Source organism: Kineococcus sp. AC630, from assembly GCF_979255925.1.
This window is the reverse complement of record NZ_CEEDMJ010000015.1, coordinates 1-56,347: the sequence shown is the minus strand read 5'-3', so window position 1 is coordinate 56,347 and position 56,347 is coordinate 1. Positions and strand designations below refer to the sequence as shown.

The following is a 56,347-nucleotide window of genomic DNA, read 5'->3' as shown; positions in this document are numbered from 1 at the left end:
GGAAGTCGGCCCCCTTGCCGGTGTGGCCGGGGACGATGTCGTCGATGACGCTGCCGGAGTGCTCGGCCGCGACCTCGCACAGGTGGCGGAACTCCCCCTCGGTGCCGAACATCGGGTCGATCTCGGTGGAGATGCGGTCGAAGTGGCCGTCGACGCTGGGCGTCTGACGCCAGCCGTCGAGCCCGCCCGCGGACTTCACCGGCCCGGTGTGGACGGCGTCGATGCCGATGTGCTGGAACGCCTGCCAGAGCTCCGGGTCGCCGAGCGAGCCGAGGAAGGACCGTCCCTGGCGGGTGATGAGCGAGATCGGGTACGCGGTGAACCAGACCGCGGCGGTGTCGACCGCGCGCCGGGGATCGGGCTTGGCGTACGGGTTCTGCCACATGCTGGCCTGGCCGGAGAACTGCCGGCTGATCTTCTGCGCGTCGGCGAGCATCGACTGCACGAGCAGCCACCGGACGTACTCCGGGTTGCTGCCGTCCGCGGGACCGTCACCGGCCGCCGGCTTCGGCGGCGAGTCGGTCCCGCGCAGGCGGGCCTGCGGACGGGGCCGGCGCAGCGCCCGGGGGCGCGCCTCGTAGCGCTGCTCGTCGTAGGTGATCTCGCTCGGCTCGTGCTCGGCCGCCTCCACCGTCACCGCGGGTGCCTGGACACCGTCATCGACCGTGCTGCCGACCTCGTTCACGAACGCTCCTCCGCACTGACTGCTGATCTGTGGCCTCACCCCACCACAGACGGCGCGTCTTCTCGACCGGAGGGCCCCCTCCGTCCGGCTAATCAGTAACGATTCTCAGTTGTGTTAGCTTCGTGGTCGCTCACAGCCCCCGACCAGGTTGGACAAGTCACCGTGCGCCGCAGCCCCTTCCTCGCCCTCCCGCTGTCCCTGACCCTGCTCGCCGGGTGCGGAGGGGGTGCCGCCGAGGAACCCGCCGCCCCCGCCGGGCCCTCCTACGTGAAGACCGAGGTGGCCGCCGCGGCCCCCCGGGTCGCGATCAGCTACGACGGCGGGGTCCAGGTCCTCGACGGCTCGACGCTGGAGGTCCTCGCCGACGTGCCCTACGACGGCTTCACCCGCCTCAACCCCGCCGGCGACGGACGGCACCTGGTGGTGTCCGGGACCCGGGACGGGGTCAGCGGCTTCCACGTCCTCGACACGGGCGCCTGGAGCGAACCGCACGGGGACCACTCGCACTTCTGGACGACGCAGCCGCACGACACCGGCGTCGTCTTCCCCGCCGAGGAGGCGGGCCACGTCGTCGCCCACGCCGGACGGACGGTCCTCTTCGACGACGGCACCGGCCACGTCGTGTCCTTCGACAGCGAGGACATCGCCGACGCCCCGCGGACCCGGGAGTTCGACACCCCGCACCCCCACCACGGTGTCGCGGTCGAACTCTCCGACGGCCACGTCGTCGTCTCCGAGGGCGACGAGGAGGGACGGACCGGGATCCGCGTGCTCGACGCCCAGAACGCCGAGGTCGCCGCCTCGGACGAGTGCCCCGCCGTCCACGGCGAGACGGTCGCCGCCGGGGAGACCGTCGTCATCGGGTGCAGCGACGGGGTGCTCGTGCACCGCGACGGCGTCACCACCAAGGTCGCCAGCCCCGACGCGTTCGGGCGCATCGGCAACCAGTTCGGCACCGAGGACTCCCCGATCGTCCTCGGCGACTACAAGACCGACCCCGACGCCGAGGTCGAACTCACGACCCGCGTCTCCCTGGTCGACACGACGACGGGGCAACTGCGCCTCGTCGACCTCCCCAGTTCGTACTGGTACCGCTCGCTGGGTCGCGGCGAGAACGGCGAAGGGGTCGTCCTCGGCACCGACGGGGCGCTGCACCTCGTCGACACCGCGGCGGGCGCCGTCGTCCGCTCCACCCCCGTCGTCGGTGCGTGGGAGGTCGAGGAGGACTGGCAGAGCCCGCAGCCGCAGGTGTTCACCCTGGACGGGACCGCCTACGTGAGCGACCCCGCGACGCGGTCGGTGCACGCCGTCGACATCGCGACCGGCGAGGTGTTCCGCAGCGCCACGTTGAGCGTGACGCCCAACGAGCTCAAGGGCGTGCCCGGCGAGGCCGCGGCGTGAGGTTCCTGCTCGTCCTGGTCCTCCTCCTCGCCGGCTGCTCCCCCGCCGCCGCCGAGGAGGAGGGCCTGACGGTGGTGACGAGTTCGCACCCGCTGGAGTTCGTGGCCACCGCGGTGGCCGGGGACCGCGCGGCCGTGACGAACCTGGTGGCCCCCGGCGCCGACAGCCACGACGCGGACGTGTCGACCCGGCAGCTGGCCTCCCTCGTGGACGCCGACGTCGTCGTGCACCTCTCGACCCTGCAGCCCGCCGTGGACGACGTCCTGGCGTCGCGACCGCCGGAGCACCTGGTGGACGCGGCCCGCTACGCCGACCTCGAGGACGACCCGCACTTCTGGCTCGACCCGACGCGACTGGCGCAGGTCGGGCACGACGTCGCGGCCGAACTGTCGGCCGTCGATCCCGCGGGGGCCGAGGACTACCGCGCGGGAGCCGCCCGCCTCGACTCCCGGCTGGGCGACCTCGACACCCGGTACCGCGACGCGCTCGCCGGGTGCGCAGGGGCCGCCCTGGTCACCTCGCACGAGGCGTTCGGCTACCTCGCCCAGCGCTACGGCCTGCGCCAGCTCGGGATCGCCGGTGTCGACCCGTCCGTGGAACCCTCCCCGGCCCGGCTGCGCGACGTCGTGCGGGTGGTGCGCGAGAACTCCGTCCGGACGATCTTCTTCGAGGCGAGCGCGAACCCCGCCGTCGCCGAACTGCTGGCCGCCGAACTCGGGGTGGCGACCGCCGTGCTGCACCCCGTGGAGCGGGTCGAGGCGGATCAGGACTACCTGTCGTTGATGGAGGAGAACCTCCGGGCGCTGTCGTCGGGACTGGACTGCTGAGGGTTCACGTCCAGTCGAAGTACCCGATGCGCCAGAACATCCACTCCAGCCAGAGCCGGAGCCAGGAGGGTTCGACGTAGCACCCGAGCGCCCGGACGGCGGCGTGCAGGTCGTCGTCGCCGAGGGCGAGGAGTTCTGCGCCCTCGGCGGCGAGGCGTTCGAGGTGCTCGCCGGACTCCTCCCGGAGCATCCGGTACTGCATCACGGACGGATCCTGGTCGCCCACCGCGGCGAGACTGAACCACCCCCCCAGGAGAGAGGCGAGCACCGGCCACCGGGCGCGCCACTGCGCACCACGGAACTCGTCCTCCGGGTCGGCCGCGTGCACGCCGATCACCCGGACTCGATCGGTCCGCTCGAGCACCACACCGACCCGGGTGGTCGCGACCTCGTCGAACCTCCGGTTGCTGTCGTGTTCTCCCGCGCTCACCGTTCCCACGGGCCGGCCCACGTCGAGCACGAGGTAGTCCCGCCGCGACACGCCTCCGGGCACGGACAGCTTCGCCATGGCCTGACGCAGGCCGTCCCGGGCAGCGGCGTCCAGCTCCCCGTAGCGGATCTGCCAGTTCTCGGCGTACCTCGGCACGTCGGCCACCGTGGTCGGGTCGTCGACGAGTTCCGTGAGCCGCTCGCCCACCCAGTTCGCCCACCGGACCCAGGAGTTTCCCTCGGGGGGGTCGACGAACAGCACCCCCGCGACGTCCTGCATGACGGTGACGAAGTCCCCCCGGTGGCCGAGGGCGACGATGGAGCGCCACCAGTCGAGCTGGTCGGCGAAGTCGACTCCGGGCTGACCGAGCGCCCGCTCCAGGGGGTGACGGAGGCAGAGGCTCGAACTCGTCAGTCCGATGAAGGCACTCCCGAGGGGGTAGGGCTCGACGCGACGTCGGGGTACGCCGTCAGGATGAACCACGATCCATCTCCTGCCTGTTCGAGAACGATGACGACTTCGGAAACCGGAACCTCCACGGGCTTCCCGTGGGGATCGAGGGTCCACACGACCCCGACGTCCGCCGCGGCCGGAACCCGGACGGTGCAACTCCTCTTGCCCTGGCCGACAGCCCGGTCGACGTCGGCCGCGCGCTCACGCAGCGCCTCACCGACGGCCTCCTCCGCCGTCGCGTCGTCGGTCCAGCGGGACGCACGGGGCGGGGGCCTCCTGAGTCTGCCACCTTCCACCACCCCCGTCCGCAACCGGTTCCACAGGAACTCGTCGTCCACGTCGACGTGCCGGGCCACCGTGTGCGCGTCCCGGAAGACCTCGTTCCGCCCGAGGTCCACCCCGGCGAAGAGTTCGTCCACCGTCTGCGGCAGGGGGTTCCCGTCCGCGTCGAGGTACTTCGCCCACCGGTGACCGTCCGGCAGCACCTTGCCCAACCGGCCCGTGCTGCGGGTGGCGCCCCGGCCGACGACCGCCATCCCCAGGCTCGCCGCGCCCGCGCCGTAGCGACCCTGCGACCAGTCGTCCCAGTCGACGGCGTCGGCGAGGGTCTCGACGGGGTGCTCCACGGCGTCGAGGGCGGCCCCGGGAACCTGCTTCCAGGTCGAGACCCAGCCCGGTCGGTCCCAGGCCCAGCCCAGCGCCGTGAACGCGGTGTCCCGCCCCGCCGAGACGACCGTCGCCACAGCGTCGTCGACGTGCTCGCCGAGGCGGCGGGGGCGGTCGGAGACCTGGTCCAGGACCGAGAACATCCGGGTCGCGAACTCCGCGGAGGCGTCGTCGAACTCCGCGAGCACCCGTTCCCGACTCGCCTGCCAGCGTTCGAGTTCCGCCCAGTCGACCTGCGTGGCCGCCGGATCCACCAGGGCGGAGTCCAGTCGGCGCCGGACCGCTCCGATGTCGTCGTCGATCCCCGCGAGTTTCGCCTTCAGCATCCGCAACTGCAGGGCGTGACCCTCGATCAGGGTCGCGCCGGCGGTGGCCGTCCAGGACAACGTGTCCAACTGGGCCTGCAACTCCAGGACCCGCTCGCCGTAACCGTCACGCGCGACGCCGTACCAGCCCCCCAGGGCGGACACGCCCGACCCGACGTGCCCCGCGATCGCCGCGGTGGCCGCGGCGGCGTGCCGCGCGGAGGTGGCCGCGGCGTCGGCGGCTCCCGGCGACAACGTCGACAACTCGTCCACCCGAACCCCTCCTCCCGGTCACTGCTGACGTGGGAGGAAACTAACCCGGACCCGCGGAACGCCCCGGAGTTCATCCACAGGGCACGCAGCGTCGTCAGCGGTTCGTGGCCGCGACGCCGAGGAGGTCGCGGGCGGGGCCCGGTGGCATCCGGGCGGCGCCGGTCCAGACGGCCCGCAACGTCCGTCCGAGGTCGAGACCCGCCACGGGGACGGCCTGCAACCGACCGGCCTCGAGGTCGTCGGCGACGGCCAGGCGACTGAGGACGGCGACACCGGCGCCCGCGCGCACGGCCTCGCGCACGCCGGTGGCGGTCGTGAGCACCACCGCGGGCGGCACCAGGCCGTACCCGACCGCGGCCAGCGCGTTCTCGAGGACCTCACGGGTCCCCGATCCGGTCTCCCGGGACACCAGGGCGGTGGCGGCGAGTTCCCCGGGGGTGACCACCCGGCGGCGACGGGTCCAGGGGTGGCCCGGGGAGACCACCACGACGAGGTGGTCCTGCGCGAGGGGACGGCTGCGGAAACCCTTCGGGACGGCGGCCCCCTCGACGAAACCCAGGTCGACGTCGCCGCGTTCGAGGGCGGCGAGGACCCGCACGCTGTTGGTCGCGGTGAGTTCCACCGCGGGCGGCACCGACCCGGCGGTGGTGGCGCGGTGGCGCAGCACGAGCAACCAGCGCGGGACGAGGTGCTCGGCGATCGTCATGCTCGACGCGACCCGCAGCCGGGCCGCGCTGTCGGCGCGCAGGGTCGCGATGCCCTCGGCGACCTCGGTGGCGGTGTCGAGCAGTCGCGCGGCCCAGCCGGCCAGCACCGTCCCGGCCTCGGTGGGGACCGATCCCTGCCGGCTGCGGTGCAGGAGGGTGACGCCCACCTGGGACTCCACCCCGCGCAGGCGGTCGGAGGCCGCCTGCTGGGTGATCCCGACGCGGCGGGCGCCCGCGCCGATCGACCCGGTCTCGACGACGGCCACGAACAACCGCAGCGACGTGAGGTCGGGAACGCGGTCCAGGGGCACCCCGGCAGCGTAGGCGGGAGGAGCAGCGAAGATGGCGGGGTGAGTCCCACCCCGGCCGACCCCGCGCACCTGCTCCGTCTCGTCACGAACGCGGTGGACGCCGTCGCCCGCGCCGACGCGGACGACTTCGCCGCCGCCGGGACCGCGCTGGCCGGCTTCGACGCCGACCAGGCGCGGATCGTCCTGGGGTGGGTGCTGCGCCAGACGTTGGAGGAGCAGCACCCGGACGGGCTCGACGCCGACGACGTGCGCGACGCCGTCACCACCACCGCGGGGACGGCGACCTGGTTCGAGGGCCTGGACCCCCGGATCCTCGTCGTCGTCCTGACCGCCGCCCTGGGCGAGCACCCGGACCCGGAGGAGATCCCCCGTCTCGGTCACGCGCTGGTCCTGCAGCACTCGGTGCTGCTGGTCCACGAGCTCGTGACGGCCGGTGCGACCCCGTTGCGGCGCCGGATCGACGCGGCGCTGGCGGAGGTCCGCCGGGCCGAGACGATGGAGATGCCCTGAGCCTCAGTGCCCCGGCGTGATCGGGTAGAACCCGGTCCGGCTGCGCTTGCGCAGACACGCGGGACGACCGTCGTCGACGGCGTCGCGGACGCTGCGCAGGACCTCGGCGCAGTGCGCGTCGAGTTCCCGCTCGACCGCGACGGGGTCGACGCTGGAGTGCCACTCCTTCTGCTCGGCGAGGTGGTCGTTGCGGCCGTCCTCGCCGGCGACGGTCAGGCCGCGGCGCGCGGCCAGGCCGTAGAGGGCGAGGACCTGCTCACCGTGGCGCAGGGCGTAGTCGTCCAGGAACGTGGGCGTCAGGGTGCCCTGGCCGGCGGCGAACTCGAGGTCTCGCAGAACCTGGTGGAGCGGCTTCACGGCGGTCCTCCTCGACCTCGTGGGCACGGCCGGTGGGGCCGTGCACCGGTCATCGGTCGCGGACGACACGGGCTTGAGCAGCACCGCTCCCGGTTCACCCGTCCGGCGCAGCCGCCCTCAGCGACCGGCGATCAGGTCGACCTCGACGAGGGCGCCGACGGCCAGGCCCGTGACGCCGACGGTGGTCCGCGCGGGCAGCGGGCCCTCGAACCACGTCGCGTACCGCTCGTTGAACGCAGCGAAGTCCTGCTCGAACTCCCGCAGGTACACCCGGACCTGCAGGGCGTCGTCGAAGGTCATGCCGAACTGCGCGAGCACGGCGGCGAGGTTCGCCCGGACCTGCTCGGCCTGCTCGACGACGCCGCCGGCGACCACCGCCCCGGTCGCGGGATCGGTGGGCATCTGACCGGTGACGAAGACCAGGTCGCCCAGGCGGGTCGCGTGCGCGAACGGCCCGACCTGCGGGGGGACGCCGTCGGCGGGGGTGAAGACGAAGGTCTGCTTGCGGCTGACGGGAGTGCTCTCGCTCATGGCAGGGAGGGTGCCAGTCGCTCGACGTGCAACGGCAGCCCGCCCCGCGGGCGCAACGTCACGAGGGCGTCCACGGGTCGCGGCGGGCCCGCCGGAGCGACGGTGTGACCCCGCAGCAACGTCGCGAGCACGAGGACCTCCTCGACGAGGGCGAGGTCGCGGCCGATGCACAACCGCGGGCCGGCCCCGAAGGGGACGTAGCTGCCGGCCGGCGGGCGGGTCCCGGTCAGGAACCGGTCCGGGCGGAACTCCTCCGGGGCCTCCCAGACGGCGGGGTCGCGGTGCAGCGCCCAGGTGCAGACGATGACGAGCGTCCCGGCGGGGACCTCGACGCCCGCGACGACGTCGTCCGCGAGCGCCTTGCGGGTCACGACCCAGGCGGGCGGGTAGAGGCGCAGCGATTCGTCGACGACGGCGCGCAGCAGCGGGAGGTTCCCCAGGTCCGACCAGCCGGGCTCGCGCCCGCCGAGGGCGTCGGCGAGTTCGGCGTGGACGCGGGCGAGCACGGAGGGGTTGCGCGCCAACAGGTCCAGCGTCCAGGTCAGCGACGACGCGACGGTCTCGTGGCCGGCGACGACGAACGTGACGAGTTCGTCGCGGACCTGCCGGTCGTCCATGCCCGCGGCCAGCATCAGGCCGACGACGTCGCGGGGTTCCGCGACGGACCGGGTGCGCCGGCGTTCGACGATGCGGGCGCAGACCTCGTCGATGACGGCGACCTCGCGGGCCAGGCGGGCCCGGGCGGGGGTCGGCCAGGCCGTGGGGACGGGGCTCGCGGCCCGGCGCACCACGAGTTCCAGCGCCCGGCCCACGGCGTCGACGAGCAGGGGGGCGTCGCCGGAGAGGTCCGCGGCGGCGAGGGTGTGGCCCACGACCTCGAGCCCGGCGCGCGAGGTCGCGTCGAGGACCTCCAGGGGCGTCCCGGGGGCCAGCGCGTCGGCCTCGGCGACGAGTCCGCGGGCGGCGTGCACGGCGTGGGCGGCGACGTCCTCGAGGCTGCCGTGGTGGAAGGCCGGCTGGACGGTGCGCCGGTGCTGCTTCCAGACCTCGCCGTCACCGGCGAGCAGACCCGCGCCGGTGACGGTGGCGAGCGCCGAGTACTGGATCGTGGACTTGCCGTAGCCGCGGGCGTTCTCGACGAGGACGCGACGGACGCCGTCGGGGTCGGCGAGGACGAGCACCGGGGTCCTGGGCATCGGGATGGCGGCCACCGGTCCGTGCCGGCGGGTGACGTCGGTGAGGAAGAGGTGCGGGGCCCGCATGATGGCGGGCACGGCCCGGACCATGTCCCAGGGCAGCGGCCCCGCGACGTCCAGCGGCGAGTAGCGGTTCAGAGGTACAACCCGGTCCGGCCGTCCTGCTCGCCGGGGGCGGCGACGGCGTGCAGGTCGCGTTCGCGCAGCAGGGTGTAGCCCTTGCCGTGCAGTTCGACCTCGGCCTTGTCCTCGGGGTCGAAGAGCACCCGGTCCCCCTGGGAGACCTGCCGGACGTGCGGGCCGACGGCCACGACGGCGGCCCAGGACAACCGCTTCCCCACCGCGGCGGTGGCCGGGATGAGGATGCCGGCGGAGGACTTCCGTTCGGCGGCGTCGTCGGGCAGGACGAGCACGCGGTCGTGCAGCATCCGGACGGGCAGCCCGTCCCGGTCGGTCGTGGAGGGTGTCACGGCGGGAACCGTAGCGCCCCCGGGTCCGTGGGGAGCCGGGGGCGCTGTCGCGGGGTCCGCTCAGCGGCGCTTGCGCACCGCGCGGACGACCAGGAACGTGGTGACGCCGAGGACGGCGACGCCGACGGCGGCGATGCGCTCGACGCGCAGCCCGCCGCGGTGGTCGAAGGCGAAGTCGTTGACCTTGGCCTTCACGCTCGCCAGCGAACGGTCCTTGATGGCCGCCGGAGCGAGTCGCGACGTGAGTTCGTCGATGGTGCCCGCGAGCTGGGCACGACGGGCTTCGACCTCGCGCTCGAGGGCGCGGGGGTCGGTCGTCGTGATCTCGGCCTTGCCGTCGCTGGCCGCCACGGCCACCTCCTGTGTTCGTCCGACGTCGTTCTCGTGCAGCCCGGGCACGACCCGGGGAGGACGTCGTCCTGCTGCGTGTCCCCGGAACCGTACCGGAGCCGGGACCCGCTCTCCTGACGGGGCACGCGGGCGGCGCAGTCGTTATCGTCCGGACATGACCGCCAGACTCTCGCCCGGTGACCTCGCCCCCGACTTCACGCTCCCCGCCCACGACGGCTCGACCGTCTCGTTGCGGTCGCTGCGGGAGGAGAGCGGGGAGCACGTCGTCGTGTACTTCTACCCGGCGGCCATGACCCCGGGCTGCACCACGCAGGCCTGCGACTTCCGCGACTCCCTCGACGCCCTGAACGCCTCCGGCTACCGGGTGCTGGGGATCTCGAAGGACTCCGTCGCGAAGCTGGCGCAGTTCGCGGAACGCGACGGCATCACCTTCCCGTTGCTCTCCGACCCCGACCACCGGGTCCTGGAGGCGTACGGGGCCTGGGGGGAGAAGACGAACTACGGGCGGACCTCGGTCGGCGTGGTGCGCTCGACGGTCGTGGTGGACCCGAAGGGTGTCGTGGAGGTGGCCCAGTACAACGTGCGCGCCACGGGGCACGTCGCGAAGCTGCGCAAGGACCTCGGGCTCGACCAGTAACCTGGCGGGCGAGCGGGAGTGGTGTAACTGGCAGCCACGCAGGATTTAGGTTCCTGTGCCGAGAGGCGTGAGGGTTCGAGTCCCTTCTCCCGCACCGGTGGTGCCGGAGAGGGACCCGAACCGGTCAGGCCTGCAGGGCGGTGAAGACGACGGGGGTCGTCGTCGGCTGCTGCGACCCGTGGGCGGGTTCCACCGAGATCCCGACCCCGTTGGAACTGCCGGCGTCGACGACGGTCGCGGAACCCCCGCCGGTACCGACGGTGATCATCCCCGCGGAGGAGATCGTGTCACCGGTGGCGAGCCACAGCTGGTAGCCGCGGCCGTCACCGGCGGCGGGCAGACCCGTCGTCAGGACCCCGAGGCGGCCGTCGGCCCGCACGAGCGTGGCGGTGCCCCCGTCGGTGGCGGCGACGGTCGAGACCACCGCGCCGGGGCTGCTCAGCAGGTCCGCGACCTCTTGGCGGGCAGACCGTTCCGCGCTGATGGTCGGCGGTTGCTCGGAGCGGGAGGAGACCCCTACCCCGACGCCGGCGGCGGCGACGGCGATCCCCGCGGCGGCGACGAGCATGCTCCAGCGCGAGGGTCGGCGGGCGCTCTCCTGACGGTGGGCACGTCGCGAGCGGGCGACGTCGAGGTCGAGCACCGGGGGCGGCGCGGTGTGTCCGTGGGTCTCCTGCGGCGTCGCGGCGATCGCGTCGAGGACGGAGGAGCGCAACCGGGGCGGCGGCTGGACGGCCGTGCCGAGGAGGGACGCGGTCTCGCGCAGCGCGTCGGCGTCGGCGCGTTCCTCGGGGTGGGAACGCAGACGCTCTTCGTAGGCCTCGCGCTCCGCGTCGTCGAGCGCGTCGAGCGCCCAGGCAGCGGCGAGCAAGGGGTCCTCCGTGGGGTCGATCGGGTCGGTGTGGTGGTCGTGGTGGTTCCGGGGGCTCATCGGGCCACCCCCATGACGTCGCGGAGTCTGATGAGGCCGTCGCGCAGCCTCGTCTTGACGGTGCCGAGCGGGACGGCGAGGTGCTCGGAGATCTCCCGGTGGGTGCGCCCGCCGAAGTAGGCGAGGTCGATGGCCTCGCGCTGCAACGGACTGAGCGCGTCGAGGGCCTGGCGCACCTCGTCCTGCTCCAGCATCACCACCACCTCCTCGCTCACGCTGTCGTAGGGCGGGATCTCACGGACCCCGACCTTCTCGTCGCGGTCCGAACTGGCCTGCGAGGCACGGACCCGGTCCACCGCCCGGCGGTGGGCCATCGTCACCACCCAGGCCCGGGCGCTGCCCCGGGTCGGGTCGAAGCGCGCCGCCGTCCGCCAGGCCTCCAGGAACACCTCCTGGACGACCTCCTCGGACTGGGCCGGGTCGCGCAGGACGCGCAGGACAGTGCCGTGGACTGCCGCAGCGGTCGCGTCGTAGAACGTCGCGAAGGCGGCCTGGTCACCGTTCGCGGCGGAGGCCAGGGCCGACTCGGCGCTGGTCTCCGCGGCATCGCGGGGTCTCGAGGTCGTCATCACCGTCACTGTGTCACCCCGGCGGGGGCTCGGCACGCGGTTCCTGCCCCGTGCCCCGGGTGTCGTCCCAGGTGTCTCAACGGGAACCCACCCCGCAGGACCGGGCCCCGAATACGCTCTCCAGCTCCACGATTCCCCCCAGCGGTCCGGCCGGGGAGGTTCCCTAGCGTTCGAACACCTGGGATTCGGACCGGAGCACCGGAGGGATTGGTCTGCGGCGCAGGAACTTCAGACGATCTTCAGGCGGTCCGGGGTGTCCAGGGTGTCACTGCACGGTGACGGTGATCGAGTCGTACCCGCTGGCCCCGTCGGGGGCGGGAGCGGCGACGACGTCGGTCTGGGGCGCACCCGTGCCGTCGGTGGCCCGCACCTGCACCGTGTGGCTGCCCTTCTCGGTCGCGTCCCAGTCGTAGACCCACTGGCACCAGGTGTCGGCGGAGGCGGAGGGCAGGACCCGGGCCCGTTCCCACTCCCCCTCGTCGACCCGCACCTCGACGGCGCTGATCCCGCGGTGCTGCGCCCAGGCGACGCCGGCGATCGGGACCCGACCCGCGCGCACCTTGTCGAAGGAGCGCGGGACGTCGATGCGGGAGGCCGTCTTGATCGGGCCCTTCTCCGCCCAGCCCCGGTCCGTCCAGTACGCGGTCTTCTCGGCGAACCGGGTGACCTCGATGTCGGTGACCCACTTGCAGGCCGAGACGTAGCCGTAGAGACCCGGGACGACCATGCGGACGGGGAACCCGTGCTCGCGGGGCAGCGGCTGCCCGTTCATCCCGACGACGAGCATCGCGTCCCGGCCGTCGGTCACCTCGGCCAGCGGCGCGGAGAGGGTGAACCCGTCGGTGCTGGTGGCGTAGAGCATGTCCGCCCCGGACTGCACCCCCAGCGCTCCGAGCAGGTCGGCGAGCGGGTAGCCGAGCCAGCGGGCGGTGCCGACGTAGTCGCCGCCGACCTCGTTGCTCACGCAGGTCAGGGTGATCCAGCGCTCCCGCAGGGGCATCGCGAGGAGCTGGTCGAAGCTCAGGGTGAGCTCGCGGTCCACGAGACCGTGGACCGTCAGCGACCAGTCCTCAGCCCGCAGGTCGGGCACCACGAGGGCGGTGTCGATGCGGTAGAAGTCGGCGCTCTTCGTGGCGTAGGTGGTGAGCCCGCTGGCGATCGCGTCGCTCGGGTCGATCCCCGCGGGGAGGACCGGCGCCGGGTCGGCCGGCGCGGGCAGCACGACGGCGTCACGGGAGATCTCCGCACTGCGGGTGGCGACGAGCAGCTGCCCCGCGCCACCGCTGGCGGCCGCGACGACGGCGGTACCGCCCAGCAGGACCGCCCGGCGGGGTGGACCGCCCGCGCGGCCCGTCACCCCGGGTCCGGCGAGCCGGCGGGTGAGCACGGTGAGCGCGTACGCCCCCGCCGCCGCCCCGAGGACGGAGGGCAGGGGGGACAGCGTCGTCGCGTCCGGCCGGGTGGCCGCCGCGAGCACGCTCACGACACCCAGCAGACCCACGATCCCGACGCCGACCGCCAGCCGTCGCCGGGCCAGGACCCCCGCCAGGGCGGCGAGCAGCACGACCACGACCGTGATCGTCGCGAGCAGGACCACCTTGTCGTGGGTCCCGAAGGCCCGGATGGCGGTGTCCTTCAGCCAGGCCGGGACCCGGTCCACGACCGCGTCGCCGACGACGACGAGGGGAGCCGCCGACGGGGAGACGATCCCCGCCACGAGCTGCCCCACGCCGAACGTCAGCCCCGCGCTGAGAACACCCGAGAGCGCGCCGGTCCACCGGCGCTTCCCCTCCGCAACGCCGGGTGGCGCGCTCTCCCCCGTGTTCGTGGCTGTCCTCACATCACTGTCCTTCGGAGCCGTGCTCGAGTGGGATTGGTCGACCGGCGAGAACGTCGACGACGAACGGGGCCAGGGCCCGGAAGGCGGCCCCGCGGTGGCTGACCGCGTTCTTCTCGGCCGCGGTGTGCTCGGCCAGCGTTCGCTGCGCCCCCTCGGGGACGAAGACCGGGTCGTAGCCGAAGCCACCACCCCCGGCGGTCGTCGTGGTGATCGTGCCGCGCAGCTCCCCGAGCCGGACGACGGCCGAGCCGTCGGGCAGGGCGAGGGCCGCCGCGCAGATGAACGCCCCGCCGCGGTGCTGCGCGGGGACGTCGGCGATCTGGGCGAGGAGGAGTTCCAGGTTGGCGACGTCGTCGCCGTGCCGGCCCGACCAGCGCGCCGAGAAGATCCCCGGGGCCCCGCCGAGGACGTCGACGCTGATGCCGGAGTCGTCGGCGATCGCCGGGACGCCGGTGGCGGCGGCGACCGCGCGGGCCTTCAGCAGCGCGTTCCCGGCGAAGGTCACCTCGGTCTCGGCGACCTCGGGGACGTGCTCGAAGGCGTCGACGGTGACGACCTCGACGTCGGGCAGCAGCGGCGCGAGGACGGCCCGCAGCTCCCCCACCTTGTGGGCGTTGCGGGTGGCCAGCACGACCCTGCTCATCGGGCGAGCGCCTCCGCCTGCAGCGCGGCGAGGGTGCTCGTGCCGCCCAGCGCGAGGTCGAGCAGGGCGTTCAGCTCGGCGCGGTCGAAGGGCGCCCCCTCGGCGGTGCCCTGCACCTCGACGAACTTGCCGTCGCCGGTGACGACGACGTTCATGTCGGTCTCGGCGCGGACGTCCTCGACGTAGGGCAGGTCGAGGACCGGCACCCCGTCGACGACGCCGACGCTGATCGCCGACACCGTCCCGGTCAGCGGCTGCTTGGAGGCCTTGACGATGCCCTTGCCGCGGGCCCAGGAGATCGCGTCGGCGAGCGCCACGTAGGCGCCGGTGATGGCCGCGGTGCGGGTGCCGCCGTCGGCCTGCAGGACGTCGCAGTCCAGGACGATGGTGTTCTCCCCCAGCTGGGCGGTGTCGACGACGGCCCGCAGGCTGCGGCCGATGAGCCGGGAGATCTCGTGGGTGCGGCCGCCGATCTTGCCCTTGACGGACTCGCGGTCGCTGCGGGTGTTCGTGGACCGGGGCAGCATGGCGTACTCCGCGGTGACCCAGCCCTGGCCGGATCCCTTGCGCCAGCGCGGAACACCCTCGGTGAACGACGCCGCGCAGAGCACCCGGGTGCGGCCGAACTCGACGAGGACGCTGCCCTCGGCGTGGTCCAGCCAGTTGCGGGTGATGGTCACGGGACGGAGTTCGTCGGCGGCGCGGCCGTCGGCGCGTCCGGAGGTACGGGTCGGGTCAGTCACGAGGTCCACCTTCTCACCGGCGGCTGTGCGCGGCCTGCGCCGGCACCGCCCGCCGGGCGATCAGCGCAGGGCGCCGAGGTAGAGCGGACCGGTCTCCTCGACGTCCACGAGCTGCGGCCCGAGCTGGGGGCCGAGGAAGCGCTGGGCGAGGCGGCGGAAGGCGACGGTGTCGCCGGTGGAGGTGAACCGGTGGCGGGGTTGCGGACGGTCGTCGGGGCGCAGCAGTTCGCGGGTGGCCAGTTCGCGGTAGACGTCGAAGGCGGTCTCCTCGGCGCTGGAGACGAGGGTGACGTCGTCGCCCACGACGCTGCGCAGGACGGCCATCAGCAGGGGGTAGTGCGTGCAGCCCAGGACGAGGGTGTCGACGTCGGCGGCGATCGCCGGTTCCAGGTAGCCCCGGGCGGCGGTGAGCAGTTCGGGGCCGCTGGTGATGCCGCGCTCGACGAACTCGACGAACGCCGGGCAGGCCGTCGTGGTGAGGGCCAGGTGCGGGGCGGCGGCGAAGGCGTCCTCGTAGGCGCGCGAGGAGATCGTCGCGCGGGTCCCGATGACCCCGACCCGGCCGTTGCGGGTGGCGCGCACGGCCCGGCGGACGGCGGGCTGGATGACCTCCACGACGGGCACGTCGTAGCGTTCCCGGGCGTCGCGCAGCATCGCCGCGGAGGCGGAGTTGCAGGCGATGACCAGCATCTTCACGCCCGACTCGACGATCCGGTCGAGGACGTCGAGGGCGAGGCGGCGCACCTCGGCGATGGGTTTCGGCCCGTACGGGGCGTGCGCGGTGTCGCCGACGTAGTGGACCGCCTCGTGCGGCAACTGGTCCAGCACCGCGCGGGCGACGGTGAGACCTCCCACGCCGGAGTCGAAGATCCCGATCGGCAGGTCCTGCTCGAGGCTCACGACAGCGACCGCACGAGGGTCTCCTGCAGGTGGGTGGTGAAGTCGTAGACCGCCCACGCCCAGCGCGCCGGGTCGTCCTCGGCGAGGTCGCTGAAGGGGTCGCTGTCGTCGCTCACGCCGAGGCGGGTGCCGAGCGCGAGCCGGATGTCGTTGAGCGCGGAGAGCCAGGAGCGCGCGCCGTCGGGGTCGAGCTGGATCCGGCCGCCCTGTCCCTCGACGGGGGCCAGCGAGGCCAGCAGGCTGCTCGCCGCGGCCGCCTTCCGTTCCCGCAGACCGCCTTCGGTGAAGCGGCGGAACTCCGCGGAGGCCGCGGGGTCCTCGTCGCCGTAGGCGTTGGGCAGCAACCGGCGCAGCACCTCGTCCTCGGGCGGGGCGAGGGGTCCGTCGCCGGCGAGGCCGTCCGGCAACCCACCGGGGAGACCGTCGAGGGGGGTGTCGAAGCTCGGCAGGTCGTGCAGGCCGAGCTCGGCCTGCAGCGGGTCGACGGGTCGCTGCGGCGCGGGCGCGGGCACCTCGAGGAGTTCGAGGACCTCACGGGCCAGCGAGGCCAGCAGATCGGCCTCGGAGGGGTGCAGGGTCAGCGAGAAGTGCCCGTGCCGGGTCCGGCGGAAGGTGGCCACGTTCACTCGTCCTTCTGCAGGGTGGCCCACAGCCCGTAGCCGTGCATGGCCTCGACGTCACGTTCCATCGCCTCGCGGCGGCCGGCGCTCACGGCGGCGCGGCCCTTCTGGTGCACGTCGAGCATCAACGCGTCGGCCTTGGCCTCGGAGTAGCCGAAGTGGGTGCGGAACACGTAGGCGACGTAGGACATCAGGTTGACGGGGTCGTTCCAGACGATGGTGACCCACGGGGTGTCCGGAGCGGTGCCGAGGTCGGTCTCCGGACGCTCGAGCTCGGTGGGAGCGGTGAGGACGACGGGGACAGCGGCGGGCACCCCCGCAGTCTAGGCAACCCCGCGCTCGCTAGATTCCCAGCATGGGGAGCCCCCGCGCGAGCACAGCGCTGCTGACCGACATGTACGAGCTGACCATGCTGCAGGCGGCGCTGGCCGACGGCACCGGCGACCGGCCGTGCACGTTCGAGGTCTTCGGCCGCCGGTTGCCCGACGGCCGCCGCTACGGCGTCGTCGCCGGCACCGAGCGGGTCCTCGACGCCGTGCGCGACTTCACCTTCGACCCGGAGCTGCTGAGCGGGCTGAACGGCGTGCTGGACGAGAGGACGCTGGACTGGCTGGCCGGGTACCGGTTCACGGGGTCGATCGAGGGCTACGCCGAGGGTGAGCTGTGGTTCCCCGGCTCCCCGATGCTCACCGTCACCGGCACCTTCGCCGAGGCCGTCGTGCTCGAGACCGTCGTGCTCTCGATCCTCAACCACGACTGCGCGATCGCCGCGGCCGCGGCCCGGATGGCGCACGCCGCCGGGGACCGCCCGATCATCGAGATGGGCTCGCGCCGCACCCACGAGCAGGCCGCCGTCGCCGCCGCACGCGCCGCCTACCTCGCGGGGTTCACCTCGACGTCGAACCTGCAGGCCGGCGCGACGTACGGCATCCCCACCTCGGGGACCTCCGCGCACGCGTTCACCCTGTTGCACGACACCGAGGCGGAGGCGTTCGCCGCCCAGGTCGCGGCGCTCGGGGTCTCCACCACGCTGCTGGTGGACACCTACGACATCACCGCCGGCATCGCGACGGCCATCGAGGTCGCGGGACCGCAGCTCGGCGCCGTCCGCATCGACTCCGGCGACCTCGCCGTGATCGCCGTGCAGGCCCGTGAGCAGCTGGACTCCCTCGGCGCCACCTCGACGCGGATCGTCGTCTCCGGCGACCTCGACGAGTACGCGCTCGCCGCGCTCGCCGCGGCGCCCGTCGACGGCTACGGCGTGGGCACCTCGCTGGTCACCGGCTCCGGCGCCCCCACGGCCGGGCTGGTCTACAAGCTCGTCGAGGTCGAGGGCCGTCCCGTCGCGAAGCGCTCGACGTCCAAGGTCACCCAGGGCGGGCGCAAGGTCGCGGTCCGGCGGCACCGGGCGACGGGCACCGCCACCGACGAGGTCCTCGGCGTCGGGTTCACCCCCCCGCGCGAGACCAACGACCGGCCGCTGCAGATCCCGATGGTCGTGGACGGCGAACGGGTCCCCGCGGACGCCGGCGGGCTGCCGGACCTGCACGCGGCCCGCGAGCACCTGCACCGGGCGCTGGTGACGCTGCCGTGGGACGGACTGGCCCTGTCCAAGGGCGAACCAGCGATCCCGACCACGGTGCTGGACGCGAACCGGACGGTGCTGCGGTGACCCGCGCGCTGATCGTCGTCGACGTGCAGAACGACTTCTGCCCCGGCGGCGCGCTCGCGGTCGCCGGCGGTGACGAGGTGGCCGCGGCCATCTCGCAGCTGCTGACGCAGGACACCTCCGCCGGGCGGGGCATCGGCTACGACCACGTCGTCGCGACCCAGGACTTCCACATCGACCCGGGCGCGCACTTCTCTCCGACCCCCGACTTCGTCGACACCTGGCCGCCGCACTGCCGGGCGGGCAGCTACGGGGCGCTGCTGCACGACAACCTCGACACCCGCCGGATCGAGGCGGTCTTCCGCAAGGGGCAGTACGCGGCGGCCTACTCGGGGTTCGAGGGCACCACGAGCCGGGTCACCGAGGAGGGTGGCGAACTGGACACCGGGCTCGCGGACTGGTTGCGCGCCCAGGAGGTCACCGAGGTCCACGTCGTGGGGATCGCCACCGACCACTGCGTGCGGGCGACCGCGCTGGACGCCGTCGCCGCGGGGTTCCGCACGACCGTGCTGCTGGGCCTGACGGCGGGGATCTCGGCGGCGACGGTCGAGCCCGCGCTGGCGCAGCTGCGCAGCGCGGGCGTCGCCCTCGTCGGGGACCCCGTCTTCCCCGGGTAGTACAGCTAGCGCTTCCGCACGACGACGGTGCGGCCCATCTTGTCGTGCAGGGCCTGCTTGCGCTGGTCCCAGCACGGCCAGAGGAAGTCGATCAGGGAGTAGAACGGCACGACCTGTCCCAGCAGGTCGCACCCCAGCCAGCGGATGATCGCCTGACCCCACGACGGCAGCCCGGGACGCTGCCAGTCCCGGACCCGCAGCCGGAAGAGCAGCTTGCCGGGGGTCCCCCCGGCCAGCCGCACGGTGAGGATCGTGTAGACGGCGCTGACGGCCAGCAGGATGAACGTCGCCGTGGAGGCGGCGCCGCTGCGGGTGGCCTCGACGATCAGCGTCGACCCGCGCTCCGGGTCTCCCGCCATCCACACGTCGAAGGCCGACCGGACCTGCGCGTCGATGGTCTGCAGGGGTGACCACGCCGCGATGGTCCCGATGACGCCGAGCAGGATCCAGTCGACGATCCGCGCCATCAGCCGGGAGCCCAACCCGCCCAGCGCCTGCCCGTCGGGGGTGGCGATGGCCTTCACCCCGGGCACGGGGTACTGCGAGGGCGGGTACTGCTGGTGCGGTGCGCCGTAGGGGCTGCGGGCCTGCTGGGGTGGGCTGGTGGTGGCGGCCCGGTGGACGTGCTCGGTCCAGCGCCCACCGTCCCACCACCGCAGCGCGTCAGGGGCGGAGGGGTCCGGGTACCACCCGGCCGGCGTGCTCATGGTCGTCAGCGTGTCAGGTTCAGGCGACGCCGAACTCGGAGGGGTCGATGCCCACGGCCTGGCAGAGCTCACGCACCGCACGCTGCTCGTTCGGGTCGAAGTCGCCGTCCGCGCCGCCGATGACCACGCCGACCTGGACGACCGCGCGGGCCTGTTCGGGCTTGCTGCGCAGCTTCCCGACGGCCTGCAGCGCCTCGATCTTGCCGAAGTCGTAGTCGGCGGTCAGCTTCCCGCACCACTTGTCGAAGGACTCGCGCAGTTCCCCGGCGTTGAAGATCGACAGGACGTCGTTGCTGGCGATGAAGGCCGCGGTCTTCTGGCGCTCCTCCGGCTCGATGCTGCCGTCGGCGGCCGCGATGAGGGCGCAGGTCGCCATGCTCGCCTCGGCGAAGTCCTTGCTCTTGAACTGACCGACCTTCGTCTTCAGCTGGTCGCCCGCCAGCAGACCCTTGCTCTTCAGGTTGTCCAGGAATCCCATACCGGGGCAACGGTCACCGGCCCGCGAGGGTTCCGTCAGCTGAAGCGGCGGACGATCTCGGAGTTGCGGTCGGCCAGCAGCTGGCGCAGCGTGCGCCGGACGAAGAGCAGGTCGGCGACGCGGCCGAGGAGACCGTAGGGCGAGGTCCACGCCATCCGGTCGGTCATGATCGTCATCCGCGGGCCCTCGGGCTCGTAGGTGTGCTCGTGGCGGAAGGCCCGGAACGCCCCGGACTCCATCTCGTCGACGAAGCGCCGTGGCCGGTCCAGGGCGGTGATGTGGGAGGTGTGGGTGACCCGCAGACCGAGGAGGCGCAGCCGCCACTGGACCTTCTCGTCGAGCTCGATCCGCCCGCTGGTGCGCCCGGCCCCCTCGACGGCCTTCACCTTGTAGCGCTTGCCCGCGACCCGCTCCACGTCGAGGTCGAGGGACATGTCGAACACCTCGGCGACGGGGGCGCGGACCATGGTCCGCTGGACGATCTCGGGCACCTCAGCAACCTAGACCATGGACAGCAGGTGATCGCGGCGAGCGCGCAGGACGTCCACCGAGGCCGAGGCCGACGGTGGTCCGGGCACCGCCGCGCGCAGCTTGGAGTAGACGCTGGCGTGCGGCATCTGCCGGCCCGCGGCGACCCGGCCGACGAGGCCGTGGATCTCCTTGCGCAGCACGGCGGCCGTGTGCCAGGTGGCGTCCTCCTGCTCGGGTTCGGCGTCTTCGGTGGGGGGCGCGTCCTCGACGTGGCGCGGGGTCGCGGTGCGCTTGCGGATCTCCGCGTCGCGCTGGTGCAGCAGGGCCGCGGTCTGCTCGGGCGAGAGCAGACCCGGCAGGCCGAGGTAGTCCTGCTCGTCGACGCTGACCTGCGGGAGGTCGCCACCGGTGAGGGCCTTGCCCCCGTGCAGGACGTGGGCGAACTCGGCCTGGGCCTCGAGCGCCTCGTACTCCTTGGGGCCGCCGGGTTCGCGTTCGGGCGGCGGGAGCAGGTCCAGGCCGCCTTCGTCGACCTCGTCGGAGGAGACCGACGCGGGCGGCGGGATGACGTGGTTGCGGTCGCTCTCCATCGCCGCGGCCAGCGCCAGCAGGGGCCGCACCGCGGGGAGGAAGACCGTCGCGGACTCCCCCGGCACCCGCGAGCGCACGACGCGGCCGACGGCCTGGGCGAAGAACAGCGGGGTCCGGTAGGACGTCATCCACGCCAGGCAGGCCGCGCGCGGCACGTCGACGCCCTCGGAGATCATCCGGACGCAGACCGCGAACCGCTGGTCGCTCTGCGCGAACTCGGAGATCTTCTGCGAGGCCTTCGGGTCGTCGGAGAGGATCAGCGCCGGCTTCTCCCCCGTGACCCGCTGCACGATCTTGGCGTAGGCGCGGGCGTCCTCCTGGTCGGAGGCCAGCACCAGGCCGGCGGCGTCGTGCATGCCGTGCTCGCGCAGGTGGTCGAGGCGCTCGCCCATGGCGGCGATCACGTGCGGGACCCAGTCGCCGCGCGGGTCGAGGGCGGTCTTCCAGGCCAGCGACTCCACCGACTTGGTGGTGGCGTCGGTCAGCGAGGCGGCCACGACCTCGCCGGCGGAGTTCCGCCAGCGCGAGACCCCCGTGTAGGCCGCGAACACGACGGGGCGGACGACGCCGTCGGCGAGCGCCTCCTTGTAGCCGTAGCCGTAGTCGGCGCTGCTCCGCAGGCCGCCCTCGGACTCCGGGGAGTCGTCGTCGACGTAGTTGACGAACGGGATGCGCTCGTCGGTCTTGGTGCGGAACGGGGTCCCCGTCAGCGAGAGCCGGCGGCGGGCGTCGCCGAAGGCCTCGAACACGGCGTCACCCCAGGACAGCCCGTCCCCGGCGTGGTGGATCTCGTCCATGATCACCAGCGAGCGCTTCGCGGTGGCCCGGGCCCGGTGCAGCATCGGGTGCCCCGCGACCTGGGCGTAGGTGGTGACGTAGCCCTTCATGTCGGGGCGCACCGGCCCGACGGCGTTGGTCATCGTGGGGTCGAGCTCGACGCCGGCGCGGTGGGCGGCCTCGGCCCACTGGGTGCGCAGGTGGTCGGTCGGGGCGACGACGACGATCCGGTCGACCCGGCGGGAGTCCAGCAGCCGACGGGCCAGCGCGAGGGCGAAGGTCGTCTTGCCGGCGCCGGGCGTCGCGGTGACGAGGAAGTCGGCCGGTTCGTCGCGCGCGGGGTCGAAGTAGCGTTCGAGGGCTGCGTTCTGCCAGGCCCGCAGGGGACGCGCCGCGGGAGTTCCGGGGGCGTCGACCACGGGACCGTGACCGCGTGCGGTGACGGTGTCGGCCAGGGCCAGCTGGGGTTCGTGTTCGGTGGTGCTCATCGGTCCCTCCACCGTAGACGAGGCTCGGGGGTGCTCCGGCGCGGCGACGCGCGCACGGGGCAGGACCGGTGAGCTCCCGGCTCAGCTCCCGCCGTCGTCCCCGCCCTTGTCCCCGCCCTTGCCGGAGAGCGTCTCGTAGATCTCCTTGCAGGTCGGGCAGACCGGGAAGCGCTTGGGGTCGCGGCCCGGCACCCAGACCTTGCCGCAGAGCGCGATCACGGGGTCGCCCGAGAGGGCGGACTCCATGATCTTCTCCTTCTTCACGTAGTGCGCGAAGCGTTCGTGATCACCCGGTTCGACCTTCTCCTCGACCTGCTCCTCGCGGTCGAGGACCGCGGTGCGGGAGGGGGTGGACGCTGGCGACTGTTCGGGCTGGGTGCGGAACGGGTCGTCGGTCGGCGAGCTCAGGCGGCCACTCATGGGCAGGATCGTACGCGCCCGACGGGGGGCCGTTCAGTTCATGGAGACGTCGTCGGGGAAGCTGGCCACGAGGGCCAGGTCACCCCCCTGACGGCGCAGCACCTGCGCCCACAGGTCGTGCGGGGTGTCGCTGAAGGCGTCCCGGGCCTCGGCGGGCAGGACGAACCAGGCCCCCTCGGCGATCTCCGTCTCCAGCTGCGAGGCGCTCCAGCCGGAGTACCCGGCGAAGATCCGCAGCCCGGACAGCTCCGCGACGACGGCCTCGGGGGGCGTGTCGAGGTCGACGAGGCCCACCGAGCCCAGCCCGACGGAACCGAAGACGCGACGGACCCCGAGCGGGTCGGGTCGGTCCCCGGGCACGGAGACGAGCCCCAGGGCGGAGTCCAGCGCCACCGGACCACCCTGGAAGAGCTTCCCCGGGGCCGTCGCGAAGGGCTGCCAGCCGGGCAGGACGCTGTCCACGTCGACGTCCAGCGGCCGGTTCACGACGACGCCCAGCGCGCCGTCCTCGTCGTGGTTGAGCACGAGGACGACGGCGCGGGCGAAGTTCTCGTCGGTCAGCGCGGGGGTCGCGAGCAGCAGCCGTCCGGCCAGGGTCGACGACGGGATCGCGCTGCTCACCTCCCCATCATGTCCTCACACCCGCGGCTGCACGAAGGGAACGGCCGCCCGCGTGGCGCGGACGTACTGCGGCGGCCACGCGACCGCCTCCGGCGCGTGCAGCGCCTGAGCGGCGCGCTGCGGCCAGCGCGGGTCGGCGAGCAGGGGGCGGGCCAGGAAGACGGCGTCGGCGTCACCGCTGACGAGCAGCTGCTCGGCCTGGGCCGGTTCGAGGATGAGACCGACGGCGGCGACGGGGGCCCCCGTCTCGCGGCGGATCCGGGCCGCGTTGGGCACCTGGTAGCCGGGACCGACGGGGATCTGCTGCTCCGGGGCGTTCCCGCCGGAGCTGGCGTCGATCAGGTCGGCCCCGTGGGCGAGGAGTTCCCGGGTCAGTTCCACGGACTCCGCGACGTCCCAGCCGCCCGGCACCCAGTCGGAGGTGGAGAGGCGGACCAGGACCGGCTTCTCCTGCGGCCACACCGCCCGGACGGCGTCGAGGACCTCGAGCAGCAGCCGCGACCGGCCGGCGAGGTCACCGCCGTAGGCGTCGGTGCGGTGGTTGGAGACCGGCGAGAGGAACTGGTGCAGCAGGTAGCCGTGGGCGGCGTGCAGCTCGACGACGTCGAAGCCCGCGGCGTCGGCGCGGCGGGCGGCGTCGGCGAAGCCCGTCACGACGCGGGCGATGCCGTCGAGGTCGAGTTCGGCGGGGGTCGCGTACCCGCCGAACGCGAGCGCGCTCGGGCCGACGGTCTCCCAGCCGCCGTCGGCGGGCGGGACGCTGCCCTGCTGCTCGGCCCAGGGCCGGTAGGTGCTGGCCTTGCGGCCGGCGTGGGCGAGCTGGACACCGATCGCGACGCCCTGGGAGTGGACGAAGTCGACGATGCGGGTCCAGCCCCGCGCCTGCTCCTCGTTCCACAACCCGGCGTCCTGCGGGCTGATCCGGCCCTCGGGGACGACGGCCGCGGCCTCGGTGAGGACGAGCGCGGCGCCGCCGACGGCCAGGCCCCCGAGGTGGACGAGGTGCCAGTCGGTGGGGACGCCCGGCGCCCGTTCGGCGTCGCAGGAGTACTGGCACATCGGTGAGACCCAGATGCGGTTCGCGAACGTCGTGCCGCGCAGGGTGAGGGGTTCCAGCAGTTTGGCCACGAGGGGGAAACTACCCTCAGCGGGGGCGGCGCTTGTCCTCGTACATGTGCCGGTCCGCGCGGGCCAGCACCTCGGCCGTGGACTCGCCGAGGTCGTCGACGACGAGGCCGACGCTGCAGGACACCGCGATCACCGTGCCGTCGGGCAGCGGCACCGGGACGTCGGCGACGGCTTCGCGCAGGCGCCGGGTCAGGGCCTGCGGTTCGACGTCCAGCGAGCTCTCGACGAGGACGATGAACTCGTCACCGCCGAACCGGGCGACGGTGTCCTCCCCGCGCGAGGCCCCGGTGAGCCGTTCCGCGATGCGCACCAGGGCGTGGTCACCGACGAGGTGGCCGTGGACGTCGTTGAGCTGCTTGAGGTCGTCGACGTCGCAGAACGCGACGACCGGGGCGTGCCCCGTGCGGCGGGCGCGGGAACGGGCCAGGGCCCAGCGGTCCTCCAGCAGGCCACGGTTGGGCAGACCGGTGAGGCGGTCGTGGGTCGCGCGGTGGGTGAGGTCGCGGGTGCGCGCGACGTGCTGGCTGACGTCCCAGCAGGACAGGCTCAGCCCACCGGAACCGTCGGCGGGGCCCAGCAGCACCTCGACCGTCACCGTCTCGCCGTCGGGGCGCACGAACCGCCACTCGAAGGCCGTCTGCTCGCCCGGCACCCCGTGCTCGAGCGCCTCGAGCACCTCGGTGACGTCGTCGCGGTGGACGAGGTCGGCCAGCGCCAGCCCCGTCGCCTCCTCGGCCCCCGAGCGGCCCAGGAGGTCGGCGGCGGCGGGGTTCGCCCACGTCGTGAGCCACCCGTCCTCGCCCGGAGCGACGAGGAGCGTGGCCAGCGGAGAGTCCTCCACGAGGCGCCGGTAGTCGGCGTCCTGCACAGCTCCCCCTCGGTCCGGCCGGCTCCGGAGGAGTCGGTGTCAGCCGACCGTACGAGTTCGAACGGCGTGTCTCGCAGCCCGATCCGAAAGACCCCCGACCTGGCGCACACCGCGCGACGCTGCGTTCTGACGAATCACTCAGCGAGACGGGATTCCCACCGGATCGCCCTGCGCGGCGGCGACGACGAGCGGCCGACTGGCCCTCGCCGCACCCAGGACGAGACCGGCACCGGCCACCGCGCAGCCCACGAACCACAGCACACCCGTCGGCGCCGCCGACAGCAGACCGATCACCGGGGAGACGATCAGCAGCGCCAGCGCGGCCGCTCCGCCCATCGTGACCACGAGCGGGATCCACGTCTCCCGGGACCGCGCGGCGTGCAGGACGGCGACGTCGGTCCCCGCCAGGTGCAGCGTCCGGTAGCGACCGCGGGAGTCCAGCACCCGCGACGCCTGGGTCACGCCCGTCGACACGGCCGCGAGGACCGCGGCGATGACGAGGGTCACGGCCGCCCCGGTGCCGATGTCACCCAGCAGCTGCGCGTCCTCCTCACCGGGCGACCCGGCGGTCAACCCCGGGGTCACGCTGAGGCACCCCGCGACGAACGTGACCAGCGAGATGCCCCCCACGCTGCGCCAGGTGCTCTTCGGGTCCTCGCTCATCCGCCGCGCGGCCAGCAGCGTCGGGACCGTCCGGGCCCGGGCACCGAGGACCCGGCCGAGCACGGAGACGAGCAGCGGCCCGACGAGGTTGAAGACCGCGAACGCACCGGCCAGGAAGCCGACCAGGACCAGCGCCCCGACCACCACACCGGCCCCGAACACCACGCTGCCCGCGTTGAAGGCGGCGACGAAACCCGCCCCCAGCACCAGCACCGGGACGACCCGCACCCAGCTCAGACCCTTCTGCGGCAGGCGTTGCGCCACCCCGAGCGGCGTGATCGCGACCCGTCGCAGACTGACCGCGGAGGACACCAGCGCGACGAGCAGGACCGCCGCGACGGTCGCCAGCACCGGCCACGGGCCCAGCCGCAGCTCGGCGACGTCGAAGGCGCGGCCCTGGAACCTCAACCGGGCGAGCGCCGGCACCGTCACCACGTCGAGCACCACCCCGAGGACCGCCCCCGCCACGGCCTGCACGGCCGCGTCCAGGAGGGCCATCGCACCGATCTGCGTGCTCGTCGCCCCCGCGAGGCGCAACCGGGCCAGCCGCTCGTCGCGCCGGGCGACCGTGAGGCGGGCCGCGGCCGCACCGAGGGTCGCCGTCGGCACCAGCAGCAGCGCGACGGAGACCCAGGAGAGCAGGGGGTAGACCTGCGCGTCGGAGTCCGCCCCGGCGCTCGCGGCCCGGGCCGCGAAGGCCTGCACCCCGCCGGCGACGGTGAGCACCGACCACGTCGTCACGGCGAAGGCGGTGACGGCCAGCGTCGTCGGCAACCGGTCGCGCGGGGTGCCGTGGGTGTGACGGGCCAGCGACCACCAGATCGCCAGGGTGGCGTTCACGCCCGGACCCCGGTCGGGGCGCGGAACTCGCTGACGACGTGACCGTCGCGCATGGCCAGCGTCCGGTCGCACCAGCGGGCGACCCCGGCGTCGTGGGTGACGACGACCAGGGCCGCGCCGGTGGCGCGGGTGGCGGAGGTCAGCAGCTCGAGGACCTCCCGACCCGTGGCCTGGTCGAGCGCGCCGGTGGGTTCGTCGGCGAAGACGACGCTGGGCGAGCCGACCAGGGCCCGCGCGATCGCGACGCGCTGCGCCTGTCCCCCGGAGAGCTCGCCCGGTCGCCGGTGCTCCATCCCCGCCAGTCCCAGCTTCGCCAGGAGCTCCCGCGCGCGGGCCGTGGCGGCAGCGCGGGACTGCCCGGCGAGCATGAGCGGTAGCGCCGTGTTCTCGTCGGCCGGCAGTTCGGAGAGCAGCTGACCGGACTGGAAGACGAAACCGAAGTCGTTGCGCCGCAACACGGTGCGTGTGGCGTCCGACATGGATCCGAGATCGCGTCCGGCCAGTTCGACGGCCCCGGAGGTGGGGCGCAGGATCCCGGCGAGGACGTGCAGCAACGTGGTCTTGCCCGACCCCGAAGGTCCCATCACGGCGAGCGACTCCCCGGCGGGGAGGGTGACGTCGACGTCGTCGAGGGCGCGGGTGGTCCCGTAGGTCATGACGAGACCGCGGGCGGTGAGGATGTCCATGCCTCGAGCCTGTCGATCCGCTGTGGCTCGCGCGTCGGAGCGGGGACGGAGTTCCCGGACGCCGGGTCAGCCCTGGGGCCTACGCCTGGCCCGGGAACGCGAGAGCGCCCCGACCGGACCAGCCGGTGGGGCGCTCTCGTGGTGCTGGTGGAGATGGCGGGAATCGAACCCGCGTCCGATAGCGTGAAACCAGGGCTTCTCCGGGTGCATCCTGTTCAGCGGTCTGCTCGGCCCCGATGCTCATACAGGCATGTCACCGCCGGGCCCAGCCGCGTTGATTGTCCCTCTCACCTACGCGACCTCGGTGAGAGGTGAGCCCCCTAGCTGATGCCAGGACCCGGGGCGGGAGCACACCCGGGCTGACAGAGTCACACTCGCTCAGGCGGCGAGGGCGAACTCGGTGCGCTTGGAATCGGCACCTATTGGTTTGCATGGATCGTTGACGAGATGACCATGCATCCTCGACCCGCTTCCCCTGGCTCGACGTCCACCGTCGAAACCTGTCATCCCCATGTTCAGTTGTGCGCCTAGCCTACCCCTCAACGGCCGCCCCGTCGCCCACATTCCCCTCGCCGCCTGCGCGGTCACCTGCCCGGTCACCAGGACCCGCCGCCACCGCCACCGGCCCCTCCCCCGGTGAACCCACCGCCGCCGCCGAACGAGCCGGAGCTCGCCGTGGCGGGGGGTGCGGCGCTGAGGGCGTCGGTGGTGCTGGCGGAGAAGCCGCCCATCGTCCCGGCGAAGAGGGCGACGTTGAAGGTCGACCCCTCGTGGGCCCGCCCGGAGTACCAGCCGGGGGCGGGCAGGGGTGCGTCGGCCGCCTGCAGGGCGCGGGCCCCGGCGACCCAGGCGTCGGTGGCGTCGAGGGCGACGGCGTAGGGCACGAGCCGGGCGAAGCGGTGCGGGGTACCGCCGTCGGCGAGCGCGTCGGCGTCGCCGTAGCGGGCGAGGGTGGCGGCGAACTCGCCGGCCTGCCGGCGGATCTCGCGTCCCCGAGCGGTCAGCGGGCTGGGTGCGGCTCCGGCGAACCCGGCGACGAGGGCGAGGAGTCCGACGACGGTGACGGCGACACCGATGAGGGCGTGGGTCGTCCAGAGCGCCAGGACCAGGGTCAGTGCGCCGCCGGCGAGGGCCACCAGGACGCTGCGCAGCGCCCACCGGCGCAGCACGTTCCGCGGGCGGTCGGTGAACAGGCCGCGGGCGACGGCGTCGTCCTCGAGCAGGTCCTTCGTCAGCCCGGTCCCGGCCCGGGCGGTGGTGCGGACCGCGGACAGCGAGGTGTCGTCGCCCTCGGCGAAGACGGTGTCCAGCAGCCGTCGTTCGGCCGGGGCGAGCGGGTCGGGGTTGTCGGTGCGGGTGAGGTCCCAGTCGACGACGGACCCGTCGGGGGCGGTGACCTCCTCCAGACGCAGGTGTCCGCGCTGGGCGAGGTCGAGCAGGGTGGCGACGACGTCGACGGTGTGCGCACCACCGTGCACGACGGTCCCGAGCACCCCGGGCGGGACGTCGGTGACCCCGACGGCCCCCTTCGGACCGGCCGTCGCGGGTCGGCGTCGCCGGGCCAGCGCGATCCCCCCGGCTCCGAGGGCGAGGACACCTGCGGCGGCGCCCAGGGTCGGGCCGTCGGCGGTGAAGGCGCGCGCCGGGCTGAAGGTGTCGACGAGCAGCGGGTCGGCGGGGTACAGGGATCCGATGGGTAGCGCGGCGGCGATCGTGACCCCTCGCTCGGGGCCCAGCCCGGTGGCGGCGAACGTGGCGCCGGTGGCGGTGGCGGCGGCGGAGCACCGGTCGGTGCTGCCCTCCTCGCCCTGGAAGCACCGGGGGTCGGTGACGGCGGCGGGGGCCTCGAGGGTGACGTCGACGCGGTCGATCGGGACCTGCCAGCCGGTGCCGACGACGTCGTAGGCGAGCTGCAGTCCCCCGTCGACGCGGTCGACGACGGCGGGGACGGTGTAGGTGAGGACGTAGGTCTCCCGGCCCGTGACGTCGTTCGCGGCGGGGTCGCCGATGCGGACGTCGAGGAAGCCGTCGTCGGTCTCGGTGCTCACCCGGGTGGCGGCCCCGGTCGGACTGGTGACCTGCAGGTCGCGCACGGGGTAGCGGCGGTCGTGGGTCTGGTCGTGCGGAGCCTGGACGGGGAGGAAGCGTTCCAGGCCGTGGTGGCCCTCGCGGCCGAAGTCGTAGCTGATCTCCTCGCGAACGGCGACGGACCCGTCGGCGCCGACCGTGAGCCGGGCCGCGTAGGAGTCGACGCGCTCGTCGTCGGAGGGACCGTCGGCCGAGGCCGCGGTGGCCAGCGGCCCCAGGACCAGGGCCGCTGCCCCGAGGCCGGCGAGCAACGTGGTCGTGGTGCGCATGGACCGATGACAGCGCTCACGGGCCGGGCGCGCATCCGCAGTTCGTCGAACGTCAGCGGTTCTTGCGCTCCGACATCGCGCGGTCGGCTTCGCGCCGGTCCTGGCGTTCGCGCAGGGTCTGGCGCTTGTCGTAGTTCTTCTTGCCCCGAGCCAGCCCGATCTCGACCTTGACCTTGCCGTCGTTGAAGTAGAGCGCCAACGGCACGATCGTCAGTCCGGACTCGCGGACCTTCCCGGCCCAGCGCTCGATCTCCTCGCGGTGCAGGAGGAGCTTCCGCTTGCGTCGCGGGGTGTGGTTGGTCCACGTGCCCTGGACGTACTCGGGGATGTGGACCCCTTCGAGCCACATCTCACCGCGGTCGATGTGGGCGAAGCCGTCCACCAGGGACGCCCGCCCCATCCGCAGCGCCTTGACCTCGGTGCCCATCAGGCTGACGCCCGCCTCGTAGACGTCGTCGATGAAGTAGTCGTGGCGCGCCTTGCGGTTGCTGGCGATCACCTTGCGACCGGTCTCGCGCGGCACGTGGTCCTCCAGGTCCTGCTGTGGTGCTCGATCTCGGACCTTCGAGTCTAGGCGGCGTGCGCCGGGTCCCGCACCGCAGTTCCGTCCTGTCCCGTTCTGTCCCGTTCTGGTGGACGCTCAGACCTTCAGCCAGCGGCGCAGGCTGAACAGCGAGGCGATGACGGCGAACACCACGCCGACGGCGACGATGATCGGTCCCGTCTCGGTGAGCACGTCGTGGGTCGAGATGAGCCGCGTCGTGAACCCCGGCCGCGACTGCAGCCTCGAGACCCCGAAGTTGACCATCGCCCACAGCGCCCCGGAGGCGAGGACGCCACCGACGAGGCTCGCGACGACCCCCTCGAGGACGAACGGCAACTGGATGAGGGCCCGCGAGGCACCCACCAGGCGCATGATCGTCGTCTCGCGACGGCGGCTGAACGCGGTGAGCCGGATGGTCGTGGAGACGAGCATCATCGAGCAGATCAGCATGAGCGCGGCCAGCCCGAGCGAGACGCGCGTCGCGGTGTCGAGCACCGTGAACAGCGGCTGCAGGATGGCGCGCTGGTCGGGGATCTCCTCGACCCCCGCGTAGTCCTGGTACTCGGCGGTGAGCTCGAGGTAGCGCGACGGTTCCTTGAGCTTCACGCGGAAGGACTCGGGGAGCTGGTCGGCGGTGACGTTGTCGGACAGGCCCGGCGCCGTCGTCTCCTTGAAGTTCTGGTACGCCTCCTGCTTCGACTCGTAGTAGACCCGCTCGACCAGCGGGTCCGCGGTCAGCGCGTCCCGCAGGGCGTTGCGCTGGGTGTCGCTGACGGCACCGCCGGGGCAGCTCGTGGCGAGGGACTCGTCCCCGCACAGGAAGATCGAGACCTGGACGCGGTCGTACCACTCGCCCTTGAGGGTCCCCGCCTGCTTCTGCACGAGCAGACCGGTCCCGAAGAAGAACAACGACACCATCGTGACGAGCACGACGGAGAGCGTCATCGTGAAGTTGCGGCGCAACCCGGTGAACATCTCACCGAGGACGAAACCGATCCGCATCAGCGACCCGATCCGTAGACGCCGCGGTCCTCGTCGCGCACGACACGACCGTCGCGGAGCTCGACGACGCGCTTGCGCATCTGGTCGACGATGTCGTCGTCGTGCGTGGCCATGACGATCGTGGTCCCCGTGCGGTTGATCCGGTCGAGCAGCTTCATGATCCCGACGCTGGTCTCGGGGTCGAGGTTCCCGGTGGGTTCGTCGGCCAGCAGCAGCGAGGGCCGGTTGACGAACGCGCGCGCGATGGCGACGCGCTGCTGCTCACCCCCGGAGAGCTCGTGCGGACGGCGCTTCTCCTTGCCGGCCAGCCCGACGAGACCGAGGGTCTCGGGGACGGTCTGGGCGATGACGTGACGCGGCTTGCCGAGCACCTGCAGGGCGAAGGCGACGTTCTCGTAGACGGACTTGTCGGCGAGGAGGCGGAAGTCCTGGAAGACGACCCCGATCTGGCGACGCAGGGCCGGCACCTTCCAGGAACGCAACCGGCCGACGTCACGACCGGCGACCTGGACGGACCCGCTGCTGGCGCGCTCCTCCTTGAGGACCAGGCGCAGGAAGGTCGACTTCCCCGACCCGGACGGACCGACGAGGAAGACGAAGTCGCCCTTGTCGATCTGGAGGGTCACCTCCGCGAGCGCGGGGCGGTGCCCCTCGCCGTAGACCTTGCTGACGTGCTCGAAGGTGATCACTCGTGGGGGTGGTCAGTCTCGGGGACAGGGAGAACTGGTGCTGCTCTGACCACCACCACCATACGGTCCGCCCACTGTGGGTGAGCGCAAGACTCCCTGCGGGTGATCTTCGGTCAGGCCTGCTCGACCTGTTTGCGCCAGCGGATGCCCGCGTCGAGGAAGCTGTCGATCTCGCCGTCGAAGACGTTGGAGGTGTTGCCGACCTCGTAGTTCGTCCGCAGGTCCTTGACCATCTGGTACGGGTGCAGGACGTAGGAGCGCATCTGGTTGCCCCACGAGCCGGAGTCGTCGCCCTTGAGCGCGTCGAGCTCGGCCTGGCGGTCCTTGCGGGCCTTCTCCAGAAGCTTGGCCTGCAGGACGCGCATGGCGGCGGCCTTGTTCTGCAGCTGCGACTTCTCGTTCTGGCAGGTCACGACGATGCCGGTCGGGAGGTGGGTGAGGCGCACCGCGGAGTCGGTCGTGTTGACGGACTGACCACCGGGACCCGAGGAGCGGTAGACGTCGACGCGGACCTCGTTCTCGTTGACGTCGACGTGGTCGGTCTCGGCCACGACGGGCAGGACCTCGACGCCGGCGAAGGACGTCTGGCGACGGCCCTGGTTGTCGAAGGGCGAGATCCGCACGAGGCGGTGGGTGCCCTGCTCCACGGACAACGTGCCGTAGGCGTAGGGCGCGGCGACCTTGAAGGTGGCCGACTTGATGCCCGCCTCCTCGGCGTAGGAGGTGTCGTAGACCTCGCTCTTGTAGCCGCGACGTTCCGCCCAGCGCAGGTACATCCGCATGAGCATCTCGGCGAAGTCGGCGGCGTCGACGCCACCGGCCTCGGAGCGGATCGTGACGATGGCCTCACGGTTGTCGTACTCCCCCGACAGCAGGGTGCGGACCTCGAGCTGCGCCAGCTGCGCCTTCACCGCCTCCAGCTCGGTCTCGGCCTCGACGAGGGAGTCGGCGTCGTCCTCGTCCTCGGAGAGCTCGACGAGCACCTCGAGGTCGTCGATGCGACCGCCCATCTTCTCGATGCGGTCGAGCTCGGCCTGCACGGCGGAGAGGCGGCTGGTGACGGTCTGGGCGTGCTCGGGGTCGTCCCACAGGCTCGGTGCGGCGGCCTCGTCGTTGAGGTCGGCCAGCTCCTTGCGCAGCGCTTCGAGGTCCGACACCTCGCGGATGGACGCGTACGTCGTGCGCAGGGCGGAGATCTCAGCGGGGAAGTCGATGGCCACGACCGACGAGTCTACGTCGGGGCACCCGGCCCGCCCTTCACGCGAACGCCGCGGAGGGCAGGTCGCGCTCGTCCTCGACGATGGCGCGCACGATCCGCTCCGCCACCGCCTCCGGGTCCAGGCCCGTCGGCAGCCGCGGTGCGGTCCCGGCGACGGGACGCTGCGCCAGGCCCGTCTCGGTGTGCGGGGGGCGCACGTCGATCACCCGCACCTCGCGCCGGACCTCCCGGGCCAGCGCCTGGGTGAAGGAGCTGAGCGCCGCCTTCGCCGCGGAGTACGCGGCCATCCCCGGCTGCGGCCGTTCGGCCACGACCGCGGAGACGACGACGGCGAAGCCCCCCGTCGTGATCTGCGGGACGGCCGCGCGCAGCAGCCGGATCGGCCCGAGGGTGTCGGCGAGGAACAGCTCGTCGAGGAGCTCGTCGTCGGCCTCCACCCCCGGACCGAAGGCGACGACCCCGGCCGCGTGGACCAGGCCGTCGAGGCCGCCGAGGTGGTTGACGGCCTCCGCGACGAGGCGTTCCGGCTCCCCCGGCAGGCGCAGGTCGGCGGCCACGGCGTGGGCCCCCTCGAGCGTCGAGACGTCCCGCCCGCTGAGGACCACCCGCGCCCCGGCCCGGGTCAGGAGGCGCACGATCGGCCGCCCCAGACCACCGCCGGCACCCGTGACGAGGATCCGTGCGTCCTTGAGTTCGCTCACGCTGTGACGCTGACACGTTCAGCGCAGGTCGGCGACCGCACGTGACGTGGCCCGCAGCCGGATCCCGGCCGCGAACTCCTCGGGGACGAAGGCGACGAACAGCGGCCGGACGTCGACGTCCAGGACCACGACCGCCGTGCGCCCGTCCGGGGTTCCCGTGCCTTCGGCCACGACGACACCGGCGAGGTCGGCGTGGGCGGCGACGTAGTCGGCCGCGCTGTCCCGGACCGAGGCGTCGGAGAGCAGCAGACCGCCGCCGCCCGTGTAGTAGGCCGCGTCGTCGAGGGCGTCGGCCGCGTCGGCCGCCGCCGCGTCGGCCACCGCGTAGAGACGTTTGCGCTGCAGGTGCACCGCCGAGGCGGACACCACGACCAGCACGAGGACCATCGCGAGCAGGCCGAAGGCCAGCGACAGCAGCGCGATCCGCCCCTCGTCGTCCCGCCGGTTCACGAGGCGAACCGGTCGACGACGGCGACCCGGCGCACCTCCACCGGGACGTGCGCCGGGACGGCCCCGCCCAGGAATCCCGGGACGAAGGGCAGGTCGACGTCGATCCGCACCGTCGCGACGATCTCCGCCTCCGGTGAACGGCACGGGTCCGCCGCGCACTCCAGCACCAGCGTCCCCGGCGGGGTCGCGAACCCCTGGTCGGCCAGCGCGAGGGCCACCGACGTCTCGGCGAGGGTCTCCCCGTCGGCCGTGGTCGCGAGCACACGCGACGCCTCCCGCGCCCCGGACTCGGCGGCGAACGTCGCCGCCTGGACCCGGCCGAGGGTGAGGACCAGGTAGGCGATGGGCACGAGCAGGAGCACGCCCACGACGAGGAACTCCACCGCCGCGCTGCCCTCGTCGCGGGTCACCGCGCGCCCTCCAGGACCGCGTGGCCCTCGAGGTGCATCCCCCGGCCGACGCCGAACAGGCCGATCACGGGCAGCGGCGCGTCCACGTCGACCTGCACGACGCGCAGCCCGCCGAGGTCGACGACGTCCGCCGCGACGTGGTCGGCGAAGCGGGGCGAGAGCGACGCGGTCAGGAGTTCCCGGCTGCGCCGTGCGCCGAGTTCCGGGGTGTTGCCCCGCAGAGCGCCGAACCGGGCCCCCTCCCCCGCGCAGTCCGCGGCCGTGGCCCGGACGTGCTGCACGACGGCGAGCTGCACGACGGCCGCGAACAGCAGCGCCAGCAACCCCGCGACGGCCGCGAACTCCGCCACGGCGGAACCCTCGTCCTTCCTCACAGCTGCCCGACGACGGCGTCCATCGCCTGGGTGAACACCGCCTCCAGCCGGGGGCCGGCGACGGCCCACAACCCGACGACCAGCCCGGCCGTCATGATCGTGACCAGCACCCAGCCGGGGACGTCGCCCCGGTCGTCGGAGTTCTCCCGGGCGTTCGCCAGGGCACGGGCGATCCAGGTGCGCACGCGGCGCAGGTCGAGCGTCGACACGGACGGTCTCCAGTTCCTCGGTGTTCAGGGGTTTCGACAGGGGTTCCGACAGGGGGTTTCGAGAGGGGTCTCAGCCGAGCTGCAGCTGGGCCAGGCCGGGGTAGACCGCGAAGAGCACGGTGACGGGCAGGACGCCGAAGACGACGGGAACCATCATCTGGACCTCCTTGCGACCGCCGCTCTCGACGAGTCGGCGTCGCTCGGCCTCGCGGGCGTCGCCCGCCTGGGCGCGCAGCACCTCGGCCAACGGGCTGCCCGCCTCGACGGCCACGGCGATCCCGTCGACGAACCGGGTGAAGGGCGCGACGCCCCACCGCCCGGCGAGGTCCAGCAGCGCGTCCAGCAGCGGCGTCCCGGTGCGGACCCGGCCCAGGCTGTGCCGCAGGTGCGCGCACAACGGGCCGTTCCCGGCCGCGACACGCTCGAGCGCACCGGCGACGTTCTCCCCCGCCCCCACGGACAGGGCGAGCAGTTCCGCGACGTCGGGCAGGTCCGCCGCGATCTCCGCCCGCCGGACCCGGACGCGACGGGCCAGGAGTTCCCCCCGGGCCAGGGCGCCGGCGAACCCACCCGCCACCACGAACGCCACGACCGTGACCGGGGTCGACCCGCCGGCCAGGAACCCCGCAGGCACCGCCGACACGACCCCGGCGACCGAGAAGAGGACCTGTTCCGCGCGGTGCTGGGCGACCGCGGCCTCCAGCCCGGACGCACCGCCGGAAGCAGGGTCGAGGGACGGGTCCAGGACCGCCAGTCGCTCGGCGACCACCCGCCCCGACCCCAACCGCGCACCCACCGCGGACCCGATGCCGCGCAACGGATCGGCCCACCACGACGCCCGCTGGGCCTGGGCTGCACCGAGGTAGGGGCCGACACGGGCCTCGATCCCCGGCGAACGGTTCCACGGCGCGGCGTGCAGGAGCACGAGGAAACCCGTCCCGGCCAGCAGCCCGAGCAGGATCCCGACGTTCACGACAGCACCCGTCGCGTCGTGGGCAGGCGGCCCAGGCGGGACATCGCCGCGTAGGAACCCGCGGAGACGACCGTTCCCACCAGCAGCACCAGGGCCCCGGCCGAGGAGTCGAAGGCCTCCAGGGTTCCCGGGCGGGTGGCCAGCAGCGCCAGGACGATCCACGGAGCGGCGACGGCGAGCCGCGCCGCCGACACCGTCCAGCTCTGACGGGCCAGGAGTTCACCGCGGGTGCGCTGGTCCTCGCGCAAGTAGCCGGACAACGTCCGCAGCGTGGTGCCGAGGTCGCTGCCGCCGACCTGCCGCGTCATCCGCAGGGTGGCGGCGAGCCGGTCGAACACCGGGTCGGCGAGTTCCTCCTGCAACCGGCGGAGTTCGGTGTCGAAGGCACCGCTGGCGCGGTGGCCGGCGGCGAAGCGCGCGAAGGCCGGTCGCAGCGACTGCGGCCCCCGGCTCGCGAGACCGCAGACGGCCTCGGGCAGGGACGACCCCGCCCGCACCGCCGAGGCGAGGGTGTCGACGACGTCCGGCCACTGCGCGGCGGTGTCCTCGCGGCGTCGCCGGACGCGCTGCCGCAGACCGAGCACGGGCAGGGCGGCGGCGGCGCACCCCGCGGCGGCGCCGAGGACGAGGACCCCGCTCGTCCCGGTCACCACCACCGCGCCCAGCACCCCCGCGAGCAGGCACGCCGCGGGCAGCACGGGGACGGGAACCTCCCGCCACCCCGCGGCGTCCAGGAGTTCGCGGACGCGGGAGGCGCGGCGGGCAGCGGCGCGGGGCGGCCGTTCCCAGCAGGCCCACCACGCGCAGAACAACCCGACGCCGAACACCACGCCGACGCCGACGCCGTCCATCAGGACCCACCCGCCAGCAACGCCGTCAGGTCGAAACCCGCGCGCACGAACCGGTCGCGGTGCGGCGGCCACCCCGTCCCCCGGACGAGGGCACCGTCACGGGTGACGAAGACCTCCGCGGTCTCGACGACGCCACCCTCGGTGCGACCCGTGACGGCCAGGACCTCCCGCACCCGCCGCCGCCCGTCGACGTCGAGTTCCGCGTGCACGACGAGGTCGAGGCTCGCCGCCACCGCGGGAACGACGAAACCGCTCGTCACGTTCTCCCCGGCCAGCAGCGGCAACGTGCACATCTTGGCGACGGCGTCGGCGGCGGAGTTCGCGTGGATCGTCGCGGCCCCCGGCAGGCCGCTGTTCAGCGCGATGAGCAGGTCGAGGCTCTCGGCCTGGCGCACCTCCCCCACGACGAGCCGGTCCGGGCGCATCCGCAACGCCTCCTTCACCAGGCGCCGCAGCGGGATCTCCCCACGCCCCTCGAGGTTCGGCTGGCGGCACTGCATCGCGACGACGTCGCGCGCAGCGAGTTGCAGTTCGAAGACCTCCTCGCAGGTGACGACCCGCTGGTTCGCCGGCACCGCGCTGAGCAGGCAGTTCAGGAGCGTCGTCTTGCCGGCCTGGGTCGCGCCGGAGACCAGGAGGTTCAACCCGGAGGTGACGGCCGCGGCGAGGAACGCGGCGGCCGGGGCCGTCAGCGAACCGAGGGTCACCAGGTCGTCGAGGCGACGGGCCCGGGCGACGAACCGCCGCACGTTCACCGCCCAGTGCCGACGGGTGACGTCGGGGATGACGACGTGGACCCGGGAACCGTCGGGCAGCGCGGCGTCGACGAACGGGCTCGAGAGGTCCACCCGACGGCCGGTGCTGGCCAGCATCCGCTCGACGAGTTCGGCGACGGTGTCCTCGTCGAGGATGGTGGTCGTGAGTTCGGAGACCCCGCCGCGGGCCACGAACACCTTCCCGGGTTCGTTGATCCAGATCTCCTCGACCTCGGGGTCGTCGAAGTAGCGCTGCAGCGGGCCGAAACCCGACACCGCGGCCACCACCGCACGCACGGCCTGGTCGCGGTCGTCGAGGCCCGGCAGGGAACCGTCGAGGGAACGCAGGTCGTAGTCGAGCACGACGCCGTCGACGAGGGCCCGGAGTTCCGCGGGGTCGCCGCGGAAACTGCCCGCCGCGATCCGGCGGCGCACCAGCGTGCGCACCTCGTCCTCGACCATCCGCACCGCGTCCACGTCCACCCCCTGGTTCTCGGTCCCCGGTTCTCGTCCGGAGACGGTAGGGCAGCAGGGCCGTGTGGCGTTCGGGTGATGTGGACAACTCCCGGTACGACCCTCGGCCCTGTGGACGACGGCCGCGTCCCGCGGACGGCGTGCCACGATCCCGGCGTGCCGTTCCGGATGACCGTCCTGGGCGCCGACGTGGAGATCGACCCCCCGGTCGAGGATCCCGACGGTGTCACGCTGGCGGCTGCCCGCGAACTCCTCGAACCCCTGACCGGCCCCTGGCCCTCGGGGTGGGAGGAGGAGTGGCGGGTGGACGGGGAACTCGTCGCCGGCGCGGTCCTCGGCCGACCGCCGCTGGTGGCCGGGGTCCGGGTTCCCGCCGTCGACGAGGCCCACCAGGTCGGCGGGGCGGAACTCGCGCTGCACGTCGTCGCCGGACCCGAGGCCGGTCGGACGTCGGGCCTGGGAACCGGCACCCACCGCGTGGGTCGCCGCGGGGAACCGGGGACCGCACTCGGTCTCGACGACCCCTCGGTGTCGCGCGTCCACGCGGAACTCATCGTGCACGACGACGGAACCGTGACGGTGCGCGACACCGGCTCGCTCAACGGAACCGCGTTGATCCATGCGAACGACCGGGAGACCCTGCGCGGCTCCCGTCGGGTGCCGTTGCCCGTCCGCCTGGCGCTCGGTGGTTCCGTGCTCGAACTCGCCCCGACCCCGGTGCGTCCCGCGGGGGTCCGTGCCGACGGTCAGGGCCGCCTCCGGCTGAACCGGCCGCCGCGACTGCTCCCGCCGGCGCCCAGCCACGTGCTGCGCTGGCCCGCGGGAGCGCCGAGCGCAGAGGCCCCGGAACTCCCCGTCCTCGCCCTGCTGGTGCCCTTGGCCCTCGCGGGTGTCCTGGCGCTGCTCTGGAGCCCGCTGTCCCTGCTGCTGGGCCTGGCCTCCCCCGTGCTCGTCGGTGGGCAGTGGTGGACCCAGCGCCGTCGGCACACGGCCACCACCCGCCGTCGGGCCGTGGAACTGCGGGCCGCCCGGGAACTGGTCGCCGCCACCCGCCGCTCGGCGCTCACCGCCGAGCACGACCGGGCCCACGAGTTCGCTCCGGACGCGGCGAGGCTGCTGGCCGAGGTCCTCGGCCGCGGCGAGGGCCTGTTCGCGCGTTCGCCGGAGCACCCCGACCACCTGCACGTCCGGTTCGGGCTCGGCGACCGCCCGTCCGAAGCGGTCGAGGTGCGCGGGGAACGCCCCGACGCCGAGGTGCCGGAGGTGCTGCTGCGCGACGTCCCGGTGGGGGTCGCGCTCACCGCGGGGCCGCTCGGGCTGGCCGGACCCCGTCCCGCCCTGCTGCGCACGGCCCGGTTCGTGATCGGCCAGCTCGCGGGGTGGCACTCGCCGGCGACCCTGCGCCTCGCCGTGGCCGGGTCCCCGGAGGACTGGTCGTGGAGCACCTGGCTGCCGCACCTGCTCACCCCCGACCTCGACCTCGACGCCGCTCACGTCCTCGCCACCGCTGCGCGCGAGCTGGCCCAGCGCCGGGCCGGCACGCGGGGCGGTCGGGAGCAGTGGCGCGGCGGGAACCACCTGGTGCTCGTGCTCGACGACGCGCCCCGGTGGCGGCCGGACCCGCGACTGGCCGACCTGCTCGTCGACGGGCCCCGGCACGGCGTGCACGTGGTCTGCCTGGCCGACGACGTCTCCGAGCTGCCCGCGGAGTGCCGTTCCGTCGTCGACCTCGCAGCGACCCCGGCCCGGCTCGTCACCGGTGCCGGGTCGAGCCGCTTCCGTCCCGACGGGGTGGGCGTGGACTGGTCGGAGCGGCTGGCCCGCGGGCTGGCGCCCCTGCGCGACGCCGGGACGACGGCGGGTACCGCGACCCCCGGTGACGTGCGGCTCACCGACCTCCTGGGTCCCGCGAGCGCGGAGCACCTCGCCCGGTCCTGGCGGGAGGTGGTCCCCGGACTCCCGGTGGTCCTCGGCGTGGGCGGGCAGGGTGTCTGCCGGGTCGACCTCGCCGCGGACGGTCCGCACACGCTCGTCGCCGGCACGACGGGCGCGGGCAAGTCCGTGCTGCTGCGGACCCTCGTCGCCGGGTTGTGCGCGGGCTCACCGCCCGAAGCCGTCCAGCTGGTCCTCGTCGACTACAAGGGTGGGGCGGCGTTCGGGGACTGCGTGCGGTTGCCGCACGTCGCCGGGGTCGTCACCGACCTCGACGACCAGCTCGCCGCACGGGTGCTGCGCAGCCTGCGCGCCGAGGTCCGCCGCCGCGAGGAGGTCCTGGCCGCCGCGGGCGTCGCCGACGTGCGCGACCTGGCGCCGGGACGACTCCCGCGCCTGGTCGTCGTCGTCGACGAGTTCCGGGTGCTGAGCCAGGAGCTGCCCGACTTCGTCGACGGTCTCGTGCGGTTGGCCGCCGTCGGTCGGTCGCTGGGCATCCACCTGGTCCTGGCGACCCAGCGGCCCGCGGGGGTGGTCAGCCCGGAGATCCGGGCGAACACCAACCTGCGGATCGCTCTGCGCGTGCAGGACCGGGCCGACGCCGAGGACGTCGTGGGCGATCCGTCCCCGGCCTCCTTCAGCGACCGGGTCCCCGGGCTAGCCGTCCTGCGACGGGGCAGCGAAGGGCTGGAGACGTTCCAGACCGCGCGGCTGTCGGGTCCGCGCCCCCGCGTGGGCCTGCAGGTCCGGACCCCGGGGACGGTGCAGGCGGGCGAGGAGGTCGACGACCTCCCCGGCCTGGTGAACGCGGTCCGCACGGCCGCCGCCGACCGGACGGTGCCCGCCTCCCCCTGGCTGGCGCCGCTGCCAGACGTCCTGGGCTCCGACGACGTCCCGCCCTCCGGTGGGAGCGTCCTGACCTGGGGGCGGCTCGACCTGCCGGACAGCCAGCGTCAGGAGAGCGCCGGCTGGGACCTCGCGGCCGGGGACCACCTGCTCGTCGTCGGCGGGATCCGTTCGGGCCGCACGACGCTGCTGCGGCGCCTGGTCACGGCGGCCGGTCGCGGCAGGGCCGCGGATCCCCTGGAGGTGCACGTGCTGGACGCCGGCGGCGGGTTCGCCCACCTCGCCGGCCGGGGTCGGATCGGGTCGGTGGTGGGCCCGAGCGAGGTGTGGCGGGCCGGGCGGTTGCTGCTGCGGCTGCAGGGGGAGGTCGAGCGGCGGCGGGCGTCGGGCTGGGCCGGTGAGCCGTTCCTGCTGCTCGCCGTCGACGGCTGGGAGGCCTGGGTGAACGCCCTCGGCGCGGCGGACCCGGCCGCCGGTCCGGAGGCGCTGCTGCGGCTGCTGCGGGAGGCCTCCGGCGTCGGCGTCCGGATCGTCGTGGGCGCGGACCGGCAGGCGCTGACGGGTCCCGTGGCGGGCACCTGCGGTCAGGTCGTGCTGCTGCGCCTGCCGGACCGCAGCGACGCCGCGCTGCTCGGTCTGCGCGCTGCCGAGGTGCCGCGGCAGGCCCCACCGGGGCGGGGTCTGCTGGTCGTCGACGGTCGCGCGCAGGAGGTGCAGGTCGCCCTGCCCTTCGCACCGGGTGCGGTCGGCGGGCGCGACGCGGTGGCCCCGCTCCCCGCGGTGGTGCGCCTCGACGACGTCGGCGTGGGCGGCCGGGACGGGCTCCCGTTGGGGCGTGGCGGTGACGACGCCGACGTGGTGCGGGTCGACCCGCGGAGGGCCGTCCTGGTCTGCGGTCCACCGGGCAGCGGACGCACGTCCGCACTGCGGGCGCTGGCCGGGGCCGAGACCGTCGCGGGCGGCACGGTGTGCTGGGCTCGTGAGGTCGACACGGAGGCTCTCGGCGCCGCTCTCGCGGGAGGCGCCCTCGTCCTGGTCGACGACGTCTCCCGACCCCTGCCGCCGGCGTCGGAGGACGTGCTGGTGGCCGCCCTGGCCCGCGACGGCAGGGCACGGGTGGTGCTCGCGGGGGACGGCGCGGAGGTGGCCGGGGCCTTCCGCGGCCTGGCCGCCGTGGCACGGACGGCCGCCCGGACCACGGTGCTGCTGGGCCGCGGCGGGACGGTGCCCGCGGAGGTCGTCTCGCGGCGCCCGGTCGTGGCTCCCGGGCCGGGCGTGGGAGCGGGCTTCGTGGTGCGTGACGGGCAGTGGACGAGCGTGCGCGTCGCCACCCCCGTCGAGCACCTGGACGAGGGCCCCGAGGTGGGCCCGGAACGCCGTGACGGTTGCCTTACGGTGAGTGGGTGAGTGACGCCTCCCCCACCGCTTTCACCCTCCGCACCGCCGTCCCCGCCGACGGCGCGAGCATCGCCGACATGGTCCGCGAGCTCGCCGAGTACGAGAAGGAGCCGGAGGCCGCGACAGCGCGGGCCGAGGACTTCGCCCGCGCGCTCGAGCCGGGGACGGGGATCGGCTGCGTGCTGGCCGAGGTGGAGGTCGACGGCGTCGTCCAGGTCGCCGGGATGGCCCTCTGGTACACGACGTTCTCGACCTGGCTGGGCCGGCAGGGGATGTGGCTGGAGGACCTGTTCGTCCGGCCCGAGCACCGACGGTCCGGGATCGGTCGGGCGTTCTTCGGCGAGCTGGGACGCATCTGCACCGACCGCGGCCTCGGGCGCCTGGAGTTCTGGGTGCTGGACTGGAACACCCCGGCCCACGGCTTCTACCGGACGCTCGGGGCGACCCCCGAGGAGGACTGGACCGTGTGGCGCCTCGACGGGGACCGGCTGGACGCGTTGGCGACCGCCTCTGACCGGAAGTGACCCACAGTGCGCGGCGGTCTACGGTGAGCATCTGCCAAGCTGCTGTGTGCGACACCCGCACCCGGCCCCGAGAGGACGTCAACCCGTGTCCACCCCCACGACCGGAGACCCGGTGAGCACCCCGGACCCGGACGCAGCGACCGATCTGGTGGAACTGCGGGTACCGGCGGACCCGGCCTACCTGACCGTGGTCCGCACGGCGAGCGCCGGCCTGGCCGCGCGGCTCGACCTGACCCTCGACGAGATCGAGGACCTGCGCATCGCCGTGGACGAGGCCTGCACCCTGCTCCTGGGCTCCGCCCCCGACGACGAGGAACTGGTCGCGACCTTCCGGCTCGGCGAGGGCAGCCTCGAGGTCGAGGTCCGCGGCCCGGCCCGGGAACTGCCCGAGCGTTCCAGCTTCGCCTGGGCCGTGCTGGAGGCCCTGGTCGGCGAGGTCTTCACCGGAACGTCCTCCACCGGGGCCTGGATCGTGTTGCGGCACAGCAAGACCAGTGGCGCCCAGGCGAGCCTGGCGGCGGGGGTCGGGTGAACCGGACGCCGCCGCGCCCCCGTGCGCGTGACGTCCCGGTGGCGCGCACGCACGCGCACGGTGACCCTGAGGTCATCGATCCGCGCAGCAGAGCCGACGAAGACACCGACGGCCGCCCTGCGGACGTCCCGCAGCCGCCCGTCGCGGCGCCACTCGACCTGCCGTCCTCCCGCGACGTGGAGGACGCCCCGCTGCTGTCCCGGATGGCCTCCCTCCCGATCGGGGACCCCGAGCGGATCCGCTTGCGCGACGACCTCACCCGCCGCCACCTCCCCCTGGCCGAGCACCTCGCCGCGCGCTTCCTCGGCCGCGGCGAACCGCAGGACGACCTCGTCCAGGTCGCCACCATCGGGCTCCTGAAGGCCCTCGACCGCTTCGACCCGACCCGCGGCGTCCCCTTCGGCGCCTACGCCGTGCCGACCATGCTCGGCGAGATCAAACGTCACTTCCGCGACCGCGGGTGGGCGATGCGCGTCCCCCGCCGCATCCAGGAGGCCGGGCGGGCGCTCGGCGACGCGCGCGAGGCGCTCACCCACGAACTCGGTCGGGCGCCGACGATCGCCGAACTCGCCGAACGCACCGGTTACGACGCCGAGGACGTCGTCGACGTCCTGGAGTCCGCGAACGCCTACTCGACGTTGCCCCTGGACACCGGCTCCCCGACGTCCCCGGTCGCCTCCCTCGGTGCCGACGACGACGCCTTGCAGAACGTCGAGAACCGCGAGGCGCTGCGCCCGCTGCTGGCCGGTCTGGCGGCACGGGAACGCCGGATCCTGGCGCTGCGCTTCGTGCGCGGGATGTCGCAGTCGCAGATCGCGGCCGAGATCGGCATCTCCCAGATGCACGTGTCGCGGTTGCTGACCCGGACCCTCGCCGAGCTGCGCGAGGGCCTCGGTGACGAGACGGACTGACCCCGGTGCGTGCGGGTCAGCGCGAGACCTGCGCGGAGACCGACGGCACGAACAGCCCGACGAGCACCACGACGGCCGGCACGACCAGGACGACTCCCACCCACGGTGATCCCCCGCTGAACGCGGGGATGCCCGCGGCCAGTTCGAGCAGCTGCCACACCACGACCGGGGAACGCGCCCAGGTCGCGCGGTGCAGGAGGCCCCACCCGCAGAAGCCGACGCCCACCGCGAAGATCAGCGCCATCACGACCATCGCGATCGCCGCGATCGGCGCAGCGGCGTCCTCGACGAGCAGTCCGTGCAGCAGGTAGACCGCGGCCCCCACGAGGATCAGCGCCTCGACGAGCACGAGGGCCGCGACGAGCGTCAGCAGTGGTGAACGACGCGGGGTGGGCGCAGGGTGGGAGGACGAACCGGAGGGCACGAGGACAACGCTACGGCGTACCCCTGAGCGCCGGCCCCCCTCGGGGGGCCACCGCTACGGCGTGTCGCGGTGGCTCGTGCGGGGATCGGGGATTACCGGGAGGGGTCATCCGTGTTACGTCCATGTGACGAAGCCGACACGCTTCCTCCACGAACGGCCCGGCTGTACCTCTTGTGGGAAGCGCCGCGGGATGTGACATTAGATCCCAACGCGATCCCCGACACACGTCGCACCTGGTCCACACCGACCAGTGCGGGTATGTCCCGGCACCGCCGGCGCTGCCGGTGCTCAGGGATCACGCGTGTCCAACTCGTCACCACGACACGGACCCGCGCGTACTGAGACCGCAACCGCTGAGAAGGAGTGGAATCCCCATGGACTGGCGCCACCGCGCTGCCTGCCTCGACGAAGACCCCGAACTGTTCTTCCCCATCGGGAACACGGGTCCGGCGATCCTCCAGATCGAAGAGGCCAAAGCTGTCTGCCGCCGTTGCGACGTCGTCGACTCCTGCCTGAAGTGGGCACTGGAGACCGGCCAGGACGCCGGCGTCTGGGGCGGCATGAGCGAGGACGAACGCCGCGCGCTCAAGCGCCGCGCCGCCCGCGCCCGCCGCGCGAGCTGACCTCAGCTCCACCACCCACCTCGAGCAGCCCCGGGATCCACGAGGTCCCGGGGCTGTTCGACGTCCGATCAGCAGCGTCCGGTCAGTTGCGGACGGAGCCGATCTGGCTGGCGTCGCGACGCACCCGCAGATCCAGGCGGACCTCGGTCCCGCCGGTGTCGCTCGACCCGAACTCCATGCGACCCCTCAGTTCGCCGGCCACCAGCGACCGCACGATCTGGGTCCCCAGACCCGAACTGCCGGCCTGGAAGTCCTCGGGCAGCCCGATCCCGTCGTCGCTGACCACGACCGCGAGGCGGTCGTCGTCGGTGTGCTCGACCCGCACCACCACCGTCCCGGCCCGGTCGGAGCCGAACCCGTGCTCGACGGCGTTGGTGACGAGTTCGGTGAGGACGAGGGCCAGCGCCGTGGCGTCCTCCTGCCGCAACTCCCCGAACTTCCCCTCCCGGACGGTGCGGACGCGTTCGGCGTTCTCCATCGCGACCTCGGCGGCCATCATCAGGCAGCGGTCGAGGACCTGGTCGAAGTCGACGTTCTCGTCGATCCCCTGCGACAACGTCTCGTGCACGGTCGCGATCGTCGAGACGCGGCGCATCGCCTCCTGCAGCGCCGAACGTCCCTCCTCGGAGACGATCCGGCGGGCCTGCAGACGCAGCAGGGCGGCCACCGTCTGCAGGTTGTTCTTCACCCGGTGGTGGACCTCGCGGATGGTGGCGTCCTTCGTCATGAGTTCACGCTCACGACGACGGAGTTCGGACACGTCGCGCACCAGCAGCAGCGCCGCCATCCGGGTCGCCGTGCCGTTCTCCTTGCGGGTCAACGGGATGGCCCGCATCGACAAGGTCGCGGCATCGGTCTCGAGATCGGTGCGCCAGGGAGCGCGACCGGTCACGACCAGCGGCAGCGACTCGTCGACGGGCAGGTGGCTCGCTGCCAGCGAACTCGAGATCTCGGCGAGGTTCGCCCCGACGAGTTCCCCGATGAGCCCCGCCCGGTGGAAGGCGGAGAGCGCGTTCGGGCTGGCGTAGGTCACGACGCCCTCGGAGTCGAGGCGCAACATCCCGTCCCCCACCCGGGGAGCGCCGCGCCGGGGCCCGGTCGGCGCCGCCGTCTGCGGGAAGTCACCCGCGGCGATCATCCGCGTGAGGTCGTCGGCGCACTTGACGTAGTTGAGTTCCAACCGGCTCGGGGTCCGCGAGGTCGCCAGGTTGGTGTGGCGGGCCAGCACCCCGAGGACGACCCCCTCGCGGACGACGGGGATCGTCTCCTCGCGCACGGGGACGTCGTCGTCCCACTCCGGGTCCCGCCCGCGCAGGCTGCGCGCCTCGTCGAACGTCGTGTCGACCTGCGGGCGGCGGCCCCGCTCCAGGACCGCGCCCACGACGTCGTCGTAGTGCACCGTCGGTCCCGTCGTGGGCCGGCAGTGCGCCACCGCGACGAAGTGCTGCCGATCCGCCGAGGGGACCCACAGCACCAGGTCGGCGAAGGACAGGTCCGAGATGAGCTGCCAGTCGCCGACCAGCAGGCGCAACCACTCCGCCTCGGCGCCTTCGACGGCGGTCTCCGAGTGCAGCAGGTCAGACATGGTCGGCACCCCACGAGCCTACGGCTCGCCCGGCGCAGCGGACCGGTCAGCCCGCACGGAGCACCGTCCGCAGCGTCCGCAGCCCCACGGAGAGCGCCGCGAGGTCCCCGGCACCCGGCTCCCCCTCGAGGTCCCCCATCGTCTGCCGGGCCCGTCGCACCGCCGGCGCGTGCGCGGTCTCCCACGCCTCGACGGCCGCGGCCGGGTCGAGCTCGTCCCCCGCACCGGCGTGGGCGACGACGGCGGCCGTGAGGTCGCGCAGGGCGGAGTAGAGGTCGTCGCGCAGCGCGGCCCGCGCGAGCGACTGCCAGCGGTCCGCCCGCGGCAGGGCCGCGATCCCGTCGAGCATCGCTTCGATGCCGTAGCGGTGCGAGAGCTCGTACCAGGTGGCGGCGATCTCCTCGACGGCCCGCCCGGACGCCTCGGCGACCTCCACGACGTCCAGCAACGGGTACGTCGCCAGCAGCGACGCCGTCCGGCGGGCCTCGCCCTCCTCGATCCCGCGCTCGGTGAACCAGGCGGTCTCGGCGTCGGTCGCCTCGGCGTCCACGCCGCGCATGAACGTGGCGATCTGCGGCGTGAGCCGCGCCACCGCCGGACCGAACCGCGCGATCTCGGCCGACACGTCGATCCCCTCCGGCCGGGCGTGCAGCAGCCACCGCACCGAACGGTCCAGCAGCCGCTGGTGCTCCTGGCGCATCCGCGACTGCACGTGGGCCTCGACGGTGCCGTCCAAGGCCTCGACCGCGGCAGCGCGCTCGAGCAGCCCGAACACCAGGGTCGCGACGACGAACGCCCGCACGACGTCGGCCGGGTCGCAGCCCGTCTCCTCCGCCGCCCGGAAGGCGAACGTCAACCCGCCGGTGCCGACGACGTGGTTCACCAGCACCGTCGTCGCGATCTCCCGACGCAGCGGGTGGTCGGCCAGGTGGTCGCCGAAACGTTCCCGCAGCTCCGCCGGGAAGTATCCCTTGAGGGTCTCCGCCACCCAGGGCTCGTCGGGCAGGGCACTGGCCAGGACGTCACGACCGAGACTGATCTTGGCGTGCGCGACGAGGACGGAGAGTTCGGGCATGGTGAGCCCGGCACCGTCGCGGGCGCGCCGGTCCAGTTCCGTCGGCGACGGCAGCGCCTCCAGCCGCCGGTCGATGTCCCCGTTGCGCTGCAGCGTGTCGAGGAACCGTCGGTGCGCCGGGAGCAGCCCGGCCGCGAAGGTCCCCTCGACGCTCAGGACGACGTTCTGGTCGTAGTTGTCGCGCAGCACGAGACGGCCGACCTCGTCGGTCATCCGCAGCAGGGTGTCGTTGCGGTCACCCGGTTCGAGTTCCCCCTGCGTGACGAGGTGGTCGAGGAGGATCTTGATGTTGACCTCGTGGTCGCTGCAGTCGACGCCGGCGGAGTTGTCGATGGCGTCGGTGTTGAGCTTGACGCCCGCTCCCCCGCGGCCCTGCAGGGCGGCCTCGATGCGACCGCGCTGGGTCAGCCCGAGGTTCCCGCCCTCGCCGACGACCCTGACCCGCAGGTCGCGGCCGTCGATGCGGATGGCGTCGTTCGCCTTGTCGCCCACGTCCGGGTGCGACTCCGTCGACGCCTTGACGTAGGTGCCGATCCCGCCGTTCCAGAACAGGTCCACCGGGGCCGCGAGCACGGCCTTGAGCAGTTCGACCGGGGACATCGAGTGCGTTCCGGGTTCCAGGCCGAGGGCCTGCGCGACCTGCGGGCTGACCGGGACCGACTTGGCCGTCCGCGGGTACACCCCACCACCGGCGGAGATCAGCGAGGTGTCGTAGTCGGCCCACGACGAGCGCGGCAACGCGAACAACCGGGCCCGCTCGGCGTGCGCGGCAACGGGTTCGGGATCGGGGTCGAGGAACACGTGGCGGTGGTCGAACGCGGCGACCAGCCGGATCCGGTCCGAGAGCAGCATCCCGTTGCCGAAGACGTCGCCGCTCATGTCACCGACGCCGACGACGCTGAACTCCTGGGTCTGGGTGTCGTGCCCGAGTTCGCGGAAGTGGCGACGGACGCTCTCCCACGCGCCGCGGGCCGTGATGCCCATGGCCTTGTGGTCGTAGCCCACCGACCCGCCCGAGGCGAACGCGTCCCCGAGCCAGAACCCCCGGGAGACCGCGATCTCGTTGGCGATGTCGGAGAACGTGGCCGTTCCCTTGTCGGCCGCCACGACCAGGTAGGAGTCGTCGCCGTCGTAGCGCACGACGTCCAGGGGGGGAACCGTCGTGCGCCGGCCCTCGACGATCCGCAGGTCGTCGGTGATGTCCAGCAACCCCGAGATGAACGTCTTGTACGACGCGATCCCCTCGGCCCACCAGGCGTCGCGGTCCACCGACGGGTCGGGGAGCTGCTTGGCGACGAAACCGCCCTTGGCCCCCGTGGGGACGATGACGGCGTTCTTCACGATCTGCGCCTTGACCAGCCCGAGCACCTCGGTGCGGAAGTCCTCGCGGCGGTCCGACCAGCGCAACCCGCCACGGGCGACCTCGCCGAAACGCAGGTGGACGCCCTCGACGCGCGGGGAGTAGACCCAGACCTCGGCGTGCGGGGCGGGTTCCGGCATCCCGGCGACGAGACGCGGCGACAACTTGAACGACAGGTGGTCGTGGGCCTGCCCGTCCGATGCGTGCTGGTAGGCGTTGGTCCGCACGATCGCCTGCACGACGGAGAGCAGGGCGCGCAGGATGCGGTCGGCGTCCAGGCCGTCGACCTCGTCGAGAGCGCCGTGGGTCTCCTCCACCAGCGCGTCGACGAGCTCGGCGCGTTCGTCCTCGTGACCGTGCCGGGTCGGCGCGAACCGCGCCTCGAACAACCGCACGATGAGCCGGGTCAGCCCGACGTTGGCCAGCAGGCAGTTGGCCACGTAGTCGAGCGAGTACGCCAGACCGACCTGGCGCAGGTAGCGCACCAGCGCCCGCAGGATCGAGACCTGGCGCCAGTCCAGCTGCCCCGCCAGGACGAGGCGGGCCAGGGCGTCGCTCTCGGCCTTCCCCGTCCAGGCCGCGGCGAAGGCGTCGCAGAAGCGCTTCCTGGCGGCGGCCGGGTCGGCGTCGAGCTGCCAGACGTCGACGGGCAGGCGCAGCCCGACGTCGTCGATGTGGACGGTGCGGTCGTCGTCGCGGTGCACGACGTGCGGCCGCTCATCGGTCACCTCGACCCCGAGGTCGGTCAGGACGGGCAGGACCGCGCTCAACGTGACCGGAACGGTCCGGTAGCTGGTGAAGCGCCAGGTGCGGGGCTGTTCGGGATCGTCGCGCAGGTCGAGGACGGGCACCTCCCCGCCGGCGTCGAGGAGTTCACCGGCCCGGGCGAGGTCGCGCACCGCGCGTTCGGCGTCGACCGCGGCCCGGTAACCGTTGGGGATGCCCGCCACCCAGCGACGCACGAGCGCCGCCGAGGCGCGGTCCCCGAGCTGGACGCGGGCGGCGTCGGCGAGGTCGTCGTCCCAGGACCGGGCGACGCGGGCGACGTCGGTCTCGAGGCGGGACACGTCGACGTCGCTGAGTTCCTCGCCCGGCCGGGCCCGCACCACGATGTGCAGCCGGGCCAGCACCGACTCCGAGACGCGCAACGTCGACTCGACGGAACCGCCGTCGAACGCCTCCTTGAGCGAGGCCTCGATGCGGGCCCCGACCCGGGTCGTGTAACGGTCGCGGGGCAGGTAGACCAGGCAGGACATGAACCGGCGGTAGTCGTCGCGGCGCAGGAACAGACGCGTGCGGCGACGCTCCTGCAACCGCAGCACGGCGAGGGCCGTGCGCAGGATGGAGTCCACGTCGGACTGCAGGAGCTCGTCGCGGGGGAACGTCTCGAGGATGCTCAGCAGGTCCTTGGCGGAGTGCCCGCTGGACCCGAAACCGGCGCGCTGCAGCACGTCGACGACCTTCTCGGCCACGACGGGGACGCGCTTCACCGAGTCGGTGTAGGCGACGGACGTGAAGAGCCCGAGGAAGCGGCGCTCCCCCGTCACCCGTCCCTGGTCGTCGAAGGTCTTGATCCCGACGTAGTCCAGGAACGCGGGTCGGTGCACCGTCGCCTTGGCGTTGGCCTTGGTGACGACGAGCACCTGCGCTTCGGTCGCCTTGTCGCGCACCGGACCCGACAGCGTCCGCTCACGTCCGCCGGAACGCCCGGGCCGATCGGCGAGGACCCCGAGTCCGGTCCCGGGACGGGCGGCGAGGACGACGTCGTCGCCGGACGTCCGCAGGTCGTACTCGCGGTAGCCGAGGAACGTGAAGCGGTCGTCGGCCATCCAGCGGAGGAACCGTTCGGTGACGCGCAGTTCGGCGTCGCTCACCCCACGGGGCGGGTCGATCTGCAGCTCGTCGGCGATCTGCAACGCCCTGGCGCGCATGGGCTGCCAGCCGTTGACCGCCGCCCGGACGTCGTCCAGCACGTGGGTCAGCTCGGTCAGCAGCTCCGCGTCGGCCTCGTGGCCGCCGTGCCCGTCGACCTCGATCCGGATCCAGGACTCCGCCGGCTCCGAGGGCGGCGCGGTGTCGAGGTCGTGCAGGTCCAGCAGGGTGCCGTCGTCGGAACGCTTCGCGGCGAGGCGCGGGTGCACCATCAGGTGGATCCCCCGTCCCAGCCGCGTCAACGCCGCCGTGAGGCTGTCCACCAGGAACGGCATGTCGTCGGTGACCACCTCGACGGTGGAGCGGCCGGACCCCGCACCGGACTCGGTGCCGTCGACGACGCGCACCAGCGTCGTGCCCGCTGGGCGCCGTTCCCCGCTGCGCACGTGCGAGGCCACCGCGGCCAGCAGTTCGGCGGGTTCGTGGTCGGCGAGGTCGTCGACGGACGTGTGGGCGTAGTAGTCCAGCAGCAACCGTTCCGGCGCGCTGCCGTCGCGCAACGACGCCGGCAGGCCGTCACCCCACGACGTGTCGCGGACGGCGACAGCGGCTCGAACGAGCTCGCGGACGGTGCTGGCGGGGGCCGAGGTGGAGGCGGGCATCACTGCTCCGATTCGCGGGTGGATACGCACGAGCAGCCTAGTGGTGATCTCCGCGATCGTGCGGCGGGCCCGGGTCGCGGACTGCTCGCGGGCCGCGCAATAGAGTGTTCGCGTGCCGATCACCAGCGAGCCGATCACCGGCCCGAGCGCTCCGCCGGCCGAACGCGCCGCGCTGGCCCGCGAGCTGGCTGCCACCGACGTCGACCTGCTCGACCCGGCCGCCGCGTCGGCGGTGGAGGAGCTGGTGGCGGCCGTTCACGACCTCCTCTCGCGCCCGTGACCGTCGTCGACCTCGTCGGTTCCAGCCGCGGCGACGTCACCGGGCTCGCCGCCCTCGCCGCCCGGTTGCGGCGGGCGTCCACGGCTCTGACCGCTGCGGACGACGTCGCCGCCGTCCTGGACGCAGCCCGGGCGGTGGACCTCGCTGCGGACCGGCTCCGGGCCCTTCCGTCACCGCCGGCCGCAGACGCCGTCCTCGAGGTCGAGCGGGCCCTGGTCAGCGACCTGGGTGCCCCGCTCGCCGTCCTGACCCGTGAAGGGAACCGCTGAAGGTGTCCACGAACTTCTCCGAACGCTCCGAGTTCACCGCCGCACCCGGCGCCGTGTGGGCCGTCCTCACCGACCCGGCCTTCCTCGTCGCCCGGGCCGAACGCACCGGCGCGCTGACCCACGAGGAATCCGTCACGGACGACGCGGGGACGACCGTCGTGACGACGTCGCGCACCGTGGGCACCGACCGGCTCCCCCAGGCCGCGTCGCGCTTCCTCGGGACCACGGCCGTGGTCGACCAGGTCGAGCGCTGGGCACCGCCCGGCTCCGACGGCTCCCGCCGGGGGCAGCTGACCCTGACGGTCCGCTCCGCTCCCGTGGAGCTGACGGCGACCGCCGTCCTCGCTCCCGTCGCCGCCGGCAGCGTCCACGAGCTGACCGGGTCGTTGAGCGTCCGGGTCCCGTTGCTGGGCGGGACGGTGGAGAAAGCAGCACTCCCGGGCCTGCTCGACCTCGTGCGTTCCGAGGTCGAACTGGCCCAGGAGTGGCTGTCCCGCTGAGCCCGTCGGTCGGTCAGGGACCGACCGCGAGCAGCACCGGCAGTTCCCCGGCGTCGTACCAGAGCAGGTCGTGACCCTCGCACGCCTCGATGGCGAACTGGGCCTCCTCGTCACCGGCGTCGGCAGCGGGCAGGGCGGCCACCGCCGCTCGGACGTCGGCCTCCGCCTCCGCGTCGTCGACGTGCAGGCTGGCCAGCGCGCCGAGCGTCAGCGCGACGTTCACCGTGACCTGGGAACGCTCCGGCGCTGACCACCCGGCGTCGGAGCGCGCCTCGACGTCACCATCGGTGACGTCGAGGGCGAGCACGACCCGTCGCGGTGGCGCCTCGGTGTCCTGTGCCAACAGGCGGACCGACTGCTCCGCCGCGTCCGACATGGCCACGTACTCCAGCTCCTCCTCGAGGTCACGAGGATCGGCGTCGGCGTAGAAGTCGCGCAGGGTGCGGGTGACCGCGTGCACCACGGCGGGGGCCGGGGCGAGGAGCCCCGATCCAGCCACCCGCGTCAGCTCCGACAGGGTCGTCGGCCAGTACACCCGCATGCTGGTCAGTCCTCGCTCTTCACGTCGTCGGACTCGTCGTCGTCGGACTCGTCGTCGTCGGACTCGTCGTCGTCCTCGTCGTCCTCGTCGTCCTCGTCGTCGTCTGAGGTCGCAGAGGCCGTGGAGGCCGTCGCCACGTCGTCCTCGAACTCCTCGTCGAAGACGATGCCGTCGAGTTCGTCGAGACGTTCAGAGGCGTCGGTCTCGCCGTCGGTGTCGGCCTCGGCGGCGCGCACGAGCCATTCCCGGGCGTCGGCCTGACGGCCGACGGAGATGAGCGCGTCGGCGTAGGCGTACCAGAGCCGGGCACGCCAGGTGGCGCGGCTGTTGGTGCGCAGCTGCGGCACCTGCAACGAGACGACGGCCGCATCGTGCTGGCCGAGGTCGTGACGAGCGCCGGCGGCGACGATCAACATCTCGACCTTCGCCTCGGTCTCGAGGGCGGCGGCCTCAGGCGAGGTCGCGAGGTCGAGGGCACGCTCGGGGCGGCCGAGGCCGCGTTCGCAGTCGGCCATCAGGGGCAGGTAGCTGTCGTCCCCGGTCATGCGACGCACGGTCCGGAGCTCGGACAGGGCTTCACGGAAGTGACCGGCCTTGTAGGCGGCGATGGCGGCGGCCTCACGCACGGCGGCGATGCGCCCACCGCGACGTTGCGCGGCCTGGGCGTGCTGCCAGGCCAGCTCGGGATCGACGTCGACGAACCGAGCGCTGGCCACGAGGTGCTTCGCGACGATGTCGGCGTTCTCGGAGGTCAACCCCGAGAGCGAGTGCCGGACGTCGGGCGCGAGTTCCTTGCCGGTGACGTCGTCCGGGAGCCGCGGGCCGGTCGGGCGCTCGGGACGGTCGTCACGCGGACGGTCCGCACCAGCACGCACGGGTCCACGCTCGCTGCGACGGGGACGATCGTCGCCACGCGTGGATCGACCGCCACTGGACGAACGGTTCTCGTCACGGCGGGGACGGTCGTCACGCTGGGGACGGCTGGCGCCGGCGGAACGTTGACCGTCGCGCGGGGGTCGTTGGTCACGATCGCCACGGAACGCAGGCCGGTCGCCGTCACGACGGGGACGCTCATCGCGCTGGGGACGGCTGGTGCCGGCGCCGGCGGAACGTTGACCGTCGCGCGGCGGTCGCTGGTCACGGTCGCCGCGAGTGGGACGTCCACTGCGTTCGTCGCTACGGAAGTCGTTGCGCTGCGGGCGGTCCGACCGGAACGCCGGCCGATCGCCGTCACGAGGAGGGCGGTCGTCGCGCTGCGGTCGACTGGTACCGCCGCCGTAGGAACGTTCGCCGTCGCGAGCGGGTCGCTGGTCGCGGTCGCCGCGGAAGGGAGGACGGTCCCCGTCACGACGGGGACGGTCATCGCGCTGCGGGCGACTACCGGCGCCGTAGGAGCGCACACCGTCGCGCTGAGGACGGTCATCGCGCTGGGGACGGCTGTTGCCACCGCCATAAGGACGTTCGCCGTCGCGGGCCGGTCGCTGCTCGCGGTCACCGCGGAAGGGAGGACGGTCCCCATCACGACGGGGACGGTCATCGCGCTGTGGGCGAGTGCTGCCACCGCCGTAGGAACGTTCGCCGTCGCGGGCCGGTCGCTGGTCGCGCTCCCCGCGGAAGGGGGGACGGTCCCCATCACGACGGGGACGGTCATCGCGCTGCGGGCGGCTGCTGCCACCGCCGTAGGAACGTTCGCCGTCGCGGGTGGGGCGCTGGTCGCGCTCCCCGCGGAAGGGGGGACGGTCGCCGTCACGCTGGGGGCGGCTGGTGCCACCACCGTAAGAACGTTCACCGTTGCGGAAGTCGTTGCGCTGCGGGCGATCCGGGCGCGAGGCCCCGTCGCGGACAGGACGCCCGGGCCGCTGGTCATCGCTGGGCGTCGACCGACGCGGACGGTCACCCCACTCGCGGCGTTCACCACGTTCTTGGCCCGCCTCACCGGAGGGCGGACCGCTTCGACGAGGACCACCCGTGGCGGGTCGGAACCCACCTCCGCTGCGGGGAGCGCCGGCGCGTGCGCCGCGCTGACCGCCGCCGGCTGGTCGCCGGTCGCCACCGTCGCGACCTCGTGCACCAGATTCAGCCATGCCGATCTCCCACCCACCCGCGTCGAACGCGGAGTCCTCGTCACTGTTCACATTGAGCTCGAACTTCAGAGCGGTCCAGCGTCTCACGTTTCACGTTGAGGCTGGACATGCGTGTGGGGAGCAACCCCCACAAGGGCTACTCCCCACGCGATCCCACCACACAAAGTGAGTGGCCGGCGGTGACCTACTCTCCCACCCAGTCTCCCGAGCAGTACCATCGGCGCTGGTGGGCTTAGCTTCCGGGTTCGGAATGAGACCGGGCGTTTCCCCACCGCTATGACCACCGGACCACAAAGGCCAGGATCAAACCACACCCCCCACCCCACCCACAAACAGGGCGAGACGGAGCGTGTGTTCGAGTTCTCTCCCGAGAACCACACAATGGACGCGAACACCACAACAGCAGTGAAATCGTTAGCTGGATTCGTCTTGCACTCGCCCCGACCCACCAACCCACCACAAAGTGGCGGCAGCTGGTGCGTGGTAGACAAGTGATCGGCTTATTAGTACCGGTCAGCTCCACAGCTCTCTCGTCGCTGCT

At 73.4% G+C, this 56,347-nt stretch carries 60 protein-coding genes, 1 tRNA gene, 1 rRNA gene and 1 other RNA gene (1 of these 63 cut by a window edge); 16 read left to right on the top strand and 47 right to left on the bottom strand.

The genetic code is table 11. The features are described from left to right. A protein-coding gene (gene treS / locus AC0I8G_RS16530; protein WP_471730901.1) for a maltose alpha-D-glucosyltransferase crosses the window boundary here: on the bottom strand, window positions 1–685 show its start. Its footprint begins 1,622 nt before the window's first position; 685 of the gene's 2,307 nt are visible here — the first part of the coding sequence; it begins with the start codon at window positions 683–685; its stop codon lies beyond the left edge, outside the window. 162 nt (window positions 686–847) lie between these two features. Between treS and aztD the strand changes: the two genes are divergently transcribed. Beyond that, on the top strand, window positions 848–2,086 hold the full coding sequence (gene aztD / locus AC0I8G_RS16525; protein ID WP_471730900.1) for a zinc metallochaperone AztD: 1,239 nt from the start codon (window positions 848–850) through the stop codon (window positions 2,084–2,086). Next, a complete protein-coding gene (locus AC0I8G_RS16520; RefSeq protein ID WP_471730899.1) occupies window positions 2,083–2,913 on the top strand; it encodes a metal ABC transporter substrate-binding protein in 831 nt (276 codons plus the stop codon). Before aztD ends, AC0I8G_RS16520 begins: the two co-directional genes overlap by 4 nt. Before the next feature lie 4 nt (window positions 2,914–2,917). On the opposite strand, the gene AC0I8G_RS16515 is transcribed toward AC0I8G_RS16520, so the two are convergent. The 3 genes from AC0I8G_RS16515 to AC0I8G_RS16505 all read right to left on the bottom strand — a co-directional run bounded on the left by AC0I8G_RS16515 (window position 2,918) and on the right by AC0I8G_RS16505 (window position 6,058). Next, the gene (locus tag AC0I8G_RS16515; protein WP_471730898.1) at window positions 2,918–3,826 is read right to left on the bottom strand and encodes a contact-dependent growth inhibition system immunity protein; all 909 of its coding nucleotides are present in this window, start codon (window positions 3,824–3,826) and stop codon (window positions 2,918–2,920) included. Beyond that, entirely contained in the window at window positions 3,754–5,040 is a 1,287-nt protein-coding gene (locus tag AC0I8G_RS16510) for an RNase A-like domain-containing protein (RefSeq protein WP_471730897.1), read from the bottom strand. The genes AC0I8G_RS16515 and AC0I8G_RS16510 overlap by 73 nt, the downstream gene beginning before the upstream one ends. A 94-nt stretch (window positions 5,041–5,134) precedes the next feature. Further along, on the bottom strand, window positions 5,135–6,058 hold the full coding sequence (locus AC0I8G_RS16505) for a LysR family transcriptional regulator (protein WP_471730896.1): 924 nt from the start codon (window positions 6,056–6,058) through the stop codon (window positions 5,135–5,137). A gap of 39 nt (window positions 6,059–6,097) precedes the next feature. On the opposite strand from AC0I8G_RS16505, the gene AC0I8G_RS16500 reads away from it, so the two are divergent. Further along, on the top strand, window positions 6,098–6,568 hold the full coding sequence (locus AC0I8G_RS16500) for a hypothetical protein (protein WP_471730895.1): 471 nt from the start codon (window positions 6,098–6,100) through the stop codon (window positions 6,566–6,568). A gap of 3 nt (window positions 6,569–6,571) precedes the next feature. Here the strand turns inward: AC0I8G_RS16500 and AC0I8G_RS16495 are convergent, their stop codons facing one another. From AC0I8G_RS16495 to AC0I8G_RS16475, 5 genes are all read right to left on the bottom strand, one after another. After that, a complete protein-coding gene (locus AC0I8G_RS16495; protein ID WP_380261078.1) occupies window positions 6,572–6,925 on the bottom strand; it encodes a hypothetical protein in 354 nt (117 codons plus the stop codon). A 117-nt stretch (window positions 6,926–7,042) separates the two neighbouring features. Next, entirely contained in the window at window positions 7,043–7,456 is a 414-nt protein-coding gene (locus tag AC0I8G_RS16490; RefSeq protein WP_471730894.1) for a RidA family protein, read from the bottom strand. Then, the gene (locus tag AC0I8G_RS16485; RefSeq protein ID WP_471730987.1) at window positions 7,453–8,754 is read right to left on the bottom strand and encodes a cytochrome P450; all 1,302 of its coding nucleotides are present in this window, start codon (window positions 8,752–8,754) and stop codon (window positions 7,453–7,455) included. The genes AC0I8G_RS16490 and AC0I8G_RS16485 overlap by 4 nt, the downstream gene beginning before the upstream one ends. A gap of 32 nt (window positions 8,755–8,786) precedes the next feature. After that, the gene (locus AC0I8G_RS16480; RefSeq protein WP_380162198.1) at window positions 8,787–9,080 is read right to left on the bottom strand and encodes a GroES family chaperonin; all 294 of its coding nucleotides are present in this window, start codon (window positions 9,078–9,080) and stop codon (window positions 8,787–8,789) included. A 102-nt stretch (window positions 9,081–9,182) separates the two neighbouring features. After that, a complete protein-coding gene (locus AC0I8G_RS16475; RefSeq protein ID WP_471730893.1) occupies window positions 9,183–9,473 on the bottom strand; it encodes a DUF3618 domain-containing protein in 291 nt (96 codons plus the stop codon). Between the two features lie 154 nt (window positions 9,474–9,627). Here AC0I8G_RS16475 and bcp point away from each other — a divergent pair, with 154 nt between their 5' ends. Further along, window positions 9,628–10,110 (top strand): thioredoxin-dependent thiol peroxidase, encoded by a 483-nt coding sequence (gene bcp / locus AC0I8G_RS16470; protein ID WP_328295032.1) that lies wholly within the window; start codon window positions 9,628–9,630, stop codon window positions 10,108–10,110. A 12-nt stretch (window positions 10,111–10,122) separates the two neighbouring features. Next, window positions 10,123–10,204 (top strand) — tRNA-Leu (locus AC0I8G_RS16465). Window positions 10,205–10,234: 30 nt separating this feature from the next. Here AC0I8G_RS16465 and AC0I8G_RS16460 read toward each other — a convergent pair. From AC0I8G_RS16460 to clpS, 8 genes are all read right to left on the bottom strand, one after another. Then, window positions 10,235–11,041: an anti-sigma factor gene (locus AC0I8G_RS16460; protein WP_471730892.1), complete on the bottom strand. Its 807-nt coding sequence runs from the start codon at window positions 11,039–11,041 to the stop codon at window positions 10,235–10,237. Beyond that, a complete protein-coding gene (sigK, locus tag AC0I8G_RS16455) occupies window positions 11,038–11,610 on the bottom strand; it encodes an ECF RNA polymerase sigma factor SigK (protein WP_380261070.1) in 573 nt (190 codons plus the stop codon). Before sigK ends, AC0I8G_RS16460 begins: the two co-directional genes overlap by 4 nt. A gap of 265 nt (window positions 11,611–11,875) precedes the next feature. Continuing rightward, window positions 11,876–13,450, bottom strand: a complete 1,575-nt coding sequence (locus AC0I8G_RS16450; protein ID WP_471730891.1) for a molybdopterin-dependent oxidoreductase — start codon at window positions 13,448–13,450, stop codon at window positions 11,876–11,878. Window position 13,451: 1 nt separating this feature from the next. Beyond that, window positions 13,452–14,093: an RdgB/HAM1 family non-canonical purine NTP pyrophosphatase gene (rdgB, locus tag AC0I8G_RS16445; RefSeq protein WP_471730890.1), complete on the bottom strand. Its 642-nt coding sequence runs from the start codon at window positions 14,091–14,093 to the stop codon at window positions 13,452–13,454. Continuing rightward, window positions 14,090–14,836, bottom strand: coding sequence for a ribonuclease PH (gene rph / locus AC0I8G_RS16440; protein WP_380261063.1), 747 nt, complete (start codon window positions 14,834–14,836; stop codon window positions 14,090–14,092). Before rph ends, rdgB begins: the two co-directional genes overlap by 4 nt. Window positions 14,837–14,896: 60 nt before the next feature. Next, window positions 14,897–15,736: a glutamate racemase gene (gene murI, locus AC0I8G_RS16435; RefSeq protein WP_471730889.1), complete on the bottom strand. Its 840-nt coding sequence runs from the start codon at window positions 15,734–15,736 to the stop codon at window positions 14,897–14,899. Beyond that, window positions 15,733–16,356, bottom strand: a complete 624-nt coding sequence (locus AC0I8G_RS16430) for a DUF2017 domain-containing protein (protein WP_471730888.1) — start codon at window positions 16,354–16,356, stop codon at window positions 15,733–15,735. The genes murI and AC0I8G_RS16430 overlap by 4 nt, the downstream gene beginning before the upstream one ends. A gap of 2 nt (window positions 16,357–16,358) precedes the next feature. Next, the gene (gene clpS, locus AC0I8G_RS16425) at window positions 16,359–16,670 is read right to left on the bottom strand and encodes an ATP-dependent Clp protease adapter ClpS (RefSeq protein WP_328295024.1); all 312 of its coding nucleotides are present in this window, start codon (window positions 16,668–16,670) and stop codon (window positions 16,359–16,361) included. A gap of 41 nt (window positions 16,671–16,711) precedes the next feature. Here clpS and AC0I8G_RS16420 point away from each other — a divergent pair, with 41 nt between their 5' ends. Next, window positions 16,712–18,028 (top strand): nicotinate phosphoribosyltransferase, encoded by a 1,317-nt coding sequence (locus AC0I8G_RS16420; protein ID WP_471730887.1) that lies wholly within the window; start codon window positions 16,712–16,714, stop codon window positions 18,026–18,028. Next, a complete protein-coding gene (locus AC0I8G_RS16415) occupies window positions 18,025–18,642 on the top strand; it encodes a nicotinamidase (protein ID WP_471730886.1) in 618 nt (205 codons plus the stop codon). The genes AC0I8G_RS16420 and AC0I8G_RS16415 overlap by 4 nt, the downstream gene beginning before the upstream one ends. Window positions 18,643–18,647: 5 nt before the next feature. Here the strand turns inward: AC0I8G_RS16415 and AC0I8G_RS16410 are convergent, their stop codons facing one another. The 24 genes from AC0I8G_RS16410 to AC0I8G_RS16295 all read right to left on the bottom strand — a co-directional run bounded on the left by AC0I8G_RS16410 (window position 18,648) and on the right by AC0I8G_RS16295 (window position 38,376). Further along, window positions 18,648–19,349: an RDD family protein gene (locus AC0I8G_RS16410; protein WP_471730885.1), complete on the bottom strand. Its 702-nt coding sequence runs from the start codon at window positions 19,347–19,349 to the stop codon at window positions 18,648–18,650. A gap of 19 nt (window positions 19,350–19,368) precedes the next feature. Next, entirely contained in the window at window positions 19,369–19,827 is a 459-nt protein-coding gene (locus AC0I8G_RS16405; RefSeq protein WP_328295020.1) for a tellurite resistance TerB family protein, read from the bottom strand. A gap of 35 nt (window positions 19,828–19,862) precedes the next feature. Then, a complete protein-coding gene (locus AC0I8G_RS16400; protein WP_328295019.1) occupies window positions 19,863–20,318 on the bottom strand; it encodes an SRPBCC family protein in 456 nt (151 codons plus the stop codon). Between the two features lie 9 nt (window positions 20,319–20,327). Beyond that, window positions 20,328–22,154, bottom strand: a complete 1,827-nt coding sequence (locus tag AC0I8G_RS16395) for a DEAD/DEAH box helicase (RefSeq protein WP_471730884.1) — start codon at window positions 22,152–22,154, stop codon at window positions 20,328–20,330. Between the two features lie 81 nt (window positions 22,155–22,235). Beyond that, window positions 22,236–22,574, bottom strand: coding sequence for a DUF3039 domain-containing protein (locus AC0I8G_RS16390; RefSeq protein ID WP_380261045.1), 339 nt, complete (start codon window positions 22,572–22,574; stop codon window positions 22,236–22,238). A gap of 33 nt (window positions 22,575–22,607) precedes the next feature. Then, a complete protein-coding gene (locus AC0I8G_RS16385) occupies window positions 22,608–23,195 on the bottom strand; it encodes a YqgE/AlgH family protein (protein WP_471730883.1) in 588 nt (195 codons plus the stop codon). Between the two features lie 15 nt (window positions 23,196–23,210). Beyond that, window positions 23,211–24,323, bottom strand: coding sequence for an NADH:flavin oxidoreductase/NADH oxidase (locus tag AC0I8G_RS16380; protein WP_471730882.1), 1,113 nt, complete (start codon window positions 24,321–24,323; stop codon window positions 23,211–23,213). A 16-nt stretch (window positions 24,324–24,339) separates the two neighbouring features. After that, entirely contained in the window at window positions 24,340–25,191 is an 852-nt protein-coding gene (locus AC0I8G_RS16375) for a sensor domain-containing diguanylate cyclase (RefSeq protein WP_471730881.1), read from the bottom strand. Window positions 25,192–25,329: 138 nt separating this feature from the next. Then, window positions 25,330–26,694, bottom strand: coding sequence for an FtsX-like permease family protein (locus tag AC0I8G_RS16370; RefSeq protein WP_471730880.1), 1,365 nt, complete (start codon window positions 26,692–26,694; stop codon window positions 25,330–25,332). Continuing rightward, window positions 26,691–27,380: an ABC transporter ATP-binding protein gene (locus AC0I8G_RS16365; RefSeq protein WP_471730879.1), complete on the bottom strand. Its 690-nt coding sequence runs from the start codon at window positions 27,378–27,380 to the stop codon at window positions 26,691–26,693. The genes AC0I8G_RS16370 and AC0I8G_RS16365 overlap by 4 nt, the downstream gene beginning before the upstream one ends. A 145-nt stretch (window positions 27,381–27,525) precedes the next feature. Further along, window positions 27,526–27,891: a transfer-messenger RNA gene (ssrA, locus tag AC0I8G_RS16360) on the bottom strand. 85 nt (window positions 27,892–27,976) lie between these two features. After that, entirely contained in the window at window positions 27,977–29,737 is a 1,761-nt protein-coding gene (locus AC0I8G_RS16355) for a DUF2207 domain-containing protein (protein ID WP_471730878.1), read from the bottom strand. A 52-nt stretch (window positions 29,738–29,789) separates the two neighbouring features. Then, a complete protein-coding gene (smpB, locus tag AC0I8G_RS16350) occupies window positions 29,790–30,260 on the bottom strand; it encodes an SsrA-binding protein SmpB (protein ID WP_380157933.1) in 471 nt (156 codons plus the stop codon). 117 nt (window positions 30,261–30,377) lie between these two features. Next, window positions 30,378–31,283, bottom strand: coding sequence for a permease-like cell division protein FtsX (ftsX, locus tag AC0I8G_RS16345; RefSeq protein WP_471730877.1), 906 nt, complete (start codon window positions 31,281–31,283; stop codon window positions 30,378–30,380). After that, complete coding sequence (ftsE, locus tag AC0I8G_RS16340; RefSeq protein WP_328295006.1) at window positions 31,283–31,972, bottom strand: cell division ATP-binding protein FtsE; 690 nt, start codon at window positions 31,970–31,972, stop codon at window positions 31,283–31,285. The genes ftsX and ftsE overlap by 1 nt, the downstream gene beginning before the upstream one ends. Window positions 31,973–32,085: 113 nt before the next feature. Continuing rightward, complete coding sequence (gene prfB, locus AC0I8G_RS16335; RefSeq protein WP_471730876.1) at window positions 32,086–33,192, bottom strand: peptide chain release factor 2; 1,107 nt, start codon at window positions 33,190–33,192, stop codon at window positions 32,086–32,088. Between the two features lie 37 nt (window positions 33,193–33,229). Then, window positions 33,230–33,892, bottom strand: a complete 663-nt coding sequence (locus AC0I8G_RS16330; RefSeq protein WP_471730875.1) for an SDR family NAD(P)-dependent oxidoreductase — start codon at window positions 33,890–33,892, stop codon at window positions 33,230–33,232. 18 nt (window positions 33,893–33,910) lie between these two features. Then, a complete protein-coding gene (locus tag AC0I8G_RS16325) occupies window positions 33,911–34,342 on the bottom strand; it encodes a pilus assembly protein TadG-related protein (RefSeq protein WP_471730874.1) in 432 nt (143 codons plus the stop codon). Next, on the bottom strand, window positions 34,339–34,752 hold the full coding sequence (locus AC0I8G_RS16320) for a TadE/TadG family type IV pilus assembly protein (RefSeq protein ID WP_471730873.1): 414 nt from the start codon (window positions 34,750–34,752) through the stop codon (window positions 34,339–34,341). Before AC0I8G_RS16320 ends, AC0I8G_RS16325 begins: the two co-directional genes overlap by 4 nt. Further along, complete coding sequence (locus tag AC0I8G_RS16315; RefSeq protein ID WP_471730872.1) at window positions 34,749–35,102, bottom strand: pilus assembly protein; 354 nt, start codon at window positions 35,100–35,102, stop codon at window positions 34,749–34,751. The genes AC0I8G_RS16320 and AC0I8G_RS16315 overlap by 4 nt, the downstream gene beginning before the upstream one ends. Window positions 35,103–35,122: 20 nt before the next feature. Continuing rightward, a complete protein-coding gene (locus tag AC0I8G_RS16310; protein WP_380261541.1) occupies window positions 35,123–35,320 on the bottom strand; it encodes a hypothetical protein in 198 nt (65 codons plus the stop codon). Between the two features lie 85 nt (window positions 35,321–35,405). Further along, complete coding sequence (locus tag AC0I8G_RS16305; protein WP_471730871.1) at window positions 35,406–36,308, bottom strand: type II secretion system F family protein; 903 nt, start codon at window positions 36,306–36,308, stop codon at window positions 35,406–35,408. Beyond that, the gene (locus AC0I8G_RS16300; RefSeq protein ID WP_471730870.1) at window positions 36,305–37,159 is read right to left on the bottom strand and encodes a type II secretion system F family protein; all 855 of its coding nucleotides are present in this window, start codon (window positions 37,157–37,159) and stop codon (window positions 36,305–36,307) included. Before AC0I8G_RS16300 ends, AC0I8G_RS16305 begins: the two co-directional genes overlap by 4 nt. After that, the gene (locus AC0I8G_RS16295; protein ID WP_471730986.1) at window positions 37,159–38,376 is read right to left on the bottom strand and encodes a CpaF family protein; all 1,218 of its coding nucleotides are present in this window, start codon (window positions 38,374–38,376) and stop codon (window positions 37,159–37,161) included. Before AC0I8G_RS16295 ends, AC0I8G_RS16300 begins: the two co-directional genes overlap by 1 nt. Window positions 38,377–38,544: 168 nt before the next feature. Between AC0I8G_RS16295 and AC0I8G_RS16290 the strand changes: the two genes are divergently transcribed. The 4 genes from AC0I8G_RS16290 (at window position 38,545) to AC0I8G_RS16275 (ending at window position 44,531) form a co-directional block, all read left to right on the top strand. After that, the gene (locus AC0I8G_RS16290) at window positions 38,545–42,573 is read left to right on the top strand and encodes an FtsK/SpoIIIE domain-containing protein (RefSeq protein WP_471730869.1); all 4,029 of its coding nucleotides are present in this window, start codon (window positions 38,545–38,547) and stop codon (window positions 42,571–42,573) included. Further along, the gene (locus AC0I8G_RS16285) at window positions 42,570–43,088 is read left to right on the top strand and encodes a GNAT family N-acetyltransferase (RefSeq protein ID WP_471730868.1); all 519 of its coding nucleotides are present in this window, start codon (window positions 42,570–42,572) and stop codon (window positions 43,086–43,088) included. The genes AC0I8G_RS16290 and AC0I8G_RS16285 overlap by 4 nt, the downstream gene beginning before the upstream one ends. A gap of 112 nt (window positions 43,089–43,200) precedes the next feature. Beyond that, a complete protein-coding gene (locus AC0I8G_RS16280; RefSeq protein WP_328296269.1) occupies window positions 43,201–43,620 on the top strand; it encodes an ATP-binding protein in 420 nt (139 codons plus the stop codon). A 38-nt stretch (window positions 43,621–43,658) separates the two neighbouring features. Then, window positions 43,659–44,531 carry a SigB/SigF/SigG family RNA polymerase sigma factor gene (locus AC0I8G_RS16275; protein ID WP_380261011.1) on the top strand — a complete coding sequence of 291 codons (873 nt, stop codon included), beginning with the start codon at window positions 43,659–43,661 and terminating at the stop codon, window positions 44,529–44,531. Window positions 44,532–44,547: 16 nt separating this feature from the next. Here AC0I8G_RS16275 and AC0I8G_RS16270 read toward each other — a convergent pair whose 3' ends face one another. Beyond that, entirely contained in the window at window positions 44,548–44,955 is a 408-nt protein-coding gene (locus AC0I8G_RS16270) for a hypothetical protein (protein WP_471730867.1), read from the bottom strand. Window positions 44,956–45,329: 374 nt separating this feature from the next. Here AC0I8G_RS16270 and AC0I8G_RS16265 point away from each other — a divergent pair, with 374 nt between their 5' ends. Further along, complete coding sequence (locus tag AC0I8G_RS16265) at window positions 45,330–45,578, top strand: WhiB family transcriptional regulator (protein WP_012086460.1); 249 nt, start codon at window positions 45,330–45,332, stop codon at window positions 45,576–45,578. Between the two features lie 82 nt (window positions 45,579–45,660). Here the strand turns inward: AC0I8G_RS16265 and AC0I8G_RS16260 are convergent, their stop codons facing one another. Beyond that, window positions 45,661–47,163 carry a sensor histidine kinase gene (locus AC0I8G_RS16260; RefSeq protein WP_328296268.1) on the bottom strand — a complete coding sequence of 501 codons (1,503 nt, stop codon included), beginning with the start codon at window positions 47,161–47,163 and terminating at the stop codon, window positions 45,661–45,663. A 46-nt stretch (window positions 47,164–47,209) separates the two neighbouring features. Then, on the bottom strand, window positions 47,210–52,132 hold the full coding sequence (locus AC0I8G_RS16255) for an NAD-glutamate dehydrogenase (RefSeq protein ID WP_471730866.1): 4,923 nt from the start codon (window positions 52,130–52,132) through the stop codon (window positions 47,210–47,212). Between the two features lie 112 nt (window positions 52,133–52,244). Here AC0I8G_RS16255 and AC0I8G_RS16250 point away from each other — a divergent pair, with 112 nt between their 5' ends. Genes AC0I8G_RS16250 through AC0I8G_RS16240 form a run of 3 tightly spaced genes read left to right on the top strand, consistent with a single transcriptional unit; the run spans window position 52,245 to window position 53,181 of the window. Next, window positions 52,245–52,412 carry a hypothetical protein gene (locus tag AC0I8G_RS16250; RefSeq protein WP_471730865.1) on the top strand — a complete coding sequence of 56 codons (168 nt, stop codon included), beginning with the start codon at window positions 52,245–52,247 and terminating at the stop codon, window positions 52,410–52,412. After that, entirely contained in the window at window positions 52,409–52,681 is a 273-nt protein-coding gene (locus tag AC0I8G_RS16245; RefSeq protein ID WP_471730864.1) for a hypothetical protein, read from the top strand. The genes AC0I8G_RS16250 and AC0I8G_RS16245 overlap by 4 nt, the downstream gene beginning before the upstream one ends. Window positions 52,682–52,683: 2 nt before the next feature. Then, entirely contained in the window at window positions 52,684–53,181 is a 498-nt protein-coding gene (locus AC0I8G_RS16240; protein WP_471730863.1) for a DUF2505 domain-containing protein, read from the top strand. 13 nt (window positions 53,182–53,194) lie between these two features. On the opposite strand, the gene AC0I8G_RS16235 is transcribed toward AC0I8G_RS16240, so the two are convergent. Both AC0I8G_RS16235 and AC0I8G_RS16230 read right to left on the bottom strand, forming a co-directional pair. Further along, the gene (locus AC0I8G_RS16235) at window positions 53,195–53,722 is read right to left on the bottom strand and encodes a DUF6912 family protein (RefSeq protein ID WP_471730862.1); all 528 of its coding nucleotides are present in this window, start codon (window positions 53,720–53,722) and stop codon (window positions 53,195–53,197) included. Window positions 53,723–53,727: 5 nt separating this feature from the next. Beyond that, the gene (locus AC0I8G_RS16230; protein WP_471730861.1) at window positions 53,728–54,597 is read right to left on the bottom strand and encodes a tetratricopeptide repeat protein; all 870 of its coding nucleotides are present in this window, start codon (window positions 54,595–54,597) and stop codon (window positions 53,728–53,730) included. Window positions 54,598–54,741: 144 nt separating this feature from the next. Between AC0I8G_RS16230 and AC0I8G_RS16225 the strand changes: the two genes are divergently transcribed. Beyond that, window positions 54,742–55,905, top strand: a complete 1,164-nt coding sequence (locus AC0I8G_RS16225) for a hypothetical protein (RefSeq protein ID WP_471730860.1) — start codon at window positions 54,742–54,744, stop codon at window positions 55,903–55,905. A gap of 72 nt (window positions 55,906–55,977) precedes the next feature. Here AC0I8G_RS16225 and rrf read toward each other — a convergent pair. Then, window positions 55,978–56,094, bottom strand: a 5S ribosomal RNA gene (rrf, locus tag AC0I8G_RS16220). Between the last annotated feature and the right edge of the window lie 253 nt (window positions 56,095–56,347).

Coding starts and splice junctions, on each gene's coding strand:
- AC0I8G_RS16405 (WP_328295020.1), bottom strand. CDS start 19,827: ATGGGATTCCTGGACAACCTGAAGAGCAAGGGTCTGCTGGCGGGCGAC.
- AC0I8G_RS16420 (WP_471730887.1), top strand. CDS start 16,712: ATGGGGAGCCCCCGCGCGAGCACAGCGCTGCTGACCGACATGTACGAG.
- AC0I8G_RS16295 (WP_471730986.1), bottom strand. CDS start 38,376: ATGGTCGAGGACGAGGTGCGCACGCTGGTGCGCCGCCGGATCGCGGCG.
- AC0I8G_RS16255 (WP_471730866.1), bottom strand. CDS start 52,132: ATGCCCGCCTCCACCTCGGCCCCCGCCAGCACCGTCCGCGAGCTCGTT.
- AC0I8G_RS16355 (WP_471730878.1), bottom strand. CDS start 29,737: ATGCGCACCACGACCACGTTGCTCGCCGGCCTCGGGGCAGCGGCCCTG.
- AC0I8G_RS16260 (WP_328296268.1), bottom strand. CDS start 47,163: ATGTCTGACCTGCTGCACTCGGAGACCGCCGTCGAAGGCGCCGAGGCG.
- sigK (WP_380261070.1), bottom strand. CDS start 11,610: ATGACGACCTCGAGACCCCGCGATGCCGCGGAGACCAGCGCCGAGTCG.
- AC0I8G_RS16390 (WP_380261045.1), bottom strand. CDS start 22,574: ATGAGTGGCCGCCTGAGCTCGCCGACCGACGACCCGTTCCGCACCCAG.
- bcp (WP_328295032.1), top strand. CDS start 9,628: ATGACCGCCAGACTCTCGCCCGGTGACCTCGCCCCCGACTTCACGCTC.
- AC0I8G_RS16300 (WP_471730870.1), bottom strand. CDS start 37,159: ATGGACGGCGTCGGCGTCGGCGTGGTGTTCGGCGTCGGGTTGTTCTGC.
- AC0I8G_RS16480 (WP_380162198.1), bottom strand. CDS start 9,080: ATGCTGCACGACCGCGTGCTCGTCCTGCCCGACGACGCCGCCGAACGG.
- AC0I8G_RS16410 (WP_471730885.1), bottom strand. CDS start 19,349: ATGAGCACGCCGGCCGGGTGGTACCCGGACCCCTCCGCCCCTGACGCG.
- AC0I8G_RS16460 (WP_471730892.1), bottom strand. CDS start 11,041: ATGAGCCCCCGGAACCACCACGACCACCACACCGACCCGATCGACCCC.
- rdgB (WP_471730890.1), bottom strand. CDS start 14,093: ATGAGCAGGGTCGTGCTGGCCACCCGCAACGCCCACAAGGTGGGGGAG.
- AC0I8G_RS16365 (WP_471730879.1), bottom strand. CDS start 27,380: ATGGACATCCTCACCGCCCGCGGTCTCGTCATGACCTACGGGACCACC.
- AC0I8G_RS16265 (WP_012086460.1), top strand. CDS start 45,330: ATGGACTGGCGCCACCGCGCTGCCTGCCTCGACGAAGACCCCGAACTG.
- AC0I8G_RS16490 (WP_471730894.1), bottom strand. CDS start 7,456: ATGAGCGAGAGCACTCCCGTCAGCCGCAAGCAGACCTTCGTCTTCACC.
- ftsX (WP_471730877.1), bottom strand. CDS start 31,283: ATGCGGATCGGTTTCGTCCTCGGTGAGATGTTCACCGGGTTGCGCCGC.
- AC0I8G_RS16235 (WP_471730862.1), bottom strand. CDS start 53,722: ATGCGGGTGTACTGGCCGACGACCCTGTCGGAGCTGACGCGGGTGGCT.
- AC0I8G_RS16395 (WP_471730884.1), bottom strand. CDS start 22,154: ATGAGCACCACCGAACACGAACCCCAGCTGGCCCTGGCCGACACCGTC.